General features: G+C 48.5%; 59 protein-coding genes (1 of these 59 running past the window's edge). 32 read left to right on the top strand and 27 right to left on the bottom strand.

Features of this window, described 5'->3' with window-relative positions; genetic code table 11:
- Positions 1-266 precede the first annotated feature (266 nt).
- Entirely contained in the window at positions 267-776 is a 510-nt protein-coding gene (mobB, locus tag JK198_RS11750) for a molybdopterin-guanine dinucleotide biosynthesis protein MobB (protein ID WP_212708051.1), read from the bottom strand.
- Positions 773-1,345, bottom strand: coding sequence for a molybdenum cofactor guanylyltransferase MobA (gene mobA, locus JK198_RS11755; protein ID WP_212710614.1), 573 nt, complete (start codon positions 1,343-1,345; stop codon positions 773-775). Before mobA ends, mobB begins: the two co-directional genes overlap by 4 nt.
- Positions 1,346-1,418: 73 nt before the next feature.
- Between mobA and JK198_RS11760 the strand changes: the two genes are divergently transcribed.
- From JK198_RS11760 to polA, 4 genes are all read left to right on the top strand, one after another.
- Positions 1,419-1,688: a DUF1040 family protein gene (locus JK198_RS11760; RefSeq protein WP_212708049.1), complete on the top strand. Its 270-nt coding sequence runs from the start codon at positions 1,419-1,421 to the stop codon at positions 1,686-1,688.
- 55 nt (positions 1,689-1,743) lie between these two features.
- Positions 1,744-2,730 carry a serine/threonine protein kinase gene (locus tag JK198_RS11765; protein WP_212708048.1) on the top strand — a complete coding sequence of 329 codons (987 nt, stop codon included), beginning with the start codon at positions 1,744-1,746 and terminating at the stop codon, positions 2,728-2,730.
- A 27-nt stretch (positions 2,731-2,757) separates the two neighbouring features.
- Positions 2,758-3,384 carry a thiol:disulfide interchange protein DsbA gene (dsbA, locus tag JK198_RS11770; RefSeq protein WP_212708058.1) on the top strand — a complete coding sequence of 209 codons (627 nt, stop codon included), beginning with the start codon at positions 2,758-2,760 and terminating at the stop codon, positions 3,382-3,384.
- A gap of 360 nt (positions 3,385-3,744) precedes the next feature.
- Entirely contained in the window at positions 3,745-6,525 is a 2,781-nt protein-coding gene (gene polA, locus JK198_RS11775; RefSeq protein WP_212710613.1) for a DNA polymerase I, read from the top strand.
- An 84-nt stretch (positions 6,526-6,609) separates the two neighbouring features.
- Here the strand turns inward: polA and JK198_RS11780 are convergent, their stop codons facing one another.
- Positions 6,610-7,473, bottom strand: a complete 864-nt coding sequence (locus JK198_RS11780) for a YicC/YloC family endoribonuclease (protein ID WP_212708046.1) — start codon at positions 7,471-7,473, stop codon at positions 6,610-6,612.
- Positions 7,474-7,628: 155 nt separating this feature from the next.
- On the opposite strand from JK198_RS11780, the gene JK198_RS11785 reads away from it, so the two are divergent.
- On the top strand, positions 7,629-8,087 hold the full coding sequence (locus JK198_RS11785; protein ID WP_212708045.1) for a DUF3574 domain-containing protein: 459 nt from the start codon (positions 7,629-7,631) through the stop codon (positions 8,085-8,087).
- A gap of 37 nt (positions 8,088-8,124) precedes the next feature.
- Here the strand turns inward: JK198_RS11785 and JK198_RS11790 are convergent, their stop codons facing one another.
- On the bottom strand, positions 8,125-9,312 hold the full coding sequence (locus JK198_RS11790; RefSeq protein WP_212708044.1) for a nucleoside transporter C-terminal domain-containing protein: 1,188 nt from the start codon (positions 9,310-9,312) through the stop codon (positions 8,125-8,127).
- 1,042 nt (positions 9,313-10,354) lie between these two features.
- Between JK198_RS11790 and JK198_RS11795 the strand changes: the two genes are divergently transcribed.
- From JK198_RS11795 to pyrE, 5 genes are all read left to right on the top strand, one after another.
- Entirely contained in the window at positions 10,355-11,323 is a 969-nt protein-coding gene (locus tag JK198_RS11795; protein WP_212708043.1) for an efflux RND transporter periplasmic adaptor subunit, read from the top strand.
- Complete coding sequence (locus JK198_RS11800; protein WP_212708042.1) at positions 11,316-12,227, top strand: ABC transporter ATP-binding protein; 912 nt, start codon at positions 11,316-11,318, stop codon at positions 12,225-12,227. Before JK198_RS11795 ends, JK198_RS11800 begins: the two co-directional genes overlap by 8 nt.
- Positions 12,220-13,359 carry an ABC transporter permease gene (locus JK198_RS11805; RefSeq protein WP_349290189.1) on the top strand — a complete coding sequence of 380 codons (1,140 nt, stop codon included), beginning with the start codon at positions 12,220-12,222 and terminating at the stop codon, positions 13,357-13,359. The genes JK198_RS11800 and JK198_RS11805 overlap by 8 nt, the downstream gene beginning before the upstream one ends.
- Before the next feature lie 74 nt (positions 13,360-13,433).
- Positions 13,434-14,150, top strand: coding sequence for a ribonuclease PH (rph, locus tag JK198_RS11810; RefSeq protein WP_212708041.1), 717 nt, complete (start codon positions 13,434-13,436; stop codon positions 14,148-14,150).
- Between the two features lie 49 nt (positions 14,151-14,199).
- Positions 14,200-14,841, top strand: a complete 642-nt coding sequence (gene pyrE / locus JK198_RS11815) for an orotate phosphoribosyltransferase (protein ID WP_212708040.1) — start codon at positions 14,200-14,202, stop codon at positions 14,839-14,841.
- Positions 14,842-14,876: 35 nt separating this feature from the next.
- Here the strand turns inward: pyrE and slmA are convergent, their stop codons facing one another.
- From slmA to coaBC, 3 genes are all read right to left on the bottom strand, one after another.
- On the bottom strand, positions 14,877-15,473 hold the full coding sequence (slmA, locus tag JK198_RS11820; RefSeq protein ID WP_212708039.1) for a nucleoid occlusion factor SlmA: 597 nt from the start codon (positions 15,471-15,473) through the stop codon (positions 14,877-14,879).
- A gap of 179 nt (positions 15,474-15,652) precedes the next feature.
- Positions 15,653-16,111 (bottom strand): dUTP diphosphatase, encoded by a 459-nt coding sequence (dut, locus tag JK198_RS11825; protein ID WP_212708038.1) that lies wholly within the window; start codon positions 16,109-16,111, stop codon positions 15,653-15,655.
- A complete protein-coding gene (gene coaBC / locus JK198_RS11830; RefSeq protein WP_212708037.1) occupies positions 16,089-17,309 on the bottom strand; it encodes a bifunctional phosphopantothenoylcysteine decarboxylase/phosphopantothenate--cysteine ligase CoaBC in 1,221 nt (406 codons plus the stop codon). Before coaBC ends, dut begins: the two co-directional genes overlap by 23 nt.
- Before the next feature lie 271 nt (positions 17,310-17,580).
- On the opposite strand from coaBC, the gene radC reads away from it, so the two are divergent.
- From radC to mutM, 4 genes are all read left to right on the top strand, one after another.
- A complete protein-coding gene (gene radC / locus JK198_RS11835; RefSeq protein WP_212708056.1) occupies positions 17,581-18,237 on the top strand; it encodes a DNA repair protein RadC in 657 nt (218 codons plus the stop codon).
- Between the two features lie 258 nt (positions 18,238-18,495).
- A complete protein-coding gene (rpmB, locus tag JK198_RS11840) occupies positions 18,496-18,732 on the top strand; it encodes a 50S ribosomal protein L28 (protein ID WP_212708036.1) in 237 nt (78 codons plus the stop codon).
- An 11-nt stretch (positions 18,733-18,743) separates the two neighbouring features.
- Complete coding sequence (rpmG, locus tag JK198_RS11845; RefSeq protein WP_002436700.1) at positions 18,744-18,911, top strand: 50S ribosomal protein L33; 168 nt, start codon at positions 18,744-18,746, stop codon at positions 18,909-18,911.
- An 86-nt stretch (positions 18,912-18,997) separates the two neighbouring features.
- Entirely contained in the window at positions 18,998-19,807 is an 810-nt protein-coding gene (gene mutM, locus JK198_RS11850) for a bifunctional DNA-formamidopyrimidine glycosylase/DNA-(apurinic or apyrimidinic site) lyase (RefSeq protein WP_212708035.1), read from the top strand.
- A 14-nt stretch (positions 19,808-19,821) separates the two neighbouring features.
- Here mutM and coaD read toward each other — a convergent pair whose 3' ends face one another.
- From coaD to rfaQ, 5 genes are all read right to left on the bottom strand, one after another.
- Positions 19,822-20,304 carry a pantetheine-phosphate adenylyltransferase gene (coaD, locus tag JK198_RS11855; RefSeq protein ID WP_212708034.1) on the bottom strand — a complete coding sequence of 161 codons (483 nt, stop codon included), beginning with the start codon at positions 20,302-20,304 and terminating at the stop codon, positions 19,822-19,824.
- A 1-nt stretch (position 20,305) separates the two neighbouring features.
- Positions 20,306-21,085 (bottom strand): glycosyltransferase family 2 protein, encoded by a 780-nt coding sequence (locus JK198_RS11860; protein WP_212708033.1) that lies wholly within the window; start codon positions 21,083-21,085, stop codon positions 20,306-20,308.
- Positions 21,085-22,362 (bottom strand): lipid IV(A) 3-deoxy-D-manno-octulosonic acid transferase, encoded by a 1,278-nt coding sequence (gene waaA / locus JK198_RS11865; RefSeq protein WP_212708032.1) that lies wholly within the window; start codon positions 22,360-22,362, stop codon positions 21,085-21,087. The genes JK198_RS11860 and waaA overlap by 1 nt, the downstream gene beginning before the upstream one ends.
- Positions 22,363-22,497: 135 nt before the next feature.
- The gene (locus JK198_RS11870; RefSeq protein ID WP_212708031.1) at positions 22,498-23,631 is read right to left on the bottom strand and encodes a glycosyltransferase family 4 protein; all 1,134 of its coding nucleotides are present in this window, start codon (positions 23,629-23,631) and stop codon (positions 22,498-22,500) included.
- Complete coding sequence (rfaQ, locus tag JK198_RS11875) at positions 23,628-24,701, bottom strand: putative lipopolysaccharide heptosyltransferase III (RefSeq protein ID WP_212708030.1); 1,074 nt, start codon at positions 24,699-24,701, stop codon at positions 23,628-23,630. Before rfaQ ends, JK198_RS11870 begins: the two co-directional genes overlap by 4 nt.
- A 569-nt stretch (positions 24,702-25,270) precedes the next feature.
- Here rfaQ and JK198_RS11880 point away from each other — a divergent pair.
- A complete protein-coding gene (locus JK198_RS11880; RefSeq protein WP_212708029.1) occupies positions 25,271-26,383 on the top strand; it encodes a glycosyltransferase family 9 protein in 1,113 nt (370 codons plus the stop codon).
- A gap of 4 nt (positions 26,384-26,387) precedes the next feature.
- Here JK198_RS11880 and JK198_RS11885 read toward each other — a convergent pair whose 3' ends face one another.
- The gene (locus JK198_RS11885; RefSeq protein WP_212710617.1) at positions 26,388-27,473 is read right to left on the bottom strand and encodes a glycosyltransferase; all 1,086 of its coding nucleotides are present in this window, start codon (positions 27,471-27,473) and stop codon (positions 26,388-26,390) included.
- A 164-nt stretch (positions 27,474-27,637) separates the two neighbouring features.
- Between JK198_RS11885 and JK198_RS11890 the strand changes: the two genes are divergently transcribed.
- Positions 27,638-28,627 carry a deacetylase gene (locus JK198_RS11890; protein ID WP_212710612.1) on the top strand — a complete coding sequence of 330 codons (990 nt, stop codon included), beginning with the start codon at positions 27,638-27,640 and terminating at the stop codon, positions 28,625-28,627.
- Between the two features lie 180 nt (positions 28,628-28,807).
- The gene (locus JK198_RS11895) at positions 28,808-30,085 is read left to right on the top strand and encodes an O-antigen ligase family protein (protein WP_212708027.1); all 1,278 of its coding nucleotides are present in this window, start codon (positions 28,808-28,810) and stop codon (positions 30,083-30,085) included.
- On the opposite strand, the gene JK198_RS11900 is transcribed toward JK198_RS11895, so the two are convergent.
- The 6 genes from JK198_RS11900 to envC form a co-directional block, all read right to left on the bottom strand.
- A complete protein-coding gene (locus JK198_RS11900) occupies positions 30,027-31,148 on the bottom strand; it encodes a glycosyltransferase family 9 protein (protein ID WP_212708026.1) in 1,122 nt (373 codons plus the stop codon). The genes JK198_RS11895 and JK198_RS11900 overlap by 59 nt on opposite strands.
- Before the next feature lie 67 nt (positions 31,149-31,215).
- Entirely contained in the window at positions 31,216-32,193 is a 978-nt protein-coding gene (gene rfaC, locus JK198_RS11905) for a lipopolysaccharide heptosyltransferase RfaC (protein ID WP_212710611.1), read from the bottom strand.
- Positions 32,181-33,242, bottom strand: a complete 1,062-nt coding sequence (rfaF, locus tag JK198_RS11910) for an ADP-heptose--LPS heptosyltransferase RfaF (RefSeq protein WP_212708024.1) — start codon at positions 33,240-33,242, stop codon at positions 32,181-32,183. Before rfaF ends, rfaC begins: the two co-directional genes overlap by 13 nt.
- A gap of 14 nt (positions 33,243-33,256) precedes the next feature.
- Positions 33,257-34,189 carry an ADP-glyceromanno-heptose 6-epimerase gene (gene rfaD, locus JK198_RS11915; protein WP_212708023.1) on the bottom strand — a complete coding sequence of 311 codons (933 nt, stop codon included), beginning with the start codon at positions 34,187-34,189 and terminating at the stop codon, positions 33,257-33,259.
- A 243-nt stretch (positions 34,190-34,432) separates the two neighbouring features.
- Entirely contained in the window at positions 34,433-35,347 is a 915-nt protein-coding gene (locus JK198_RS11920; RefSeq protein WP_212708022.1) for a divergent polysaccharide deacetylase family protein, read from the bottom strand.
- A gap of 2 nt (positions 35,348-35,349) precedes the next feature.
- Positions 35,350-36,639 carry a murein hydrolase activator EnvC gene (gene envC / locus JK198_RS11925; protein WP_212708054.1) on the bottom strand — a complete coding sequence of 430 codons (1,290 nt, stop codon included), beginning with the start codon at positions 36,637-36,639 and terminating at the stop codon, positions 35,350-35,352.
- Positions 36,640-36,902: 263 nt separating this feature from the next.
- Here envC and JK198_RS11930 point away from each other — a divergent pair, with 263 nt between their 5' ends.
- The 5 genes from JK198_RS11930 (at position 36,903) to cysE (ending at position 40,027) form a co-directional block, all read left to right on the top strand.
- Complete coding sequence (locus JK198_RS11930; protein ID WP_212708021.1) at positions 36,903-37,334, top strand: rhodanese-like domain-containing protein; 432 nt, start codon at positions 36,903-36,905, stop codon at positions 37,332-37,334.
- Positions 37,335-37,353: 19 nt separating this feature from the next.
- The gene (gene grxC / locus JK198_RS11935) at positions 37,354-37,608 is read left to right on the top strand and encodes a glutaredoxin 3 (protein WP_212708020.1); all 255 of its coding nucleotides are present in this window, start codon (positions 37,354-37,356) and stop codon (positions 37,606-37,608) included.
- 42 nt (positions 37,609-37,650) lie between these two features.
- A complete protein-coding gene (gene secB, locus JK198_RS11940) occupies positions 37,651-38,109 on the top strand; it encodes a protein-export chaperone SecB (protein WP_212708019.1) in 459 nt (152 codons plus the stop codon).
- Complete coding sequence (gene gpsA / locus JK198_RS11945) at positions 38,109-39,128, top strand: NAD(P)H-dependent glycerol-3-phosphate dehydrogenase (RefSeq protein ID WP_212708018.1); 1,020 nt, start codon at positions 38,109-38,111, stop codon at positions 39,126-39,128. The genes secB and gpsA overlap by 1 nt, the downstream gene beginning before the upstream one ends.
- A gap of 77 nt (positions 39,129-39,205) precedes the next feature.
- Complete coding sequence (cysE, locus tag JK198_RS11950) at positions 39,206-40,027, top strand: serine O-acetyltransferase (protein ID WP_212710610.1); 822 nt, start codon at positions 39,206-39,208, stop codon at positions 40,025-40,027.
- A gap of 37 nt (positions 40,028-40,064) precedes the next feature.
- On the opposite strand, the gene trmL is transcribed toward cysE, so the two are convergent.
- Genes trmL through cpxR form a run of 3 tightly spaced genes read right to left on the bottom strand, consistent with a single transcriptional unit; the run spans position 40,065 to position 42,640 of the window.
- On the bottom strand, positions 40,065-40,535 hold the full coding sequence (gene trmL, locus JK198_RS11955) for a tRNA (uridine(34)/cytosine(34)/5-carboxymethylaminomethyluridine(34)-2'-O)-methyltransferase TrmL (protein WP_212710609.1): 471 nt from the start codon (positions 40,533-40,535) through the stop codon (positions 40,065-40,067).
- Positions 40,536-40,571: 36 nt separating this feature from the next.
- Positions 40,572-41,948 (bottom strand): envelope stress sensor histidine kinase CpxA, encoded by a 1,377-nt coding sequence (gene cpxA, locus JK198_RS11960; protein WP_212710608.1) that lies wholly within the window; start codon positions 41,946-41,948, stop codon positions 40,572-40,574.
- On the bottom strand, positions 41,945-42,640 hold the full coding sequence (cpxR, locus tag JK198_RS11965) for an envelope stress response regulator transcription factor CpxR (RefSeq protein WP_212708014.1): 696 nt from the start codon (positions 42,638-42,640) through the stop codon (positions 41,945-41,947). The genes cpxA and cpxR overlap by 4 nt, the downstream gene beginning before the upstream one ends.
- 150 nt (positions 42,641-42,790) lie before the next feature.
- On the opposite strand from cpxR, the gene cpxP reads away from it, so the two are divergent.
- On the top strand, positions 42,791-43,249 hold the full coding sequence (gene cpxP / locus JK198_RS11970) for a cell-envelope stress modulator CpxP (RefSeq protein WP_212708013.1): 459 nt from the start codon (positions 42,791-42,793) through the stop codon (positions 43,247-43,249).
- 298 nt (positions 43,250-43,547) lie between these two features.
- On the opposite strand, the gene JK198_RS11975 is transcribed toward cpxP, so the two are convergent.
- Both JK198_RS11975 and JK198_RS11980 read right to left on the bottom strand, forming a co-directional pair.
- On the bottom strand, positions 43,548-44,021 hold the full coding sequence (locus tag JK198_RS11975) for a hypothetical protein (RefSeq protein ID WP_212708012.1): 474 nt from the start codon (positions 44,019-44,021) through the stop codon (positions 43,548-43,550).
- A gap of 9 nt (positions 44,022-44,030) precedes the next feature.
- Entirely contained in the window at positions 44,031-44,771 is a 741-nt protein-coding gene (locus tag JK198_RS11980; protein ID WP_212710607.1) for a hypothetical protein, read from the bottom strand.
- A 603-nt stretch (positions 44,772-45,374) separates the two neighbouring features.
- Here JK198_RS11980 and fimA point away from each other — a divergent pair.
- The 9 genes from fimA (at position 45,375) to JK198_RS12025 (ending at position 55,152) form a co-directional block, all read left to right on the top strand.
- Entirely contained in the window at positions 45,375-45,953 is a 579-nt protein-coding gene (gene fimA / locus JK198_RS11985; RefSeq protein WP_212708010.1) for a type 1 fimbrial major subunit FimA, read from the top strand.
- Positions 45,954-46,240: 287 nt separating this feature from the next.
- Positions 46,241-46,891 (top strand): fimbria/pilus periplasmic chaperone, encoded by a 651-nt coding sequence (locus JK198_RS11990; RefSeq protein ID WP_249213123.1) that lies wholly within the window; start codon positions 46,241-46,243, stop codon positions 46,889-46,891.
- A gap of 34 nt (positions 46,892-46,925) precedes the next feature.
- The gene (locus tag JK198_RS11995; RefSeq protein ID WP_212710606.1) at positions 46,926-49,532 is read left to right on the top strand and encodes a fimbrial biogenesis usher protein; all 2,607 of its coding nucleotides are present in this window, start codon (positions 46,926-46,928) and stop codon (positions 49,530-49,532) included.
- Between the two features lie 72 nt (positions 49,533-49,604).
- Entirely contained in the window at positions 49,605-50,429 is an 825-nt protein-coding gene (locus tag JK198_RS12000; RefSeq protein WP_212708007.1) for a fimbrial protein, read from the top strand.
- A gap of 9 nt (positions 50,430-50,438) precedes the next feature.
- Entirely contained in the window at positions 50,439-50,972 is a 534-nt protein-coding gene (locus JK198_RS12005) for a fimbrial protein (RefSeq protein ID WP_212708006.1), read from the top strand.
- Between the two features lie 138 nt (positions 50,973-51,110).
- A complete protein-coding gene (gene fieF / locus JK198_RS12010) occupies positions 51,111-52,013 on the top strand; it encodes a CDF family cation-efflux transporter FieF (RefSeq protein ID WP_212708005.1) in 903 nt (300 codons plus the stop codon).
- A 198-nt stretch (positions 52,014-52,211) separates the two neighbouring features.
- Positions 52,212-53,174, top strand: coding sequence for a 6-phosphofructokinase (gene pfkA / locus JK198_RS12015; protein WP_212708004.1), 963 nt, complete (start codon positions 52,212-52,214; stop codon positions 53,172-53,174).
- 146 nt (positions 53,175-53,320) lie between these two features.
- Entirely contained in the window at positions 53,321-54,310 is a 990-nt protein-coding gene (locus tag JK198_RS12020; protein ID WP_212708003.1) for a sulfate ABC transporter substrate-binding protein, read from the top strand.
- A 35-nt stretch (positions 54,311-54,345) separates the two neighbouring features.
- Positions 54,346-55,152 (top strand): CDP-diacylglycerol diphosphatase, encoded by an 807-nt coding sequence (locus JK198_RS12025; RefSeq protein WP_343877932.1) that lies wholly within the window; start codon positions 54,346-54,348, stop codon positions 55,150-55,152.
- A 25-nt stretch (positions 55,153-55,177) separates the two neighbouring features.
- Here JK198_RS12025 and tpiA read toward each other — a convergent pair whose 3' ends face one another.
- The 3 genes from tpiA to fpr all read right to left on the bottom strand — a co-directional run.
- Complete coding sequence (gene tpiA / locus JK198_RS12030) at positions 55,178-55,948, bottom strand: triose-phosphate isomerase (protein WP_212710616.1); 771 nt, start codon at positions 55,946-55,948, stop codon at positions 55,178-55,180.
- 120 nt (positions 55,949-56,068) lie between these two features.
- Positions 56,069-56,653 carry a DUF1454 family protein gene (locus JK198_RS12035; RefSeq protein ID WP_212708002.1) on the bottom strand — a complete coding sequence of 195 codons (585 nt, stop codon included), beginning with the start codon at positions 56,651-56,653 and terminating at the stop codon, positions 56,069-56,071.
- Positions 56,654-56,702: 49 nt separating this feature from the next.
- Positions 56,703-57,023 carry the end of a ferredoxin--NADP(+) reductase gene (gene fpr / locus JK198_RS12040; RefSeq protein WP_212708001.1) on the bottom strand. Its footprint extends 426 nt past the window's final position, so 321 of the gene's 747 nt are visible here — the last part of the coding sequence; its start codon lies off the right edge, out of view — the gene reads right to left on this strand; the stop codon is at positions 56,703-56,705.

Here is a 57,023-nt window from a genome sequence, read left to right on the forward strand (position 1 = left end):
TGAAACGCCGTAGCGCCGATGGTAGTGTGGGGTCTCCCCATGCGAGAGTAGGGAACTGCCAGGCATCCAATAAGACAGAAAGGCCATCCTGACGGATGGCCTTTTTGCATTTCAGGGCCGTAAAACCGGTGTTGCCTTCACCGCCAGATCCGTAGTATCCCCGATATTATTCACTGTCAGCAGGTTAACATACCTGAATCCCTGTTCTGACGAATATTCAACCCGCTCACCGGTTATGTCCCGTCAGAAAAAGACGGTAATGGGCATTACTTACCAGATAACCATTGTCTGATGAAACCGGCGATTTCTGCCGGATTATTAATATTCAGACAGGGGACGTCAGTTCCTGCCAGCTGCAGATCACTGGCGATAGCAATAATCTGATCATCATCGGCTAAAAACGGATATTTCCCGCATCCGTGTCGGTATAGCATAATTTTAGGCACGGATTCCTGTTTAAATCCTTCGACCAGGATTATATCCAGCGTCTGCTGTGACATACGTGATGCCAGTAACTGTAAATCCGGTTGCCGGTTATCAGGAGTTTCATGGATCAGTGCCCAGCGCTGCCGGCTGGCAACAATTACCTGGTCAGCGCCTGCTTTACGCAGTTCATAGCTGTCTTTACCGGGGATATCAATATCCATCTGGTGATGGGTATGCTTAATCAGCCCCGGATTAATACCTTGCTGTTTTAAAACAGGAATAAGCTGTTTTAATAAGGTGGTTTTACCCGTCCCGCTGGCTGCTACGATTCCCAGTATCGGTACTGTCATGGTTGTGCCTCGTATTCACTGAGTTCCTGAACGGTGTTGATATTAATAAAGGCGGATTCAGCCGTATCCATCGGCACCGGATGGCCATACTGGCTTAAAAACATCAATACCCGGCGTTCGCCACAGGCTAAATAGTCCTGTAATGCCGGGATTAACTGACGATGCAGCAGGCAAAATACCGGATGATCACGCTGAGATGAACGGATCCAGCATGCTCCTGCCTCGCGTTTGCTCTGCCAGAGTTGATCGACAAAATTACGGGGAATAAAGGGAGAATCGCAAGGAGTAAAGGCAACCCAGTCACTTTCAGCCGCTTCCAGTCCGCTGAGCATCCCGGCCAGAGGTCCCTGAAAACCTTCAAGGCTATCGTGGATACACGGGTAACCGTATTGCTGATAGATTTCCCGATGACGATTAGCACTGATCATAAGGCTGCTGACCTGAGGGGAAAATCGCTCTGCGACATGCAAAAAAAGCGGCTGTTCTCTGAAAGTCACCAGACCTTTATCTTTCCCTGCCATACGCCTTGCGGCACCCCCGGCAAGAATAATGCCTGTGATATCCTTCATATAACCTCGCTTTTATTGTGGTCATAACCCTGTTAATTTAAGGGACAATTATAACCATACCGGGGAATAACGGATGAATGATAAACGTCTGACCGAAGTGCTGGAGTTATTGTTACCAGCCTGGAAACAAGCTCCTGATCTTAATCTGCTGCAATTTTTACAGCAACTGGCACAGGCATCAGGCTACAGCGGTGAGCTGGCATCGCTGCCGGATGATGTGCTGATCTACCATTTGAAATTGCGGGAGTCGGATAAACAGTCAGCGATCCCGGGGCTGAAGAAAGATTATGAAGATGATTTTAAAACAGCGATTCTGCGCGCCCGCGGGGTAATTAAAGACTAATATCGGCGGATGGTGTTATCCTTGGCCCGGACTGAAAACAACGATATGGCTATCTATGAGCGAAGCGGCTTTTAATTTCAAAACTCTCGATCCGGAGAAAATACTGGATGTGCTATGGGATACCGGTATTCGTGTTGACTCCGGGCTTACGGCGCTGAATAGTTACGAAAACCGGGTCTGGCAGTTCAGTGACGAAGATAAGCGTCGTTATGTGGCTAAATTTTATCGTCCTCAGCGCTGGTCTGAACAGCAACTGCTGGAAGAGCACCAGTTTGCTATTGAGCTGGCAGATGATGATGTTCCGGTCGCAGCTCCGCTCACCTTACAGGAGAGTACGCTGCATCAGTCACATGGTTTCTGGTTTGCTGTTTTTCCGAGCGTGGGGGGCAGACAATACGAAACTGATAACTATGATCAGCTTGAAGCTGCAGGGCGTTGCCTGGGTCGTTTTCACCAAAGCAGCACAAAGGCTCTGTTTCATCACCGGCCGGTTATCGGGCTGGATGAATATTTTACCGGACCACGAGAAATACTGGCGGCAACGCCTTTAATTCCATCGGCGGTAAAAGATGATTTACTGTCGGCAGTCGATAAACTGGGCGTGGCCTTACAGCAATACTGGCATAGCGACTGGAAACCTCTGCGGTTACACGGCGATTGTCATCCCGGAAACATCCTCTGGCGTGACGGGCCATTATTTGTTGATCTGGACGATGCGCGCAATGGCCCCGCTGTACAGGATCTCTGGATGCTGGTTAACGGTGATGCTCAGGAACAGCGCATTCAGTGGGATATTCTGCTGGAGGCCTATTCAGAGTTTAGTGATTTTGATGTTAACGAATTGATACTGATTGAACCTTTACGTGCCATGCGCATGGTTTATTATCTGTCCTGGATTCTGAAACGCTGGCAGGACCCTGCGTTTCCGGTAGCCTTTTCCTGGATAACGGATGAGGATTTTTGGCGTCGGCAGGTTGCTATTTTTTCCCAACAGGAAAAAATGCTGCATCAGCCTTTTCAGCCCTTAGCTCCTCAATTTTAATTGATATTACCTGGAGTAGTTTAAATGATGAAAAAGATCTGGCTCGCATTTGCTGGCATTATGCTGGCATTCAGTGTTTCTGCAGCAACCTTCTCTGACGGACAACAGTATACCACCCTGGATAAAGCCGTTCCGGGTGCCCCGAAAGTAGTTGAATTTTTCTCATTCTTTTGCCCTCATTGCTACGATTTTGAACGCACTTACCGGATTAACCAGGCACTGGAACAGGGCCTGCCAAAAGATGTTAAACTGACCCGTTACCACGTTGATTTCCTGGGTGGCGATTTTGCTCCGGTTGTTACCCAGGCATGGGCAGTTGCTATGGCGTTAGGCGTGGAAGGTAAAGTCGTTGACCCTATCTTTGACGGCATTCAGAAATCTCAGACAATTACTGATCCGGCATCTCTGAAAGCGGCGTTTATTAAAGCGGCAGGGATCTCTTCTGAAGAATATGATGCTGCATGGAACAGCTTTGCGGTGAAAGCACTGGTCAGTCAGCAGCAAAAAGCTGCCGCAGATTTTAATATCACTGGAGTGCCTTCAGTTTTTGTTAATGGTAAATATCAGGTGAATAATGCCGGACTTGATACCAGCTCAATGAATAATTTCGTGGCTGACTATGTCAATGTGGTTAAATATCTGGTTGCTAAATAACCATTGCTAGTGTGATAAAGCGCCGTTATTGCGGCGCTTTTTTTATGGTCATTGCTCGTGACGAAAAGTGATCCTGATAACGAATATCCACAAAAGATAAAAAACACACCAACAGTTTTGATCTTTAATAACACTGAATATTTTATTTATTAATAATGAGTTAGATGGCACTGCAACAGCGTGTTGTTAAATTTTAAGATCTGACCATAAATTTACACACAAACTTATCCACAGGGAGATCATTCAGATCTCTGCCCCGCGCTGGCTTTTTTTAGTGCCGGAGTGCGCTTCCATTCAACATTCTGTCAGTGATGTGGCATCCTTAGTTATTACCAACAGCAACAGAAGAAATAACAGCTTATGGCACAAATTGCAGAAAACCCCCTGATTCTGGTAGATGGATCCTCTTATCTCTACCGTGCGTATCACGCATTTCCCCCACTGACAAACAGTGCCGGTGAACCGACAGGGGCGATGTATGGCGTTCTGAACATGCTGAAAAGCCTGTTACTTCAGTACAAACCGAGTCATGCTGCAGTGGTATTTGATGCCAAAGGTAAAACGTTTCGTGATGAGCTGTTCGAAGACTATAAATCTCATCGCCCGCCAATGCCTGATGATTTGCGTGCACAAATAGAACCCTTGCACCAGATGGTTAAAGCAATGGGCTGGCCGGTCCTGGTGATCTCCGGCGTTGAAGCTGACGACGTCATTGGTACTCTGGCCAGAGAGGCTGACAAACAAGGCCGTCCGGTTTTGATCAGTACCGGTGATAAAGATATGGCTCAGCTGGTAACGCCGAATATCACTCTGATTAACACCATGAACAACGCTATTCTCGGTCCTGAAGACGTTGCGGATAAATATGGTATTCCGCCGGATCTGATTATTGATTATCTGGCGCTGATGGGTGATTCATCTGACAATATTCCCGGCGTTCCCGGTGTGGGCGAAAAAACAGCTCAGGCATTGCTGCAAGGGCTGGGGAGCATGGCCACTATTTACGATAATCTGGATAAAGTGGCGACGTTATCCTTCCGTGGTGCTAAAACCATGGCGGATAAACTCGCTAAAAATAAACAGCTGGCTTTCCTGTCTTATCAATTGGCGACCATTAAAACGGATGTTGAACTGGACCAGCAATACGACCAGCTGCAGGTTAATCCACCGGATAACAGTACGTTACTCTCCTTATTCACGCATTATGAATTTAAACGCTGGATGACGGATATTGAGCAGGACCGTTGGTTAGATGATAAAAAACCGGCGAAGAAAGCAGCGGCACCGGCGGTTAAAAACCCCGATATCCCTGCTGAATCAGTGTTGTCTGCCGATAACTATGTCACTATTCTTGATCAGCAGACTTTTGAACTATGGCTGGAAAAACTGACTGCCAGTGAGGTTTTTGCCTTTGATCTGGAAACTGATTCACTGGACACCCTGTCAGCAACTATTGTTGGTCTCTCTTTTGCGGTTGCTCCCAGAGAAGCGGCCTATTTACCGGTTGGTCATGACTATCTTGATGCCCCGCAACAACTCGACAGACAGGCGGTTCTGCAGTCTCTGAAAGGATTACTGGAAGACGAAAGCCGCAGTAAAGTCGGACAAAACCTGAAGTACGACCGTGGTGTTCTGCAAAACTATGGTATTGAACTGCGCGGGATCCGTTTCGACACGATGCTGGAATCTTATATGCTTAACAGTGTCGCCGGTAAACATGATATGGATAGCCTGGCGCAACGCTGGCTGAATCATAAAACCATTACCTTTGAAGATATTGCGGGGAAAGGTAAGAAACAACTGACTTTTAACCAGATAGCCCTTGAGCAGGCCAGCCCGTATGCGGCCGAAGATGCCGATGTCACTCTTCAATTGCATCTGAAATTCTGGCCATTGCTGGAAAAAGAAGCCGGGCCACTGAACGTTTTTCGTGACATTGAGATTCCGCTGGTGCCGGTGCTTTCCCGTGTTGAGCGCAACGGCGTTTTAATTGACCCAGCCATGCTGGCTGCTCATTCTCAGCAGCTGACTATCCGGCTGAATGAACTGGAGCAAAAAGCACACGAACTCGCCGGGGAAGCATTTAATCTCTCTTCTCCGAAGCAGCTCCAGACCATTTTATTTGAAAAGCAGGGTATCAAACCGACGAAGAAAACACCGGGTGGAGCACCATCCACCAGCGAAGAAGTTCTGGCTGAGCTGGCACTGGATCATCCGTTACCGAAAATCATACTTGAGCACCGTGGCTTATCTAAACTGAAGACAACTTATACCGATAAGCTGCCGCTGATGATTAATCCGCGAACCGGACGCGTGCATACGTCTTATCATCAGGCTGTGACAGCAACCGGCCGTTTGTCATCGACTGACCCTAACCTGCAAAACATCCCGGTGCGTAATGAAGAAGGGCGGCGGATCCGCCATGCCTTTATTGCGCCTGCAGGAAAGCGGATTCTGGCGGCAGACTATTCACAGATCGAATTACGTATTATGGCGCATCTGTCTCAGGATGCCGGCTTACTGAATGCCTTTGCGCAGGGTGAAGATATCCATAAAGCGACGGCAGCGGAAGTTTTTGGTTCGTCCGCAGATAACGTCAGCCCGGAACAACGTCGCAGTGCAAAAGCCATCAATTTCGGTCTGATTTATGGTATGAGTTCTTTCGGTCTGTCCCGGCAATTGAATATTGCTCCGGGTGACGCAAAGAAATATATGGATTTGTATTTTGAACGCTATCCCGGCGTCTTACGCTATATGGAGTCAACCCGTCAGTCTGCTGCAGAAAAGGGTTATGTAGAAACGCTGGAGGGGAGGCGTTTATATCTTCCGGATATCAACTCAGGGAATGCTATCCGCCGTAAGGCAGCAGAACGGGCAGCCATTAATGCCCCGATGCAGGGAACGGCGGCAGATATTATCAAACGGGCAATGATAGGCGTCGATCAGTGGCTCAGTAGTCAGGACCCGCAAAAAATTAAGATGATTATGCAGGTGCACGATGAACTGGTGTTTGAAGTGGATGATTCATTACTTGAAACTGCCAGCGCCACTATCAGGGATATTATGGAAAGCAGCCTGACACTGGACGTGCCATTACAGGTAGAAATTGGTATCGGTGATAACTGGGAACAGGCGCACTGATATCCGTGGCTAAAAGATCAATCAGCCCCTGTCAGGGCTGATTGATTATAACCAGTAGTCAGGTATGTGCGTCCGTGGACAGTTTTACTCGATATTCTGAATCTGCTCGCGCATTTGTTCTATCAGTACCTTCAGTTCAATGGCGGAAGCGGTGATATCGGCATTAATTGACTTTGAGCCGAGGGTATTCGATTCGCGGTTAAATTCCTGCATCATAAAGTCGAGACGGCGGCCGACGGCTTCTTTTTTCTTCAGAATATTGTAGGTTTCTTTAACGTGAGCCTCCAGCCGGTCGAGTTCTTCTGCCACATCAATTCGTTGTGCCATCATGACCAGTTCCTGTTCCAGCCGGTTACTGTCCAGCTGTACCTCTGCGTCTTCCAGCCTGCTGATCAGGCGTTCACGCTGCCATTGTAAAACTTCCGGCATATGCTGACGAACGCTGGCCACCTGCCGGGAAACACCTTCCAGGCGATGTTCAATCATTGTCTGTAACGCGCGGCCTTCAGTTTCACGGGCGGTAATAAAGTCATCCAGTGCCAGTTCAAGGGAAGCCATCAGTTGCTGGTTGATACTGTCCAGATCCTGCTCTGCGGCAGCCATCACTCCCGGCCAGCGCAAAATATCCACCGGGTTTATGCTGCCTTCATCTGTCTGCAATTTTACCCAGTTTGCGGACTGAATCAGCTGTTTTGCCAGGGATTCATTCAGAATCAGTTCCGACTGAGCATCCTGGCTGGCTTCAAAACGTAAGGTGCATTCTATTTTTCCACGCGTCAGGCGATGGCGGATACGTTCGCGGATCATTGGTTCCAGGCTGCGAAATTGCTCAGGCAGACGCATATAGGTCTCAAGATAACGCTGGTTTACCGAGCGCAGCTCCCAGGAGGCGCTGCCCCAGTCACCTTTTATATCGTGGCGGGCATAGGCTGTCATACTGCGGATCATATCGGGTACTCATTTTATAAGTGATACGGCGATTATAACGGCGGTGCCACGGGGTGGACAGGGATAAGCGTATATTCCGTCCGACAATAAGCATACCGGTTTTTTATGAAAGCCTTTAAGATGACTGCTGACCATTATGTAGCGGAAAAAAGAGCATGAAAAAAAAGATAATTTATCCATTAATGCTGGCGGGGCTTCTGGCCGGATGTCAGCAACATTCCGTCGTTGAACAGTCTGCGCCGTTACCGCCGACGGTAATGCCGGCAGCGGCTCAGAATCCTTGTGTGAAGGGTAATTTGCAGGTACAGACGACATTATGGTTTGGTCTCAGCCGGCCACATGGGGCTAATATTACTGCCCGTGAATGGCAGCTGTTTATTGATAAAGATGTTACTCCGCGTTTTAAAGATGGTTTATCCGTCTATGACGCGAAAGGCCAGTGGTTGGGAGATGACGGACATCTGGCCCGGGAAAATAGTAAAGCACTGATGCTTATCCATACAGCGGATAAAACCAGTGATCAGAATATTGAACAATTACGCCAAATCTACAAACAGCGTTTTCAACAGGAATCAGTAATGCGGATTGATAATAAGGTCTGTGCTGACTTCTGAATTGATGGCGAAGGTTATACCTTCGCCATCACCCCGGTTACAGGAACAGTCCTGCAAATGTCGCTGAAAGCAGGCTGACCAGTGTCGAACCGTAAACCAGTTTCCAGCCAAACCGTGAGACGATATTCCCCTGTTTTTCATTCAGGCCTTTAATCGTACCAGCGACTATTCCGATAGAGGCAAAGTTAGAGAATGACACCAGGAAAACGGATAGGATCCCCAGCCCGCGTGGAGAAAATCCAGCCGCAATTTTTTGCAGATTAATCATTGCCACAAACTCACTGGAAACCAGCTTGGTTGCCATGATACTGCCGGCCTGCAGAGCTTCGCTGGCAGGAATACCGATCAGCCAGGCAAACGGATAAAAAAGATAGCCCAGCAGTTGCTGAAAACTATAGCCGAAAAGGCTCGTGAATATGGCATTCACCGCGGCAATCAGTGCAATAAATCCTATCAGCATGGCGACGATAATCATCGCGACTTTGAAACCGGCCAGAATATACTCGCCGAGCATTTCGAAAAAAGTCTGCTGTTCGTGCAATTTTTCCAGTGATACTTGCTGGTGTTGTTCGTCACCGGCAGTCGGATTGATTAACGAAAGAATGACAAAGCTGCTGAACATATTCAGTAATAATGCGGCCACGACATAGCGGGGTTCCACCATAGACATATAAGCCCCGACAATTGACAGAGAGACTGTCGACATCGCCATGGCAGCCATGGTGTATAACCGGCGTGATGATAAATCCCCGAGGATCCCTTTATAGGCGATGAAGTTTTCTGACTGGCCGAGCACCAGGCTGCTGACGGCGTTAAATGATTCGAGTTTACCCATCCCGCTAATTTTTGCCAGTAAGGTGCCGAAGACACGGATCAGTAATGGCAGTATTTTCCAGTGCTGAAGAATACCTATCAGGGCAGAGATAAATACTATCGGGCATAAGACTTCGAGGAAAACAAATGCCAGCCCCTGTTTATTCATACCTCCGAACACAAAATCGGTCCCCTGACCGGCATACGAGAGCAAAGTATTAAAAAGTTCACTAATCCCGCGGATCACTTCCAGCCCTGCGGTAGAGTTCAGGAAGAACCAGCCGATAAACCCTTCAATCACTAACAACTGGATAATATAACGGATACGTATTTTCCGGCGATCATGGCTGACTAACAGTGCAAGTAAGAAAATTACTGCAACAGCTAAAATAAAATGCAGTACAAAAGACATGGCATATAACCCGAAGAAAAAAGATGTTTGTATTTAGCCATAACTGACGGCGTTTTACACCCGGTGCTGAGTGATTAAATGCACAATCCTGCTTCGCAGGGGGATTATTGTACAAATTTATGGCAGAGGAATAAATCGTACAATCCTTAGAATAAAAAATAAAATGCTTATAAATAAATTGGCAAAAAGCTGTGTGATAAAACCGGTGTCGTCAGAGAGTAAAATATTATTTATATTTATTGAGTTCTGTAGGCGTAAGAATGATGTATTTATTAAGATACAAAAAGTTCCTATAGTCATATCAAATAAAAGAAAATTACAATGACATCGATGGTGATTTTTTATAAATTAATTATGTAATGTTTATTCCTCTTTTATTTTTTTAAAATATAGTGCTAAATACTGACGCGGATAAGTGACGGAGAGACTTGTCCGGTTTTTATCAGATAATCCTGTTTCCCGGAATGTACCGGTTTTGGAGATGCAATGGACGGCCCAGATGATATTCAGAGACAGTTTTTTCCGGCAAGGGGAGACTCTTCATTAAAAAAAATCATCATCAAATGTATTTCGGGAAAATGTAACGTCAGCAGTGTTGTCCGTGCCTTCTCCGGAGCTAAGAATATTTCACTATCTGGCTCGCTGATTATAATTCCTGACTCCGCTGTGGTTTTTGATAGCCCGGCCGTTATTACCTTGACTTACAGGGTTTTTTCGGGACATCTGCAGGGGAAGAATTTATTTATCTGCGACCTGATTGCGGTGATCTGGTGCCGGTTATCTGATTTGATTCTCCTGCCGGAGAATCAGCGACTGCTCTGTTTTCCGGCAAGGTGGTACATGTCCGGAAGGTCTGAATTATCCGGCGTTATGGAATACAGAATTGTTAACACTGTCGCCGGGCTGAATGGTTGTGATTTTCATCTGCTGAAACCGCGCTACTCAGCACATTACCTGAAGAACAAAACAGGATATTTTCTGCCGGGGACTCTCTGCAGATAAAACAGATCAAAGGCAGGTTAATAATTTGAGATTAAGTATCATGAATAAGCGTGTCCGCCCTCTTTTTATTACTATTGTTGTGTTTAATCTTATTGGTTGCCGTGTGCCGGAAACATTAAATTTTTCCGGTTACTCTTATGGTGATTTTATTTACCTCTCTTACTTTTCGACCGAGAAAATTGAGAAACTGTGCGTGAAAAAGGGGCAGAGGGTCAGTGAGGGCCAGCCGTTAGTTAAAATGGAAACCTATACTGCCGAAAATACGCTGCGTATTGCTGAGCAGAATTATCTGGCAGAAGAAGCGCTGCTGACAGATTTAACCTCGGGAGCAAGGCCCGCGGAACTGAATGTTGTCCGGGCGCAACTGGAACGGGCAGTGTCCGCCAGAAACCGTGCTCAGAGTCAGTTGAGGCGCTATCAGAAGCTGTATGCCTCTCAGATGATCTCTGCCGAAGAATGGCAGAAAGCTAATGATGATTATCGTCAGAAGCAGGCCAGTGTCAGGGAGTCAGAATATCAGCTGGAAGCAAGGCAGTTGCCGGCGAGGCAGGCGCAAATTACTAATCAGCAACTGAGGGTGGAATCCGCAAAGCTGAAAAGAGATAAAGCCCGCTGGGATATCGGGCAAAGCACTCTGACTGCGCCACAGAGCGGCGTCGTCTATGACACACTGTACCTGCCCGGGGAGCGGGCCACCGCCGGGCGGCCGGTGATCAGCCTGCTGCCTGCCGGAAATATTAAAATACGCTTTTATATTCCTGAAAAACAACTGGGTCAGATACATACCGGGATGAAAGTCAGTTTGCGTTGTGATGGCTGTTCCGGAGCATTCAGCGGCCGGTTACGTTATATCAGTCCGCGTGCTGAATATACCCCGCCGGTAATTTACAGTACTTCCCGCAGGGAAACCTTACTCTATATGGCTGAGGCGGTACCTGAGGGCGGAGATAATGGCGGTCAGATAAAAGTGGGACAGCCATTTCAGGTGGAGATCCTCCCCGATGAGTAACTGGTGTATTAATGTCGCCGGGCTGAATAAGCATTTCGGTCAGCATCATGCGGTTAAAGATTTCTCTTTGCGGGTTGCGAAAGGTGAAATCTATGGCTTTCTGGGCCCCAATGGCAGCGGTAAGACTACCTCCATCCGCATGATGTGTGGTCTGATCACTCCGGATTCAGGGACGGGTCATTGTCTGGGACATAATATTTTTACTGAGCGTGACGAAATAAAAAAAAGAATCGGTTATATGACCCAGCATTTCTCGATGTGGGGAGAGCTGACGATTCGGGAAAATCTTTTATTTATTGCCAGGCTGCACAATATAACGCCTGTCAGAGAGTGTACTGAGCGTACTCTGTCAGAGATGGGGTTATTATCACGACAGCATCAGCAGGCAAAACGGTTATCAGGAGGCTGGAAACAGCGGCTGGCACTGGCGGCTTGTCTGATCCATCAGCCTGATGTGTTGTTTCTGGATGAACCCACTGCCGGGGTCGACCCCAAAGCCCGCAGGGATTTCTGGCATACCTTGCATCAACTATCTGATCAGGGAATATCTGTTCTGGTCAGTACTCACTATATGGACGAAGCAGAACGCTGCCACCGACTGGCTTACCTGTCTTACGGCAAGTTATTAGCCAGCGGAACCGCACAATCCATTATTACTGCACAGAATCTGATCACCGTCGGTATTTCCGGCCCGGGGCTCAGTACCCTGGAAGCCAGACTACGCAGCTGTCCGGAAATTGAGCAGACCGTGATATTCGGAAATACACTGAATGTGACGGCAGGGAACCCAAGGGAGCTGCGGCGTGTTCTCACTGAACAGGTCCCTGACCATTATACGATTACCCCTGCGGAGACCACCCTTGAAGATGCATTTTCACACCTGATGAAATCTGATAATGAATAACAGACTGATACGATTCTCTTTTATACGCTGGATGGCGATGGTAATCAAAGAGTTACATGAGTTGCGCCGTGACAGGATCAGTCTGGCGATGATTTTTCTGACTCCGTTACTTCAGCTTATTATTCTGGGGTATGCAGTTAATATGGACCCACACCGGATCCCATCAACATTACTGAATTATGATCGCGGACAGTTGAGTCAGGTATTTGTCAGCAGTGTGCAGAATACAGATTACTTTTCTTTTCAGCGTTATGCCTCCGCGGAGGCTGCCCGTGATGCATTTGTGCGGGGAGAGGTACTGTTTATGGTCACTATTCCTGAAGGTTTCACCCAAAAAATTCTGCGCGGAGAGAAACCACAGTTACTGGTGCAGGGCGATGCGATAGATCCGCTGACCATAGGTAATGCGCTGAGTGCCCTTGAACAGGTGTCTGAATCTATGTTTGATCGTGACCTTCCTGAGACTCTGCGTCCGGTGACTGAAGAGGGAAGTTTTGAATTAGTTGTTCACCGGATGTTTAATCCGGAAGGGATTACCAGATATAACACCATCCCGGGGATTATCGGTTCCATTCTGAGCACCACTCTGATCCTGATGACCGCCCTGGCAATAACCCGCGAGCGCGAAAGCGGTGCGATGGAAAATTTATTAATCTCTCCGGTGACGGGCCTTGAGGTATTCCTCGGAAAAATTACCCCGTATGTCCTGATCGGGGTTTTTCAGTCGTTAATGATTCTGATGTTTGCTGTATATCTGTTCAGTATCCCGCTGGTGGGGAGTTTTTATTTACTTTTCATGGTGTTAATTATCTATATCTTCCTCTGCCTGTGTATCGGCATTACCATTTCCAGTATCGCTAAAAGTCAGCTTCAGGCACTGCAAATCTCTTCTTTTTACTTTATCCCTTCAGTCATGCTCTCCGGATTTATCAGCCCGTTTATCAGTATGCCCGTATGGGCTCAGATGATCGGGTCCTGTTTACCCCTGACCTATTTTATTCGTTTAATTAAAGCCGTCATGTTAAAAGGGTACGGGGTATCTGAACTGTTACCGGAGCTGATTCCTCTGGCCGTTCTCGGGGCACTGGTTATTTTTATTGGCGTAAAGAGTTATCGTAAAACGCTGGACTGATCAGCGGAAAATAGGCATTCGGTAGTGAAATCCGTATAATGCGCAGCCAGTTAATAGCAGCCCGGAGAAAGATCATGCGTCCAGCAGGCCGTAGCGCGCAACAGGTGCGCCCAGTAACCCTGACACGCCATTATACCAGACACGCTGAAGGGTCTGTTCTGGTTGAATTTGGTGAAACTAAAGTACTTTGTACTGCCACTATCGAAGAAAGCGTACCGCGTTTTCTGAAAGGCAAAGGCCAGGGATGGGTCACTGCAGAATATGGTATGTTGCCACGCTCTACCCATAGCCGTATGGCCAGAGAGGCGGCGAAAGGTAAACAGGGTGGCCGCACCCTGGAAATACAGCGACTGATTGCCCGTTCATTACGTGCCGCGGTTGATCTTCAGGCATTAGGTGAATACACCATTACCCTCGATTGTGATGTGATACAGGCAGACGGCGGTACCCGTACCGCATCTATTACCGGCGCCTGTGTTGCGCTGGCGGACGCTCTGAATTCACTGGTCGCGGCAGGAAAACTGAAAAGCAGTCCGATGAAGGGAATGGTTGCTGCCATTTCTGTCGGTATTGTGAATGGTGAAGCGGTCTGTGATCTGGAATATACAGAAGACTCTGCTGCGGATACGGATATGAATGTTGTCATGATGGAAGACGGCAGAATGATAGAAGTGCAAGGGACGGCAGAAGGTGAACCGTTCAGCCATGAAGAGTTACTGAGCCTGCTGGCCCTGGCGCGCGGTGGTATTGATACTCTGATTGATGCGCAGAAGACTGCGTTAGCTAATTGATTTACCAGGCGACCTAAGGGTCGCTTTTTTATGTGAGGAATAAAAAAAGATGAAACCCTGGCAGCGTCAGTTTATTGAATTTGCATTAAATAAACAGGTTCTGAAGTTTGGCGAATTTACGCTGAAATCCGGCCGTAAGAGCCCTTATTTTTTTAATGCAGGTCTGTTTAATACCGGACGCGATTTGGCTCTCCTTGGCCGCTTTTATGCTCAGGCTCTGACTGATTCAGAGATTGATTTTGACCTGGTGTTTGGTCCTGCTTATAAAGGGATCCCGATCGCCACTACGACGGCCGTAGCACTGGCAGACCATCATGACAGGGATGTACCTTACTGCTTTAACCGTAAAGAAGCGAAAGATCACGGCGAAGGCGGGCTGCTGGTTGGCAGCCCGTTACAGGGACGTATTATGCTGGTGGATGACGTGATCACTGCCGGCACCGCTATCCGCGAATCCATGGAGATTATCGCAGCGAACCAGGCGACACTGGCCGGAGTCTTAATTTCTCTGGACCGGCAGGAACGTGGTCAGGGTGAGATATCCGCGATTCAGGAAGTTGAACGCGATTATCAGTGCCGGGTAATTTCTATTATTACTCTGAAAGATTTGATCAGTTATCTGGAAGAGAAGCCGGAAATGGCAAACCACCTGGCTTCCGTCCGGGCGTATCAGAAGCAATATGGTATCTGACAGTCATACAGCATAGCGGGCATCAGCCCGCTTTTTTACTGCAGTTGCAGTGCCAGTAAGGGCCAGCGAACTTCGAAATCAGCTGTTGGCCGGAAACGGAATTCAGAACGGACATAGCGTGAAAGAAGACCTTCACAAAATGCCAGAATCTGTCCGGCCAGTAAGGTTTCATCGGTCCTGAACCCTTCACCCTCACGCAGCTTTTTCTCACGCATGACCAGCCGGAGTTGTACTTCAATTCTTTCAAACAACTGGTTGATGCGGTCCTGCAAACGGTCTTGTTCAAACATCAGCGCATGCCCGGTCAGAATACGTGTCAGGCCCGGATTACGCTCACCAAATCCCAGAATCAGTTGTACGATCAGTCTTAACCGTGCCTGTGTCTCTTTTTCGTCATTCAGAATAAGATTGATACGGGTAATCAGACTGTCTTCAATAAACTCAATCAGACTGTCAAACATTTTAGTTTTGCTGGGGAAATGGCGATACAGTGCTGCTTCCGATACCCCGACATTCGCGGCCAGTTTGGCGGTAGTGATACGCTGACTGCCATCACCTGATTCGAGCATTTGTGCTAATGCCTGCAAAATTTCTTCACGACGATTCCGTTTCGCGTTCTTTTTTTCTGCCATGACCTTAAAGACCCCTGAAAATCACCCTAAAATGCTGTACAGATCCACTGACACCGGCAGCGGAGCAAGGTTAGGCGGCATTATCCCGGCCGTTAACCGTATGAGCACAAAAGTGCCGGCCTTATCGTCATATCGCGAAAGGCCGGAAGATGAAAGATACAGAAATTGATGCTGACTGATTACTGGCGGCCGGAATGGCCAAAGCCGCCTTCACCACGCTCTGTGGTGGTGAATTCCTCGACCAGATTAAATTCAGCCTGAACCACAGGAACAAAAACTAACTGTGCCATGCGGTCCCCGGGCTGAATGGTAAAAGATTGTTCGCTGCGGTTCCAGACGGATACCATCAGTGGTCCCTGGTAATCAGAATCAATCAGCCCGACAAGGTTACCCAGAACGATGCCATGTTTATGGCCCAGGCCTGAGCGCGGTAAAATAACCGCAGCCAGTTGCGGATCGGCAATATAAATGGCCAGGCCGGTCGGGATAAGACGGGTTTCACCCGCAGCAATAACCAGCGGTTCATCAATACAGGCACGTAAGTCCAGCCCGGCTGATCCAGCCGTAGCGTATGCCGGTAACGGAAACTCTTTTCCGACCCGCGGGTCAAGGATTTTAATGTCGATTTTTTTCATCATAAAGGCGGACTATCTCGTCTAATAATTGCTGGCCAAGGAGTGGTTTCGCACTAAGTGGTAACACTTTATCTCCTTCCTGCCAGAAAAGGTGAAGCGCATTATTATCGCTGTTAAAGCCTTGTCCGGCTTGCGATACATCATTTGCGCAAATTAAATCCAGCTGTTTTCGTTTTCTTTTCTGCCGGGCGTATTCTTCCACATTACGGGTTTCGGCGGCAAATCCGACGACATAGGGACGGTTTTCTGTCAGCGCCGCAACGCCGGCGACAATATCCGGATTTTTGACTAACTGAAGAGTCAGTGAATCATCCGCAGAGCCCTGTTTTTTTATTTTCTCACTGGCGATAGTGGTTGCACGGTAATCTGCAACCGCTGCACTGCTGATAAAAATATGCTGCTCACAGACAGCAGACATTACCGCCTGTTGCATTTCAAGTGCGGTGCTGACGTCAATGCGTTTAACCCCTGCCGGGGTGGGTAATGATACCGGCCCTGCCACCAGGGTAACAGAGGCACCACGGCTGATTGCTGCTTCTGCAATCGCAAAACCCATTTTACCTGAGCTATGATTGGTGAGATAACGCACCGGATCCAGTGGTTCCCGTGTCGGGCCTGCCGTGATCATAATTTTCAGATGTTGCAGGTCTGTGACAGATATTGTCTGACGGATAGCATGGCTAACGATGTCTGCCGGGTCAAGCATTCTTCCCGGGCCTATATCACCACAGGCCTGGCTGCCGCTGTCGGGTCCCCACACAACCATGCCACAGGTTTCAAGTTTACGGATATTTTCCTGTGTTATGGGTGAGCGATACATTTGCTGATTCATTGCCGGTACGATGGCCACGGGTGATGCTGTTGCCAGACAGGCGGTGGTCACCAGGTCATTCGCCATTCCGTGGCTGATCCGGGCAATGATATCGGCAGTTGCCGGAGCAATAATCACCAGGTCGGCCCATTTCGCCAGTTCAATATGTCCCATGGCGGCTTCTGCTGCCGGGTCCAGTAGGTGACTAAACACAGGGTGGCCGCTAACAGCTTGCAGGCTTAGTGGTGTGATAAATTCTCTGGCCGCATCGGTCATCATGACTCTGACATCCGCACCACGATCCCGCAGACGGCGAACCAGTTCAGGAGTCTTATAAGCTGCAATACCACCACTGACGCCCAGAAGAATTTTTTTACCCGCTAATTCCATTATTTATGCCTCATTGTTTGAGTCTGGCACCCTGAAAGCAGGCCCCGTGTCGGTATTTTATCATAATCATCGTCAGGCAAAACGGTCACTGCAGGGGCGGGGGGTATTCAGTATGATCATTCTCCGGAGATGTGCGGAGAATCATTAACCGGATGGTAAGTTACGGGGGGAGCGTCGCAGGGCTGTGATGGAGACTGAAGGTCACAGTTACGTCAGTAGTGTGATGAGGCCGGGGCTGTCACACTGTGCTTTGTTCAGGGAGAAAGCGATGATGGAACAGTTACGACCCAGAGAAAAATTAATCAGGCACGGTGCCGAAATGCTCACCGATATTGAGCTACTGGCAATATTTCTCCGAACCGGTCTGGCCGGTCGCGGGGTGATGGCCTTGTCCGAAACACTGCTTAAGCAGTTTGGCTCTTTATATGGCCTGATGACCGCCGGTAACGACGATTATCTGGCCATTCCTGGTATCGGTAAAGCAAAAATGACGCAGATCCGTGCCGTTGCCGAGCTTGGAAAACGGTTTTTCCAGGCACAGCTGGAGTCCGGTAACTTGCTGGAAAATCCGGGGATTACTTATGACTATCTGACCAGTCAGCTGGCACACCAGCCGCGTGAAGTGTTTATCGTCATCTTCCTCGATAACCAGCATCGGGTGATCTCGGTACAAAAAATGTTTTCCGGCTCGGTAAACTCGGTGGAGGTACATCCCAGAGAAATTGCCAGGGAAGCGCTCAAAAGTAATGCGGCGGCATTAATTCTGGCACATAATCACCCGTCAGGTCTGGCTGAACCAAGCCAGGCAGACAGAGAAGTGACCGGACAAATAGCAAAGGTCTGTATGTTACTGAACATACGACTGTTAGATCATCTGGTCATCGGCAAGGGACAGTATGTCTCTTTTGCTGAGCGTGGCTGGTTATAGTATGAAAATCAGCCTGTCAGCAGCGTCTCCGGGTAAAAATAATCATTTTTTAGCCGATCCCGGGAGATCTTTATCTGTTCGGGACTTGAGCGTTTGACCCGCAGAGCGTATACTACGCCACCTTTGAGAATCTCGGGTTTGGCGTTTAGGCCTGCTCAGCGGGTTCACATAGAACTCGCCTGGATGGGTTAAAAGCCTGACGAGGCGGCCAGAACCTAAGTACAAAGCTCGAGCTGATTTGATTTTTGGAGATATGACATGTCACGAGTCTGCCAAGTAACTGGCAAGCGCCCGGTGAGCGGAAACAACCGTTCCCACGCAATGAACGCGACGAAACGCCGTTTCCTGCCTAACCTGCACTCACACCGTTTTTGGGTTGAGAGCGAAAAGCGTTTTGTTACCCTGCGTGTATCTGCTAAAGGTATGCGTGTTATTGATAAAAAGGGCATCGATTCTGTATTAACAGATATGCGTGCCCGCGGTGAGAAGTACTAAGGAACTAAATCATGGCTAAAGGTATTCGTGAGAAGATCAAGCTGGTTTCTTCTGCTGGTACAGGTCACTTCTATACCACTACGAAGAACAAACGTACTAAACCGGAAAAACTGGAACTGAAAAAGTTCGACCCGGTTGTTCGTCAGCACGTAGTATACAAAGAAGCTAAAATTAAGTAATTTTAGTATTCTGAAAAAACCCGGCTCCGGCCGGGTTTTTTGTTTTCCAGGACCTGCCAGGCAATAACCCGGAATAAGGAGCTGTGATGCCTGAATTACCTGAAGTAGAAACCAGCCGCCGGGGTATTGAACCCCACCTGGTGGGCGCGACAGTATTACATGCTGTTGTACGCAATACACGATTACGCTGGCCGGTATCGCCGGAAATCTTATCTCTGAGTGATCAACCGGTACTGAGTGTACAGCGCCGGGCTAAGTACTTGCTGATAGAATTACCGGAGGGATGGATTATCATTCACCTGGGGATGTCGGGCAGTCTGAGAGTGCTTACCGAAGAACACCCCCCGGAAAAACATGATCATGTTGATTTGGTGATGAGTAACGGAAAAGTACTGCGGTATACCGATCCCAGACGCTTTGGTGCCTGGCTGTGGGCGCCGGATTTGGCTGCCAGTCGGGTGTTATCTCATCTCGGCCCTGAACCGCTGAGTGAGGCTTTCTCCGCTGGCTGGCTTCTGGAGAAATCACAACGTAAGCGCATTGCTATCAAACAATGGCTGATGGATAACAAGCTGGTGGTAGGTGTCGGTAATATTTATGCCAGCGAAGCATTATTCAGTGCCGGTATTCTGCCTGGCAGGCCTGCCTGTGACCTGACTGAAGATGAAGCTCAGGTGCTGGTGGATTCGATCAAGCAGGTGCTGCACCGTTCGATTGAACAGGGCGGAACTACATTACGCGACTTTCTGCAAAGCGATGGTAAGCCTGGTTATTTCGCCCAGCAATTACAGGTCTACGGACGGGCCGGATCGCCTTGCCTGCACTGCGGAACGGCGATCAATAGTGGCAGGCACGGGCAACGCAGTACTTACTGGTGCCCGCAATGTCAGAAATAATCGGTAGCAGGGGATCAGGACGCTAATTTTTCAAGCAGCGCCTGATGCACCGGACCGGTCACAAATCCGGAGATATCTCCGCCATGGCGGGCAACTTCTTTTACCAGCGATGATGAAACAAAGGTATATGCTTCTGCCGGGATCATAAAAATACTTTCAAGACCCGGCAGTAACTGATTGTTCATTTGTGCCAGCTGCCGTTCATAATCAAAGTCAGAGACCGAACGGACACCACGGATTAATACATTTGCCTGTTGCTGGCGGGCAAAATTGACCATCAGATCGCCAAATCCCATGACATCCACATTCTCCAGGTGTGCAGTGGCCTGCCGGGCCAGTGCGATGCGTTCCTGCAGGCTGAACATCGGTTGTTTGGTATTATTCCGGGCAATGGCCAGTATCACATGGTCAAATAAACGGCCTGCCCGGGTAACAATGTCCAGGTGCCCTAAAGTCAGTGGATCAAATGTGCCAGGGTAAATGGCCCGGGTTGTCATATTATTGTTCCCCTGGTGATGTAGTTTTATGCAATGCCCAGAGTATGGCGTATTTATTAAACGTATACTGGGCATTCACCATTGCCAGCACCCATCCCTGGCTGCCATCCAGCAAGCCAGCCCTGAGTACTGCTGTTTTCAGCCATGCTGCTGCCGTATGACTATAGACAGAAAATAAACTGCAGGGGCGCCCCTGTCTGAAACGCTGGGTCGCCCAGGCATTGGCATAGGCGAGCTGTTTTTGCTGGAAATGATGCAGATCTCTGCAGGTTAAATGCTGCAGGTCTCCTGACAGATGAACAACCCTGGCGGCGGAGTGCTCCAGAGATTCGTGAACCAGATTATCGTTATAGACAAAATGTGCCGGATATAAGCGTGTCACCCGGTCCGGGTACCAGCCGCTATGGCGCATAAAACGGCCCAGAAACCAGTTACTGCGGGCAATACTGTAGACAGTATCAGTGGCAGCCGGCTGATGCAGGATTGCCTCGATAGATTGTCTGAGCGCCGGGGTTACCCTTTCATCAGCATCAATCATCAGTATCATATCGCCGGAGGCATATTGCTGAGCGTGCTGACGTTGCAGGCCGTAGCCCGGCCACTGGCCACTGTGGAACACTTTTGCGCCAGCCTGACGGGCAATATCACAGGTCTGGTCTGAACTGCCAGAGTCGAGGACGATGATTTCATCGGCCCAGTTTACAGATTGCAGGCAGTCAGGAAGTAACTCTGCTTCATTTTTGGTGATCATTACCACCGAAAGTTTCTGGCGTGTACTCATCAGTGTGTCCGTGGCGGAAGATAAGGTTCAAGTAACTCCAGCAGCCGTTGTAATGCCCCCTGGTTCTGACGCAGCACTTCTACCGCATGATGCCCATAGTAACGGCGATAGTCATCATCCTGAAGCAGGATACTGACTTCTTTGGTCAGTGACTTACTGTCAGTCACGGTGATCAGACCTTGTGCCTCTTCAAGCTTGCTGCAGATATCTTTAAAATTCCAGGTATGGGGCCCCATCAGGACCGGCAAAGCATGAGCGGCAGGTTCCAGAGGATTATGTCCGCCACGCTCTGTCAGGCTCCCGCCGACAAAAGCCAGATCTGCGATCCCATATAGCAGCATCAGTTCACCCATGGTGTCGCCAATCACAACCTGAGTTGTGGCGGAAGGCACCTGGCCGCTACTACGGGTGATATAACTAAAGCCGGCTTTTTGTGTCAGTGCTTTAGCATCCGAAAAACGCTCCGGATGGCGGGGTACCAGAATCAGTAGCAGGTCCGGAAACTGATTCAGTAGCTGGCGGTGACTGTCCAGAATGATACTTTCTTCCCCGTCATGGGTACTGGTGGCTATCCATACCGGACGGTGGGGTGCCCACTGGCTGCGCAGAGTGACTGCTTTAGCCGCCAGTTCCGGGGTAACGGAAATATCAAACTTCAGGCTGCCGGTAACGGCTAAATGGTTGCGCTTTAACCCCAGCGCGACGAAACGTTCACCGTCTCCGGTATTTTGTGCGGCGATCAGACTGATACTCTGCAGCAGGTGCTGCATAAACGTGCCGAGTTTTTTATAACCACGAAATGAACGTTCAGAAAGGCGGGCATTGGCAATCACTAAAGGAATATTTCGCTGATGCAGGATATGGATCAGCCCGGGCCATAATTCGGTTTCCATGATAATCATCATGCGTGGCCGTACGGTATCGAGGAAGCGGTGAGTTGCGCCGGGTAAATCATAAGGTAAATAGACATGGTCAACATCATTACCAAATGCCGATTTGGCACGCTCTGAGCCCGTGGGTGTCATGGTGGTTACGGTAATCGGTAACGACGGGTAACGGTAACGTAATGCCCTGACCAGCGGCACCGCTGCCAGTGTTTCCCCGACAGAAACTGAGTGTAATACGATCCCCTCCGGTCTGACTTTGCCTGCACAAAATCCATAACGTTCCGCCCAGCGTTTACGGTACGCCGGCGCTTTACGACTGCGGAGAAGTAATCGAACCCAGATAACGGGCTGAATCAGGTAAAGAAGTGTCTGGTATACACGCAACAGCATTATGTGAATATCGGCTTGGAATTTTGCGGCAATAGTAGCATAAATGGCGTGGATTAGGTACGTGAAGGGCGGATACCCCCGGTAGCCTGTACCCGGGGGAACGGTAAGCCGGATAATGCTTTGCCGCGGTTAACGTTACTCAGCTGAGAGTAATTGTTCGTAGAGAGAGAATAGCTGCTCCGACAAGTGGGCCGGTGTGTATGGCAGGATAGTTTCCCTTGCCTGCTTACCCATCGGTGAATCCGGGCCGCTGGCAGGCAATTGTTTTATTGCCTCAGTCAGGGCCGGTATATCCAGCGCATCGGTGACGAATCCATTGTCACCGTGACGGATAAATTCCGCGCCCCCGCAATGCGTGCTGGTAATGACCGGCAGCCCGCAGGCCATCGCTTCTAAAATAACATTCGGGAACGGATCATACAGTGTCGGGAGTAATAAACCGTCGGCCAGCTGGTAAAAAGGTAATGTCTGTGGCTGCATTCCCGCGAAATGGATCCGTTGCCCGCATCCGAGATGTTGTGCCAGCTGATGATAACGCTGCTCAGTTTTATCCCGGCCAATGACCAGTAAATGACTGTCAGTGCCTGAAATAGCTTCGATGGCGGCTTTCAGTCCTTTCCTTTCAAATCCCGATCCGACAAAAATCAGGCAGTGGGCATCCTGTGGAATACCGTGCTGCTGACGCAGTACCTGTCTCTGTGATGCCTCTGCAGGGCAGAACTTCTGATGGTCGATCGCATTATAAATAACATGTATTTTTTCGGCGGGGACGGCGAAATCTTCAATAATTTCGCGTTTCACCATTTCGGCATTGCAGATGACGGCTTTCAGGTGCGGCGAGGTATACATCTCATATTCTGCCTGCATAACATAGCGGTGGTAGCTGTCGGTAAATAACCGGCGCTGCTTCCAGCCAGACAGAATGCGCGAGCGTTGCAACAGCCAGCGCCTATGAACTCCGTCGCCGGCACGATAGATATCACAGCCCGCAATACGCTCATGGCTTTGAACAATATCAAACCCCTGCTGCTGCCACAGCTTCCGGGCTGCTCTGGCGAATCCCCGTTCGCGGCTGATACGTCCCCATTTCATCGGGTTACAGATATGAATATGCCAGTCGGGATGTGTATCGCCCTGCCATTGACGGGTGATGACATTCAGTTCCATCGCTTTATGGTTCAGGGCTTCCAGTGCCCGTGAGACAAAACGTTCAGCGCCGCCATCCGGCCGGTATTTCTGACGGACAATTGCCAGTCGTATTTTTTTCATTTCAGCAGTTCCTGTGCCGGAGTAAGAACGGCCTGAACAGGAATTAAATCCAGGTAACGTTCTGAAGTAGCAGTGTTAATTTCATCAGGGTCCGGTAGCGGGCCAAAATCTCCGGCCCACAGTGTGACACCTTCACCTTCCCATGGATGCCAGAGTGTCAGTTTTGACGGACCAAACAGAGCCACATAGGGGGTGTTTAATGCGGCGGCCATATGCATAGGCACTGAATCGACACCAATGAACAATGCTGCATGATCAATCAGTGCAGCCAGTTGTGGCAGTGTCATTTTCCCTGCCAGGGAGATAATATTTTCGCCCCGGCTCATAGAGAGTATCCGGCTGACCATTTCCATTTCAGCATCATCAGGGCCAGAGGTTAATACGACGGTAGTGCCCTCCGCTGCCAGCCGGGTGATAAGACTGGCCATTTTTTCTTCCGGCCAGCATTTAAAGAACCATCTGGAGGTCGGATGTACCACAATATATCGTCCGCCGGCATGTTGTTGTCGCAGGCATTGCTGAATATATTCCCTGTCGGAGGCAAGATAATGCATGGTGGCTTTGGTACTGATTTGTGCCAGATTCAGAGGGGCCAGCAGTGAAAGATTTTGCTCAACCGTATGTAACTCCTGATGGTCAGTGATCGGGACCAGCTGCGTATGACAATGACGCCACAGCACCCCCTCGCGCTTCGGGAAAGCAAACCCGAGGCGTTGTCTGGCAGCGGTGAAACGGGTGAGCAGGGCACTACGCCACTGGTCTGCAAGATTGATCACCAGATCATAATGCCGGGATCTGAGTGTACGCAGTAGCCGCCATTCATGGCCAATATGGCGTAGCGTACCTTGTTTTTTCCAGCGTCTGTCTATAAAAAAACAATTTGAGATCAACGGATTATTTACCAGCATGGCCTCTGTTTCTTTATACAGCAGAACATCTATTTCTGCCTTAGGGTGATTCTTATGCAGCGATTCTATTACCGGAGTAATTAACAGCATGTCACCGTGATGACGTAATTTAATGATAAGTATTCTCTTCGGGGATAAGGCTGATACTGGCGTATGACTCATACCTGTCACTTATGTTAAATTTAAAAACGCAGGCCAGGCTATCTGGCTGATGAAAATAACGGCTATTGGTGCCCGTGCTATATCCGCCCGGAGTTTTTCCTCTCATTGGTATGCATCGCCCGGCAGGATGAAGACTTATTATCAGCGCAATGATAAACCGGATCCGCTTCAGCCACACTGTAACAAATAAATATGACGGCCGGGATGAAATCCTGTTACCGGCCATGAATATTGCCGATCATCATCAATATTCTTCCGGCGCAGCGTTATCTGAAAAATTCTGAATATGAGGTTGTTATAAGTCGTTTTTGCTACCGGTACTCAGGCAGGCAATCAAAATGATTTCGCACGCACAAAACATACCGTCAGTCAGTTCATCACTGGTGGTACTATTGTCCCGAATATTTCAGCAAACAGAAATGACGGCCCTGCATGCGCGAACGTTAATCACGTCAGCTAAGCGTGAACAATCCCGGGAATAATCATAAAAGGGGCGAAAGCACCGCTTTTATTTGAATTATCAGAGCGTATGCACTTACTTCACACTAACAGGATCAAGCTAGTTAAACATGAGAGAGAGTAAGAAGAAGAAGATTGGTCTGGTGGATCTCTGGCTGAGTCTTTTCCATCGTCATTCCCTGGGCACTGACGAAAAAAGACGTCAGCTGGCACAACGGACATTCAACAGTATTCTGGTGTATTCCACGACCGCACTGGGGGATTATATGTTTAATTCGCCGGCACTGAGGGCTATCCGTCAGCGTTATCCGCAGGCCCATATTGTTCTGGTCGCCCATCCGAAATATAAGCAATTACTTACCCGCCGTGACTTCTGCGATGATGTGTTGTTCTGGAATAACAAATTCAGCACAGTCACCGAATTTGCCCGCCGCGCAAAAGTATTTGCTCCGGAAATGGCGATAATGCTGCACTCTCACCTGCCTTATGATGTCCTGAGCGCTGCGATGAGTGGTTGCCGGTATCTGGTTCGGGATAATTACGGTAAAGATATTGGCAGGCTATCCCGCTGGCTGACATTCGGGCTTGACCAGTGTCCGGGGCATATTATTAACCGGAAAATGCAGCTGGTGTCAGCCCTGGGATGTAACACCGACAATGTGGATATGGCGGTGCCCTGCGACTATACCCCTCAGGCAAAAGATGCCGGGATATATCGCGTTGGTTTTCAGCTGGGAGCATCAACAAAAATTCGCTGCTGGCCGCCGCAGTATTTTGCCGGACTGGCTGAGCGGATTGTTCATCAATACCCGGGCACTGAGATTGTCCTGATTGGGTCACCGGCTGAAGTTTCTCTGGCGGAGGAAGTATTCGCCTGCGCCAGCCCCGACGTTAAAACGGCGATAACCAGTTATGTAGGAAAAACCAGTTTACCGGAGCTGTTAGGGATTATCTCTTCAATGGATATCCTGGTGACCGGGGATACCGGTCCTTTACATCTGGCGCTCGCACTTAAAACACCGACCCTGAGTTTGTTTGTCAGTGAGTCTCCGCACAGCAGTGGCCCCTATCAGGATAAGCACTTACATCGTTATATCTATTTACCGATGGAGGATCCCCGGGTGACCGATCAACAGGAACCACTGAGAGCGATACCTGTTGAGGATGTTTTCGGGATGCTGGTCAGGATGAAAGAGACTCACCAGCCACAGGACAAAAGCTGAAGCATTAACCGGGTATCAGTCCGAGGTAATGCTGACAAACAGTATTCAGCTGATAATTTTTCAGGGCATCAGGCGTTATTGTCACCGGGTGATTATCTGTTTGTCTGATTTTTTCGGCTAATGATTCTGCTGTCAGATCAGCCAGACCTGCAGACAATGCCCCGGTTAATATTTCTGCCGGCCCGCCCGGACAACGGGTACTGACGACCTGGGTTCCGCAAATCAATGCTTCTGCCAGTACATTACCAAATCCCTCACTGTCGGAACTCAGAATCAGCATCCGGGCGTTTTTTATCCAACAATACGGATTACTTTGAAATCCCCGGAATATCACCCTGTCGTGGATGCCGAGTTCCTGCGCCAGATTTTTTAATTGCTGCATACGTTCAGGAGAACCTTCACCCAGTAGCACCAGGGGCCATTGCAGACCGCTTAAGGCGTAGGCTTTTAGCAGGCGGTCATGGCGTTTTACGGTATGAAAACGGCCGACATGCAGCAGGAAACTTTTTTCCGGTAACGGGACTGGCGCGGCTGCAGACCGCAAAATATCTTCAAAATCAAAAGGGTTAGCGATAACGTCCTGTCTTTTTGGCGTTACCGAAAATTGATGACAGAGGTCTTCGACAACATACTGTGACACACCAACGATATTGCGTTTCTGGTAAACCCGGTGAATTTTTTTTGCCTTTAACCAGCGGGAAAAACCGGTACGGTGACCAAGATAAGCACTGGAGAAAACTCCATGCAGGCAGAACCAGGTTTTTTGCGGATCAATGACTTTACTACGGCGTACAATACGGTCAGTTTTATGTAAATGAGAGATAACCAGGTCTGCCTGACCAGCACTGGTAGTCAGTTGGCGGAATGCATTATCGAGTGCCGCCGCGCGACGGGAAAGTTCGGTGAGCTTACGCCAGGGGGCGCGGGAGCTGTCGGTAATCACCCGATAATCAATCCCCTCAGGTAGTGTATAATCACATACTTCACGTAACGAAAGCAGGGAAACCCGGTGTCCCAGCCCCAGCAATCCGCGGGTGAGTGTTAATACGACTTTTTCAGCACCGCCGCCGGGCAGGCCATCAATAATCATCGCGATATGACGTTGTGACACTACAGATATCCTTCTGATAAGAAAACGTACAGAGATAACAAACGGGCTGAGAGTGTAATGCTGATAGCCGATTCGGGTCGGCGCTCTTGCGAATATATGTAAAAATAACAGAAAAACCTTCAGGTAAACATCAGAGATAACCTATGACCAAACCGGCTTTTCTTATCACAATCGATACTGAAGGTGACAACCTTTGGCAAAATCACCGCAATATCGCTACAGAAAACACCCGTTTTTTGCCACGTTTTCAGGCGTTGTGCGAAAAGTATCAGTTTAAACCTACATGGCTGACGAACTATGAGATGGCGAGGGATCCGGCTTATGTCGAATTTGCCAGAGACGTTATTACCCGACAGCAGGGTGAGGTGGGTATGCACTTACATGCCTGGAACAGCCCGCCGGAATACCCTCTGACCGATGATGACTGGAAGTGGCAGCCTTACCTGATCGAATATCCTGATGATCAGTTAATCGCGAAAGTCCGGTTTATGACCGAATTACTGGAAGAATCTTTCCAGACACCAATGCGTAGTCATCGTGCCGGCCGCTGGGCATTTGACGAACGCTATGCGGCGATCCTCAGTAAACTTGGTTACTGTGTTGACTGTTCGGTGACCCCGCGGGTGAACTGGGCATTTAATTCCGGTGCGCCACAGGGTAACGGTGGTACCGATTATACGCATTTTCCGCGGCAGGCTTATTTTATTGATCCGGAAGATATCTCCAGGCCAGGCAGCCACGGACTGCTGGAAGTTCCGATGAGCACAGACTATAAACATTCTCCGATGGTTACCCGTCTGAAACAGGGAGTGGATAAATTACGAGGCAGGCACCGTTCACCGTCGGTGTATTGGCTGCGACCTTCACGTGATAATTTACCGGCGATGAAACGGGTGGTTGAGAGGAATCTGGCGGCTGGTAGCGATTATGTCGAGTTTATGCTGCACTCTTCCGAGTTTATGCCAGGCGGTAGTCCGACCTTTAAAACCGCAGCAGATATTGAGGCCCTCTATGCTAACCTTGAACAATTATTCAGCTGTCTGCATAGCCGGACGACCGGAATGACGCTGTTCGAATACTATCAGTCTTATATAACGCGGCAGGCTGAATCGCCTCGCAGTATTCGCCGGTGAAACCATAACGGGCCGGTATTAGCTGCGGTGCTCATTTTAGTTACAAAATTATCTGATTTTCTGACAGGCTGTTGAAGATTATCCTGTGGTTGTCCGTATAAAATATCAGCCACAGTCTCTGTCAGGAAAATCTGTCACGGACATCCCGTTACTCCGACTGAGCAGGTAACCGTAATCAACATGAATAATTTTTTTACCGCACTTTCCTCTCGCTTTCCGTTATCTCTGCAAAAAAGTCTTCGCAATGATTTTTTTCCGGTAATCTGTTTTTTACTGGCTGCCGCATCCGTTGTTTTGACGCTGGTGGATACAGCGCTGGCCAGAAACTGTTTTTTTATTTCCGGTTATATTGCACTGGTGGCCATATGTGTTGATATCAGACATCTGCGTCGTTATCCGGGGATAATTTCTTTGATGCTGATTTTACTGGCATTAGTAAAAATTTTCTGGTTTCTGATCTTTTACGGTGATGCGGCTGTGGCAAATATGTATAACGCCTATTTGCAGGCAGGGAAACGATTATTTTTCGCTGCAGTGATTATGATGTATCTGATGAAAAACAGTCACCGAATCCCGGCAAAACGGTCACTGATAAAAACAACGCTCTGGCTGGCATTTCTGCTGACATCCCTGATTGGTATTGTCCAGGTGTGGCACGGGATGGACCGAATTGAATTCAATAATACCCGTTCAACGGATGCCTCATATATGTACTCCTGTATCAGTCTGGCACTGGCTTTTCTGGTATTATCTCAGGGATCTGTTCGGGGTTATCTGCAGGCATTTATTATTTTTCTGTGTTCATACTGGTTAATCCTGCATACAGGAACCCGTTCCGCCATTGTATTGCATCCGCTTATTTTTCTGGTGTGTCTGCTGGTGAATTCACACTCACGGCATAAGTTAAAAGTACTGTCAGTAGCCTTGCTGACGTTGGCTTGCCTGGTATTTTTATTCCGCGGGGAAATTTCTGAGCGGGTGCATTCCACGGAAAACGATCTCAGTGTTTACCGGCAAAGTAACGGTAATGATGCAACATCGTTAGGTACCCGTCTGGCAATGTGGCAGGTCGGACTGGCGGTATTTAAACACCACCCATGGGGTATGAGCAAAGAGCAGCGTTACCAGTATATGAGTACTTATGTCGCTCAGCATGGCACAGATCAATCTGCTCTCGACTATGCGATGGTTCATTTACATGATGAAAGTATCGAAACAGCGAGTCAGCAAGGGATTATCGGTCTGACAGTATTATGGGCTTTTTATCTGACGCTGTTTTATCAGGCAGTAAAGTGCAGGAATACACTATTACTGCTGACATTGCTGTGCCTGGCGGGATACGGTCTGACGGATGTCCCCTTGATCAGTCGTGAACAGACGATTTTCTTCGGGTTAATGATTACACTGTCTTGTCTGTGTGCTGTCGGGGGACAGGTTCAGAAATCTCAGCAGGTCTGAGATATTGTTTCAGTGCGCCGGCGATAGCCTGTGGCTCTATGTCGGCGACACTGTTCTTATCAGTGATGATCTGGACTGAGGGCTGAAAGCCAGGTGCCCAGACTTTATTATTGATCAGTCCCCCGTCAATTATTTTACTTTTATATAAAGCGATAAGCGGAGTCTGGTAAGCGCAGGCAACATGCACCCATGATGTATCGGGGGAGATAAGCAGTCTGGCACGCTGAACCAGAACTACCGCACTCCAGAAAGAATCACAGGGATTTTTTATCGCAGTGACAGGGATTTCTGTGGCGGCCAGTAAATCAGGCGGGCCAATGACGATGACCTGAAGTTCAGGCGCGATTTGGTTCACCATCCGGGTAAAAGCGGAGATCTGCTGCGGTGACAACATCCGGTCTTTGCTGGCGGCGAAAGGATTCAACACCACGATCGCATCCGATGGCAGTGAGTGTATAAAAGCGTTTGCCTCACGCCGTGGAATGTCCGGAACCTGTAACTGATAACGATAAGTGTCCGATGGCAGGCCGAGCATGGCTAATACTTTTTTATAGCGGGTGGTGATGTGCTGGTCGATAGCCGTATCAGTGACATTCAGGTCATAACGACAGAACTGAGGCTTATTAAAACCAAGTGTATGACGGGCATTGATCAGGCTGATAAAGCTGTAATATACCGGTGATAAATAATCACCGAAATCGATCACTAAATCATATTTCTGTCGGCGTAATTGACAGCCAGTCTGCAGGATCTGCAGAATTTTCTGCGGGTATAAAAATATCGCTGAAACCTGTGGCAGGGACTCAGCAATAAATGCGTTGGCATTGCCTGCCACGACATCCACCCGGAGACCTGCACTATGCAGTTGGTCAAACAGGCCGGTCGAGACAATCATATCGCCAATTTTATTGTCATCACGGAGTACCAGAACCTTTTTAATCGCTTTCAGGTCCGGCGCTGTCGGGCGACAGGTCATATCAAACATCATACACACCAGCTTCAGCTTCAGCCGGCGAAGCAGATGGTTTTTTTGCCGGTTCCAGTACTTTACTTTCTTCCACATGGTTATCGGTTACTCTTAATAAAGTACATAATGACTGAACCCGGCGATGTCTGTGACAGAGGCGAAGTTAGTCTGAGTCATCGGCTAATCGCTTTATTTGCTGATCAACCTTAGCAGCTGAAATATCACTCATACGGTCACCCGTTTCCGGTCTTAAGGCAATCTGGTTTTTCCCGTAACCGCCTATCAGCCCCGGGTCTGTCGGGCCATAAAGAGTGATGTTCGGCCTGTCCAGTGCTGCGGCCAGATGGCTCAGTCCGGTATCGACAGAGACAATGACTTTTGCACCCGCCAGTTCCCGCGCAACTTCTGCCAGTGAAAGCCGGGGCAGTACTTCAGCCTGTGGCTGTCCTTCTGCCAGCCGTACGGCACGCTGGTATTCTGCTTCGGTCCCCCAGGGCAGCTTTATGCAATAGCCCCTGGCCGCGACCCGCTCAATAAGTTCACGCCAGTGCTGCTCAGGCCAGTGCTTATTATCCCGGGTGGTCGCATGCAGGAATATCATATAGCGTCCTGCATCGGCGGGAAGGTGATGAATAAAATGGCCTGCGATTGCGTAGTCACCACGGCCCGCCGGTTTTTCATACCCGAGACTTTTGGCAAACAAATCCCGGATTCGTTCAACCGCATGTTGCTGCTGGCCGATAACATGTCGCTTGTCATACCACCAGCAGGCAAAAGGTTCACGGATACTGTTTCTGTCCGCCCCGTGTTTTTCGCCGCGGGCCAGCCGGGTAACCAGGGCTGCACTTTTAATCAGCCCCTGGGCATCAATCACCATATCGTACTGGCGCTGGCGCAGTTGTTGCTTAAACCGGAAACGCTCTTCCCGTTGTTGCAAGCCAAACCAGTGCTTACGCCAGCGACGGATAGCAACGGGTAATACCTGATCCACTGCCGGGTGCCACCCGGGGATCTGCGCAAAATTTTCTTCAACTACCCAGTCAAACCGTATTCCGGGAATTGCCTGCATTGCATCGGTCAGAGCAGGGAGAGTATGGATCACATCTCCCATCGAGGAAGTTTTAACTATCAGGACCTGCATTCATTCTCCTGCGTGGGGGCCAGTAATATGGTGAGTTCATCCATAACACGCGCAGGTTTTATATCAATCAGACTCTGATGATAACCAAGGTCTGCTTCGCCTTTTCGGATTTTATGATAGCCTGAAATCAGGCGAATAATACGAGCCTGATTGGATAATGGCGGTGTAAAGTCAGGACTGCTGGGGCCATATAATGCGATTAATGGCCGGTGTAACGCCGCAGCAATATGCATCAGACCAGAGTCGTTACTGACAACGGCAGTACAGCTGGCGAGTAAGATGACCGCCTGTTCCAGCCGTGTTTTACCGGCCAGGTTATAGCAGCAGGCAGCATCTGCTGTGTCCAGGCTCTGGAGAATATCTTCGCCGGTTTGGTAGTCTTTCTCTGAACCGAACAGCAGGATACGGTAGCCTTTCGCGATCAGTTTTTGTGCCAGTGCCGCATAGTGATAATGAGGCCAGCGTTTTGCCGGACCAAACTCAGCGCCGGGGCAAAAACCGATCAGCGGGCGATCGGCCGGCAGAGAGAAAAGGCTGGCGGTCCCGGTTTTTTCTGCTTCAGTGACACTCAGTTGCGGCCACAATAATGGCCGGGGCAATGCTGCCGCCGATGTGACTTGTCCCGCATCATAAGCCAGCGCTACGTAGCGTTCGACCATCAACGGGAAGGCTGCTTTATCCAGTATCCGGGCATCGTTAAGCAGGCCGTAACGCATTTCACCCCGCCAGCCAATGCGTTTTTTGATTCCGGCGAAGAAAGGCACCAGTGCTGACTTAAACGAGTTCGGTAACACGTAAGCCCGATCGTAACGACTTTCACGCAGTGAACGGCCAATCTGTCGACGTTCTTTTAAGGCCAGAGCCCCGTGACCAATCGGCATGGCGATAGCCTGATTGACCTCGGGCATTCTGGATAATAATGGCCGGCACCACCCCGGAGCCATTACGTCAATCGTGGCGTCCGGGTATTGTGCTTTAAGTGTGCGATAAAGACTTTGTGACATCATCATATCGCCAACCCATGAAGGGCCAATCACCAATATTTTCATCGCCGGAAAATCTCTTATGCTTTGTTATTCAGCCATGCCATATATTCAGCCACACCTTCAGCGACTGTTTTAAACGGTTTGTCATAGCCGGTTGCACGCAGGTTGGTGAGATCTGCCTGAGTGTAAGCCTGATAGCGTCCTTTCAGTTTTTCCGGGAACGGAATATATTCCACTTCGCCGGTGCCATGCCATGCCAGTACCGCATCAGCGACTTCCTGGAACGACTCAGCACGGCCGGTACCACAGTTATAGATCCCTGATATATTATTTTCCCAGCACCACAGGTTAACCGCAGCAACATCCTGTACGTAGATGAAATCACGCTGGAAGTTTTCGCTGCCATCAAATAATTTAGGGTTTTCACCGTTGGTGATCTGTGTGTTCAGGTGGAAGGCAACACTGGCCATACTGCCTTTATGACCTTCACGCGGACCGTACACGTTAAAATAACGGAAGCCACACACCGGAGATTCTGCCTCTGGCAGAATACTGCGAACGTAATGGTCAAACAGCATTTTGGAGTAACCATAAACATTTAGCGGGGCTTCATATTGGCGCTGTTCGATAAAGTTATCGTTCCGTCCGCCATAGGTCGCTGCAGAAGAGGCATACAGGAAGGGGATCTGGCGCTCGAGACAGAAGTGCAGCAGCTCTTTTGAATACTGATAGTTATTATCCATCATGTATTTGCCATCCCATTCGGTCGTGGAAGAGCATGCACCCTGATGGAAAACGGCCTCGATCGGCCCGAAATCATCACCTGCCAGTACACTGACAAGAAACTCTTCTTTATCCATGTAGTCGCTGATATTCAGGTCTGCCAGGTTGGCAAATTTAGTACCATCTTTCAGGTTATCTACCACCAGAATGTCCGTATAACCTCGGTCATTCAGTGCTTTTATTATATTGCTGCCGATCATGCCGGCGCCACCAGTAACGATAATCATAAGCCTGCCCTTAAGTGAAGACGTGAAGTATGGAATACCACGTTTATATCGCGCGATCATATCATTTCACGCTCAGTAAAGGCAGAGTCTGTTATTCCGGGAAACAAGCTTCAAACGTTCTGCAACATATTTTGGTATATTCAGTCAGCTGGCCACCTGTTGTGTGACTGAATATTTTTCAGAGAGGTATCGCAGAGGGAATACAGGCCATTGTTCTCCGCAGAAAAGAATGGCCGTTACCGGTCAGAATATGCTTTTTATATCCTGTATAAACTGGCTGTTTTTAATACTGGTATAAATCATTGCTATACCGGCTGAAGGCAGCAATGGGGAAGGTGCGTGGAGGGTACGGCATTGTGCAGTTAACCCGGCATGAGTTACCGTATTTTCCCTGGTCACGGCAGGTTTTTTTACCCCATGACTGGCGGAGGAGTGCGGGGTGTCATTAAGCAGCTGACTGGGGCGTACCAGCGTGATATCGGCAGGCAGATCCGCCAGCATCTGCTGTAAGACTCTGACGGTCGCGGGGTGCGGGTGGCCGATGGCAATGGCTGAACCATTACGCCTGGCCAGGTTTACGGCGCGAAGAAACTGCTTACGGATATCGGCATCATTCTGTGTATCATCAAGAAAGACTTTGCGTTTCAATACCCTGACGCTGGTGCCTTGAGCGGCGTTTACCGACTGACTATTACCTATGGTCATACTGTCCAGGAAATAGAAGTTATAGTGATTCAGGACCTGCATCACTTTAATCATACCGGGCAGACTGGAGGTCATTTTACTGCCCATATGGTTGTTCAGACCGACAGCATAAGGGACATGGCTGACAGCCAGCTGAATGATACGGGTAATTTCAGCGCTGCTCATCTCCGGAGTGAGGGTGTTTTTTTCCAGAGGTTGTTTACTCAGAGGGGCCATGGGTAAATGGATCAGCACTTCATGGCCGGTCTGATGTGCTTTTATTGCCATTTCACGGGCATGGGTGGCATCCGGTAATACGGCGACAGAAACCGCTGCAGGCATCTGTAATACCTGATTTTCTTCTTTTGGCCGGTAACCAAAATCGTCAATAACAATAGCCAGTTTAGCAGCAGAAGCGGCCTGACAAATCAGCAGGCCACTGATGAACGCGACAATCTTCAGACGATGCAGCACAATTATTTCCCTAACCAGCTGAGGGGGTTTACAGCCTGCCCCTGGCGGCGGATCTCAAAATACAGTGACGGTATACCGCGTCCGCCACTGGTTCCCACCAGAGCGATAGGCTGGCCTGCTCTGACCTGAGCACCCACATTAACCAGAGCACTCTGGTTGTAACCATACAGAGTCATATCACCCTGACCATGTTCAATAACAATCACCAGGCCATAGCCCTGTAACCAGTCAGCCATGATAACCCGCCCGTCGGCAATTGCTCTGACATCGGTACCTTCAGGTGCGGCGATGACTAACCCCTTCCAGCGTAGCTCACCCTGCAGTGTTTCTCCAAACCGGTGTAACAGTTTTCCCTGAACCGGCCATGGATATTGTCCGGCCGGCCGGCCCAGGCCTCCGGTACGGGCCATCAGCTCTTGTTCACCTTCCGTAGGACGATAAGTTGACCCTTTGGCGCGGGCCTGTGCCTGGCGTTGTCTGACCTGTTCAGCTTCCCGGGCTTCCTGTTCGGCGCGTGCTTTGGCTATCTGTTCTGCACGGGCTATTTTTTCCTGTAAACGGCTTTCGTTCTGGCGCATTTCAACCAGGTCTGCCTGGTCTTTTTCCAGTGAAGACTCCAGCACACTGAGTGTTTTCTGGCGGGCGGATTTTGCCTGCTCCAGACGGGTTTGTTGTGCCTGTTGCTGGCTCAGTAATTGCTGTTGCTGCTGTTGTTTCTGCAGCTGGATCGTTTTCTTTTCCGCCAGTTCTGCCCGGGTCTGTTTCAGTGATTCAATGTTCTGCTGGCGTGCCTGATTCAGATAGGTGAAATAGGTCAGTATCCGGTCATTTCGCTGACCAGCTTCACCACTGAGCAGCAGTTCAATACCACTGTGTTGTCCCTGGCGAAATGCTGCGTCCAGCTGTTGTGCAAGAAGACTTTCTTCCCTGGCCTGGCGTTGTTCCAGTTGTGCGATTGATCGGGCAAGGGCCGCGATATCGCGGTTAATACCTTCAAGCGTGGTTTGCGTCTGACGTAATTGCCTGCTGGCCTGAGCAATGATTTTTTCCTGACTCTGCAGCTGATCCAGTAAGTTACTGCGCTGAATTTTTTGCGAACGGACACTCTTCTCTTTATTCGCAATGTCCTGCTGTATAGATTTGAGTTGCGCTTTATTATCGTCAGCAGCATGGGCGGTAAAAGACAAGCACAATATGCCCGCACACAGCAGGCCAGAGGCCAGTGTCGGTCGCTCCCTGCGTGGTTTCGGTGACGGGGAAGCGTTGTCTGGCAAAATACAGGGAACAGGCATTTTTTTCGTCATAGGGCGGTGATTATTTCACGATGCATAGTTGCTTTCCAGCCTCCCGGAAGGGATTTATAGTTTGTATCCGGCATTAATGGCATAATCAGACAACAGGTAAGGTCTGAGTGCCAGAACTCAGCATCTGTCAGGTAAAATGACGCATAAATCACGCCTTCCCGTGTTTAGTGTCTGTACATGCCTGGCTGCGCAGGTATACTCAGAATCCTTATATTATCTTATTTTTGTCCGGTCTGGAGTTGTTACCCCCCATGCAAGATATTATGGAATTTGCACGCAATCACCTGGTCCTGTGTTTGGCCTGGGTCGCTTTACTGGTTCTGGTGATTGTTACTACTTTTAAGGGGCTGTTTTCTAAAGTTAAAACAATTAGCCGCAGCGAAGCGACTAATCTGATTAACAAACAAGATGCAGTAGTTGTTGATGTGCGCTCACGCGACGATTTCCGCCGCGGGCATATCTCAGGTGCTGTGAACCTGGCCGCGGCAGAGATTAAGAAAGGCCACCTGACTGAACTGGAAAAATTCAGAAACCAGCCGGTGATTGTTACCTGTGCGACCGGACAGTCTTCCGGTGAAGCTGCCGGGCAGCTGAGCGCGGCAGGTTTTGCAAACGTATCCGTGTTAAAAGACGGCATCAGTGGCTGGAGTGGTGAAAATCTTCCGCTGGTTCGCGGTAAATAAATTATCAGAGGTGCTGACAATGCCAGTAATTGATATTTACACTAAGCAGACCTGCCCGTTTTGCCATCGTGCAAAAGCACTGTTAGAGAAAAAAGGCGCAGCGTTTAATGAGATTGCTATTGATGGCGATGCCGAAAAGCGTGCGGGGATGATAGAGCGCAGTGGCCGCAGCACGGTACCTCAAATTTTTATTGACGGAAAACATATTGGTGGTTGCGATGACCTGTATGCCCTTGAGGCAGAACACGGTCTGGACCCTTTATTGCAAGCCTGAGTTTCAGGTGAAACAAATTTCAACTTAACAGGACCAAGTACCATGTCAGAACAAAATAACAGCGAAATGACGTTCCAGATCCAACGTGTTTATACAAAAGATATTTCTTTTGAAGCGCCTAATGCTCCTCAGGTTTTCCAGAAAGAGTGGGAACCTGAAGTGAAACTGGATCTGGATACAGCATCCTCACAGCTGGCTGACGGTATTTATGAAGTCGTTTTACGTGTCACTGTGACAGCGACCGTGGGTGAAGATACCGCGTTTCTGTGCGAAGTCCAGCAGGCAGGGATCTTTACGATTTCCGGCATTGAAGGGACTCAGATGGCCCATTGTCTGGGAGCTTACTGCCCGAATATCCTGTTCCCTTATGCACGTGAGTGTATTTCTGGTCTGGTTTCCCGCGGAACCTTCCCGCAGCTGAACCTGGCTCCGGTGAACTTTGATGCATTATTTATGAACTACCTGCAGGAACAGGAAGGTAGTGCTCCGCAGGAAGCCTGATGAGTAACCGCAGCAATTCTGTCAGTGTTATCGGTGCCGGTTCTTACGGCACCGCTCTGGCCATTACGCTGGCGCGTAATGGCCATCCGGTCGTTTTATGGGGGCATAATCTTCAGCATCTTGAACGGCTGCAGGCTGACCGCTGTAACACTGAATTTCTTCCTGATGTCGTATTTCCCGATAATCTGGTGATTGAGTCCTCTCTGGCACAGGCTATTGCCGCCAGCCAGGATATCCTGGTCGTGGTACCCAGCCATGTATTTGGTGACGTTCTGGCACAAATACAGCCTTGTCTGGAGTCTGATTCACGTCTGGTCTGGGCAACGAAAGGGCTGGAGCGGGAGACTGGCCGTTTATTGCAAGATGTTGCCAGAGAAATCCTTGGTCCTTCTATCCCGCTGGCGGTTATTTCCGGGCCGACATTTGCCAAAGAGCTGGCGTCAGGTATGCCGACGGCGATTGCCCTGGCGTCGACTGATCCGCAGTTTTCTAAGGATTTACAGCAAAAGTTGCATTGCGGAAAAAGCTTTCGGGTTTACAGCAATCATGACCTGACCGGAGTTCAGTTAGGTGGCGCGGTGAAAAATGTCATTGCGATTGGTGCCGGGATCTCTGATGGTATTGGCTTCGGTGCTAATGCCAGAACCGCACTGATAACCCGCGGGCTTGCCGAAATGAGCCGACTGGGTGCTGCGCTGGGTGCGGATCCCTCGACTTTTATGGGAATGGCAGGACTGGGTGATCTCGTGCTGACCTGTACCGATAATCAGTCCCGCAATCGGCGCTTTGGTATGTTGCTGGGCAAGGGGAATAGCGTCAGTGCGGCTGAAGCAAGTATCGGACAAGTCGTCGAAGGCTACCGTAATACGAAAGAAGTGAGGGCACTGGCGGCCAGGGCTGGTGTTGAAATGCCAATCACAGAACAAATCTTCCAGGTCCTTTATTGTGGAAAACCGGCCAGGGATGCTGCCTTGTCTCTGCTTGGCCGTGAAAGAAAAGATGAAAAAGAAGCCCTCTGAACAGAGGTGTTTTATGTTGCCAGCCATTAAGCTTATATAAGCGCCTTACGGGGCGCTTTTTTATCGGGAGTGCAGTCATGTCGTCTGAAGAGTTAGCGCAAATCTGGGAAAGTATTATTTCAGAAGCCAGGAGTCTGGCGGAAGGTGAACCCATGCTGGCCAGTTTTTTTCACGCGACATTACTGAAACATGACGATCTCGGCAGTGCGCTGAGCTATATGCTGGCCAACAAACTGGCCAACCCGATTATGCCGGCAATTGCTATCCGTGAAATCGTTGAAGAAGCATACCGTAAAGACCCGTCGATGATCCTGTCGGCTGCCCGCGATATTGCCGCGGTCAGTCAGCGGGATCCTGCAGTGGACAAGTATTCAATTCCTCTGCTGTACCTGAAAGGTTTTCATGCCTTACAGGCCTATCGTATTGGTAACTGGTTGTGGAGAGAAGGCCGTCGTTCTCTGGCGGTATATCTGCAGAATGAGATTTCAGTTTCATTCGGGGTTGATATTCATCCGGCGGCGACTATTGGCTGCGGGATTATGCTCGACCATGCAACCGGGATCGTGGTCGGGGAAACTGCAGTGATCGAAAATGATGTTTCGATTCTGCAATCGGTGACTCTTGGGGGAACCGGTAAAACCTGCGGTGATCGTCATCCGAAGATCCGTGAAGGTGTGATGATTGGTGCCGGCGCGAAAGTTTTAGGTAACATTGAAGTTGGCCGTGGCGCGAAAATAGGCGCGGGATCGGTTGTGTTACAACCCGTTCCTCCGCATACGACTGTCGCCGGTGTACCTGCGCGTATTGTTGGTCGTCCGGCCAGTGAGAAACCGGCAATGGATATGGACCAGCATTTTAATGGTACGGTGGCCGGATTCGAATTTGGCGACGGGATCTGAGTAAAATACCGGGGGAGAAGATTCCCCCGTGATTGTTCTATTTTACTAAGGCTCCGGCGTAATCCAGCTGGCGCCACGCCTCATAGATGACTACCGCGACTGAGTTGGACAGGTTCATACTGCGGCTCTGAGGCACCATAGGAATACGTATTTTCTGCATGGCGGGTAAGCTGTCGAGTATTTCTGCCGGCAGACCACGACTTTCCGGTCCGAACATCAGGTAATCACCCGCCTGCCATGAAACAGCACTGTGTGCCGGTGTGCCTTTTGTGGTGAGCGCAAACAGGCGTGCAGGTTGTTCACTATCGATAAATGCCTGATAGCTGGCATGGCGGCGAATTGCTGTGAACTCATGATAGTCGAGTCCTGCCCGCCGCAGGCGCTTATCATCCCAGGTAAACCCAAGGGGCTCAATCAGGTGTAAAGCGAATCCGGTGTTGGCACATAGCCGAATAATATTACCCGTATTCGGTGGAATTTCTGGTTCAAACAAAACGATATTAATCATAAGGGCTCCCGCTGACGAGAGCCGCAGAATATCAAATTATTGACGTGCAGAGTATAACGGAAGCCAGATAGTCAGGCGTAAGCCACCCAGCGGGCTGTCATCGGCTTTCACCCGGCCATGATGCTGCTGTAATGCCGTATCAACAATCGCCAGCCCGAGTCCGGTTCCGCCGGATTCCCTGTCGCGCGCTTCATCAGTACGATAAAACGGCCGGAAAATTTGTTCCCGGTCTTCCGGACTCACGCCCGGACCATCATCATCCACATGAATAGTGATACCTTCCCGGTCTACAGAGAAACTGACGATGATGTGGGTATGGGAATAACGCAGTGCATTACGGATAATATTTTCCAGCGCGCTTTCCAGTGCATGGGGGTTACCGTATAAAGGCCAGGGACCGGGCGGATAAGGAACCTCCATTTTTTTTCCCATCTGTTCGGCTTCAAATTTGGCATCTTCCAGCACACCATTCCACAGGTGGTTCGCTTTCATCGCTTCACTGACCAGGGCGTTATTATGCTGAGTCCGTGACAGTACTAATAAGTCATTGATCATACCGTCCAGTCGCTTGGCTTCCATCTCTATTCTGCCGAGCTCTTTACTTTCGCCCGAACGCCTGCGCAGTAAGGCCGTTGCCAGTTGTAAGCGAGTGAGGGGGGTGCGCAGCTCATGACTGATATCTGACAGTAGCCGTTGCTGGGCTGTCATCATCCGTTCCAGCGCACTGACCATTTGGTTAAAACTTGCCCCGGCGGCCAGAAATTCCTGTGGTCCTGACTCAAGCTCCGGATGCTGCCTTAAGTTACCTGCGGCGACTTCATCAGCAGCTTGCTTCAGCTTACGGGCTGGTTTTGCCAGACTCCATGCCAGCCATAATAATAAGGGAGAGCTAATCAGCATAGTCACAATCAGCAGTAATAAAGGCCGGTCAAATAACAGATTAATAAAGTCCAGCTGTGAGCTGGTGGCCGGACGGACCATATACAGCTGGTAGTTGTCTTCACCGTCAGCAACCGCGAACGGGCCAATCATTTCGATTCGGCCATAGGTTTTCTTTTGCGGATGATCGGCATTATCAGATTGTCCGATAAAGTTACGGATAATCTGCATTTCATTATGGCGTGCGCCAATGACTCTTCCCTCTGAAGTTACCAGCAGTAAATGCTGGCCGGGAGGGGCCCATTTATCGATAGCCCGATATAATCTGCGCCACCACATCAGGTCATTGGGTGGGTCCTGCGCCAGCTCGGCCTCCACATGCTGTTCGATCATTACGCCCTGGCGCTGTTCACTTTCCAGTAATGATGTCATCTGCCGGGAGTCGAGCTTTGGTACCATTAATACCAGCATCAATACTAAGGCCAGCGTAAGCCAGAAAATAGCAAAGATGCGGGTGGTTAAACTGCTTATCATGAGGCTGAAACCATCAGGTAGCCTCTGCCTCGCAGGGTTTTAAACCAGGGGTGACCATCATGCCGTTCAGGCAGCTTACGGCGCAAATTTGAGATATGCATATCAATGGCCCGGTCAAAAGGAGTGAGTCGTTTCCCCAATACTTCCTGACTGAGATGTTCTCTGGAGACGACCTGTCCCAGGTGCTGTGCCAGCAGGTACAAAAGCGTAAACTCGGTACCGGTCAGGTCCAGGACTTGATTATCAAAGCTGGCTTCCTGACGCCCGGGATTAAGTTTAAGATGGTCGACCTGTAGTGAAGAAGAGCTTGTCTCTGTATGTTGTTGCTCGCTCCAGTTAGAACGACGCAAAATGGCACGTATTCTGGCAACCAGTTCGCGATCATTAAACGGTTTTGGCAGGTAGTCATCGGCACCCAGTTCCAGGCCGAGCACTCTGTCGAGCTCACTGCCGCGGGCTGTCAGCATAATAACCGGTGTCTGATGCTGCTGACGTAACTCTTTCAGTGTGTCGATACCATTTTTCTTCGGCATCATGACATCTAGCAGCAGCAGGTCAACGGAACTATCCAGTAAAGATAATGCCTGTTCACCATCATCTGCCACGATGATCTCAAAGCCTTCCATCTCCAGCAATTCTTTCAATAAAGATGTCAGTTCCCGATCATCATCAACCAGCAATATTTTATTCATTATGTTTTCCTCCGCAGGAAAAATACCGTGTTCCATGGTTATCCGGTTGTCACTTTACGTAGTTTTACACCCCCTGACGGATGTTTGCAGCTACGGGATTACACTGGTTCCCGTTGAATCGATAAACGCTAAACACTCCCGGAGTCAAGGATGCGCCATCTTATCATCGTCGCACTTTCGTCACTGGTCTTTGCTGGTCAGGCTACTGCAAAATGTGACGGAATGATGAAAGATAAAATGGAACAGCAATTACCAGTGACCTCAGAGAGTATGGCGCACAATTCGCAAAATCATATGTTTGATGGTATCGAATTATCGGAACAACAGCGTCAGCAAATGCGCGATCTGATGTATCAGGCGCGGCAGGCCAGGTCAGGAATTACTGTTTCTGATATTGAACTGATGCACAAACTTGAAACAGCCAGAGATTTTAATGAACCTGCAGTCCGTGCGCAGGCTGAGAAGATGGCCGAGATAAACGAGCAGGTAGCGATGGCAAGAGTACGCCATCAGATGTATAACCTGCTGACTGCGGAACAGCAGGCAGAGTTACAGAAGAATTTTGAGTTACGTATGAACAATATACGTAGCGTAAGCCAGTTACCGTAAGCAGCGATGCTGATTACCGTAAAGCAGTACCAACAGTATGTAGTATCCCTTTTTTCCTTGCCATAGACACCATCCCTGTCTTCCCCCCTCAGTAATGAGGGGGTTTTTTTTGTCTTCATTTTCTTGTACGTCCGGTCTGCTCTCTCTGCCGCGGATATTTGATGGTCAGTGAATAATCGCATAATAGTCTGTGACTGCCATTATTATCTGTTATGCCTGATTAACTGCAGCCCTACCTGCACCGATCGTGGTATCACCTGAAACGGGCACGGGTGGGGTACAGTCTGTGGTATTTATATCAGGTAAGCTTTTTGCAATAGAGCGACGGAATATAGCCATTAGTGAAGACATATCGGGACGGATTAAGTCTGTAAATGAAAAAGTCCTGTGGTGAGTTAACCGATTGCAGGTATTTGGGCAGGACGTCAGCAAGAGGCCCGGCACTTTCCGGAAGCTCCTGGGCATTAGAAATTTTTTCCGTAATAAAGCGATAGTGGTTGTTTTTTGAGGTTATACGGGCATAGATGCTGCGGTTCAGCACATATGTTTTGCCATCTTTATTCAGGATACCACGCAGATAAACGGTACTCACACGGTCATCAATCAGGAAGAGTACATTCATGGTCAGCTTACTGCTCTGTTTCGAAACTGTAATCTGTCCGGTACAGTTAATCGTACGGTCGCCGGCATTATTGGTTCTTATAATATAAAAAGTGCCTGATAATGTGATTAACAGGATAGCCACGCCAATTGACAATATTTTAGTATTCATTATGCCTTCTTATAAATAGTAAAAGGAAGAGCAGTCAGCGGTCGGATCTCTGGCATCGTTATCGCAAAGCAGCACCGAAGATCGTTTTATATTTCTCTCACAACTAAAATAGATGTTCCTTGCCGGAATGTTATCGAAGTCATGGGCGTGCTGTTCCAGGAAAGGCAACGCATAATCCGCCGGGCACTTATCACTGTTAAGATATACAGAAAGGCCGTTTACTGTCGCTACTTTTCGATAGTCGACCAGTGGCTGATAATCACCGGAACTTAAGTTTTTATAGTAATCCACCATTTTCAGCATCGCCCCGAAAAAAACCACAATTAATATTAAAGGGATTAAAATGATGTTAATCAAAAAATATCTTTTTATTGATCTTTTTTTATCTGAACTTTTTTCATTTACTTCACTATATTCACTTTCAATCGGCTCACTGGCCGGTGACTGAGTCTCTGCTGTTATATTGATTTCCGGAGGAGACTGAACCGAATCATCATCAGCAGGTAATCGCTCGGAGGTTATCTCTTGCTGGCCTGTCTTATAATAATTATTGATATATTCTTCCAGAGACTCAGGGGTATCAAACGAGATTACGCTGAATTCGTCGGGTATTGTGATGCCCTGTCTGAACACTGTTTTCAGAACCTGTTGGTCGGTGATCTGAGAAAGAGCTTTTCTAATCAGCAGTACATTTTGATTCAGAGTGTTGGTTGTAACAATGAAACCATGTTTTTCCCATCCGGCGTGCATCAGTGTTTTTCTGCTGACAATTTTTCATTTTTCCTGAAGCAGGCAGATTAAACAGGCCGATGCAGAAGTCAGCAGACGATTACTTATTGTCTTTTCCGGATTGCTGACAGTGTGAAGACTACTATCGTAAATTATTTTGTTAGCAATGAAATAATAACGAGCATGTTTTTTCATGTGTGCTGCCATTGCGTAATTTTTTTTTCGAGGATTAAGTCTAACGTAAAATTCCTATTCCATCAATTGATGGCATTTCACATCTCAATTTAAATCGTAACTCATTGTTTAGTATTGGTTTTATATCATTTATTAAAAAGTGATAAGATTTGATTATATTATGAAAAAATCCTAATTTATTATTTGCTCCGACATCAGAAGATGAGCATTACTACTTAGTTTAATTTTACTTAGTTAATTGGAAAATGTTTCATCATCTAATGATTCAGCGCGTCTGAATATTTAGTGGGTTAAATGGATAGAGCTTTGATGTCAGGTATAAAGCAATCAGCAGGGTAATTGTTATCTTAGTGTTAATTCAGTTTATCTTGTGATGACTGCAAATGAATATTAATTCTCTTTTATTAAAGAGCACCAGGAACTTATATAATGAAATTAAATAAAATTATCTTAGCAATGCTGACTTCAGCTTCTCTTCTGGCCGCTGCAGGTGTTCATGCCGAAGACGACCCGACTCCGGCAGATACCACAACAACAGTACAAGGTGGTGTGGTTCACTTTAACGGAAGTCTGGTGAACGCAGCCTGTGCTGTCAGCACTGAATCAGCAGATCAGATTGTAAACCTGGGACAATACCGTACGGCATCATTCCAGAGTATCGGTGATACCAGCGCAACTATTCCGTTTAAAATTGTCCTGAATGACTGTGATACAACAGTGGCTAAAACTGCCCGTGTTGCTTTCTCCGGACAGACTACCGGAACTGATGCCACCTTACTGGCCATCAACTCCAGCAGTAACGATGCAACTGCGACGGGTGTCGGTATTCAGATTCTGGATGAGGATTCCTCAGTGATGACACCGGACGGGTCAACCTTCAGTAAAGGCCATAGCTTAATCGATGGTACTAACACCCTGAACTTTGCTGCACGTTATAAAGCGACTTCTGCTACGCCAACACCAGGCCAGGCAAACGCAGATGCTGTATTTACCATGCAGTATAACTAATTCTGAACCGTACTTCATATCAGTAAAACTGTGCAGTTAGTCGCTGATAACTGAAGTCTCGTCAGACGATTGTCCGGGCAATAGAGAGTCGCGCTATTCTGCCCGGATAATATTAACCACTGTAGGTTCCCGGGATCCGGTGATCTTAAAACATCCCCGGGAATACCAGTGTCTTAAATATTTTTCATAACCTCCCATAAAGGAAATAAGTAATGAATATTAATGTTAAAAACCATGGGGTAAGGAGTATATTAAAAGGAATTTTTGGTGCACTACTGTTTAGCGCAATGTTACCCGCTGCCTCTCTGGCTGCTGGCGGGGTCTCATTAGGTGCCACGCGGGTGATTTATGATCAATCAGATAAGCAGACTTCATTGGCTATTTTGAATAGCGATCAAAAAAGCCGCTATCTGGTCCAGTCATGGGTTGAGGATAAAAATGAGAAAAAAACATCTGATTTTATTATCACGCCGCCACTATTCGTGATTGATACAAAAAGTGAAAATACAATAAGAATAATAAATGTTAATGATAGTCTGCCGAAAGACAGAGAATCTGTTTACTGGCTGAATGTGAAAGCAATCCCTGAAGTCAGTAAAGACAGTGTTGACGGGAAGAATGTATTACAGCTGGCTATCCTGACCAGGATAAAATTGTTTGTTCGTCCATCGACACTCACTATGGCTTCTTCTCAGGCTCCGGGAAAAATAAGTTATACCCTGCAGGGTAACCAGATGATTATCAGTAATCCGACACCTTACTTCGTTAACATGGTTAATGTCTCTCTTGGTGGAAAAAAACTCGATGCCATTATGGCCTCTCCGATGGATAAAACAGTAGTGAAAATTCCGGGCGGAGTGACCGGTGAGCTGAGATTTAGTGCAATTAGTGATTTTGGTGCTGTGTCTCCAGTGACAACAGTAACACCCGGAAAATAATAGTATCCGATGACTGATATCCAGAGCATTGATAATGAAAAGAATAAAAAGCAAACAGACGAAGATAAAAACGCCTGGGTTAAATATCATTACAGCCATGTTACTGGCAACACCATTATTCAGTCATGCGGAAGCTTACTTTAATACGCAATTCCTGGGTGATGATGCCAGTGCAGTTGCTGATATTACCCGATTTATTGACTCCGGGTCTTCTGTACCTCCGGGAACCTATACTGTTGATGTTTATCTGAATGATAATTTTGTCGCTACCCGCGATATTAATTTTGTCTATGCGGATAAGTCGAAGACTGATAATGAAAAAGAAAAGAAAGGTTTACTGCCTTGTCTGAATGAAGCATGGTTAGTAAAGTTCGGTGTACTTTTTAATGAAGAAGCACTGAAAAAAGATAATGCAGGGAAGCAATGTCTTTTTATTACCAATGTTATACCTTCGGCATCAACGGAGTTTGATGTTAAAAAACTCAGACTGAATGTTAATGTTCCTCAGGCTTTTCTTAAAGGGACAGAACGAGGTTATATCCCTCCCGATGAATGGGATGAAGGGATCAATGCCCTGCTGTTTAATTATAATTTTAGCGGTGATCACAGCTCTTACGGGGACTCCTATTTTCTTAGCCTGACCAGCGGGGCTAACCTCGGAGCATGGCGCCTGAGAAATAATGGTTCATGGAGCCGTAACACATCATCCAGTGGGAGTACTTCCCAATGGAACAATATCAACACTTACCTTGAACGGGATGTAATCCCTCTCAAAGGGCAGTTTGTGGCTGGTGACAGTACTTCGGGGAATGACGTTTTTGACAGTAATTCATTCCGCGGTATCAGGCTCTATTCATCAGACAGCATGTACCCTGACTCAATGCAAGGCTATGCACCGACAGTGCGCGGAGTAGCGAAGACGAACGCCAGGGTTGTTGTCAGACAGAACGGGTATATTGTTTATCAGACGTATGTCCCCCCGGGGCCTTTTGAGCTGACGGATATTAACCCGCAGATGACCAACGGTAACCTTGAGGTCACGGTAGAAGAAAAAGACGGGTCAATACAAAAATATGTACAGCCATATTCGACGGTTCCGGTATTACAACGAGAAGGCCGGGCGAAATATGATGTAGTCATTGGCCGTTTCCGTAGCGGAATTAATGATCAGGATAATCCTTTCTATAGCCAGGCAACGCTGCTCTATGGATTATCTGACGGGTATACTCTGTATGGCGGAAGCCAGATGAGTAATCATTATAAATCCTATGCACTGGGTCTGGGTATTAATATCGGTGAATGGGGAGCGACGTCATTTGACTTTACCCAGTCAGATACCACGCTGAGCGATGGCAGTAAAAAAAGTGGTCAGTCACTGCGTTTTTTATATGCCAAATCTCTGGAGACTTTCGGGACCACAGTCCAGTTATTAGGTTACCGGTATTCCACACGGGGTTTTTATACTCTGAGTGATTCGGCCTATAAATATATGTCAGGTTACGATTATTCTTCAATGATTGATAATCCGGATGGGAAAACAAATGTGCTTTCCGGGTACTACAACCTCAGGAATACCCGAAAAGGGAATCTTCAGTTAAATATTACTCAGCGGCTGGGTGATTATGGGTCTTTGTATGTTACCGGCTCGGAACAGACCTATTGGAACACAGGGTCTAAAGACCGTTATTATCAGGCCGGATATACCTCTGGCTGGAGAGGTATTTCTTATACGGTCGCCTGGTCTTATAACCAGGTTCGGGATATGAACACCAGTGAACGGATGCTGTCATTCAATCTCTCGGTACCGTTATCACTGTTCAGTGCAGGGAACTCGTATAAAGCCCGGCCGATTGACAGTATGTTCGCTACGTTCAGTGCTAACCATAGTACTGAAGGCGGCACAGTCTGGAATACCGGGTTAAGCGGTACTGCTCTGGCCGACCGGAATCTGAGTTATGGTATCAGCCAGGGACACAGCGGACGAAACGGTGCGTCAGGTGCGCTGAATGCCAGTTACCGGGGAACCTACGGTACATCAAACCTGGGGTATAACTACAGTAGTACATACCATAGCCTGAATTACGGACTCTCCGGCGGGGTCATTGTTCACCGTAACGGAATTACTTTCGGCCAGCCTTTAGGCACCACCAATGTTCTGATTAAAGCTGCCGGGGCCGATAATGTGAAAGTACAGAATCAGACCGGTGTAAAAACCGACTGGCGTGGCTATACCTATCTGCCATATGCCACGGCTTACCGGAATAACCGTATTGCACTGGATACTAATTCACTGGATGACCATACCGATATTCAGGATAACGTCCGGAATGTTATACCGACACAAGGCGCTATCGTCAGGGCTGACTTTATTGCCACCCGCGGTTATCAGGCTCTGTTTAATATTGTCCGGCCGAATGGTTCTCCGGTGCCGTTCGGATCTATGGTGACTGAGTCCGAAGGTGATGCTTCCGGAATCATTAGTGATAACGGCCAGGTTTATTTAAATGGTCTGAATGAGCAGGGGAAATTAACTATTAAATGGGGAGCAGCGAAGAATGAAAGTTGTACAGTTAAATATGCCCTCTCTGCTCAGGATACGGCGAAAAGGATTATCCGCCGTCATTTTAATTGTGCCCAATAAATTCAGGAGAAAGTTATGTTCAGATATAAATGGATAATTTTTTTATTACCTCTGTTTTGGATGCAGGGAGCAATGAGTATGATCCGAGTGGATGCCTTTAGCTGGTCGATAGGACCGAATGGTATTGTGATTAATAATTCATCGGCAACTGTAACCTATCCCGGAGCTTTATGTTTCGGAGCTTCGGCTTGTGGTATTTCTCTGGGGATGCAAATTACCGATAATAATATCGGCTCAATAAAATTCATTATATTAGGCCAGGGATCGCCTTCGGCATTTGGTTCGGAGCAGGCGGTAGCATTTATTAATGGTCTGTCAGGAAAAACCATTAGCGGTACCGCCGGGTTAGCAAAACCAGGGATAACAGTTAATGCATGTCTTTTTCAGTATCAGAAGACATCATCTTCTGAAAGTCATGATCGCCTGCCCGGTGTCTGCTCAGGTGGTTATGTTCCTCCGGTGCCGGTGCCCGGAAGTTGCGATCTGAGCCTGAATAACAGTGTGATGGATTTTGGTGATATTTCCTCGGCAGCCCTTTACAGTGCCGGTGCCGGCGGAAAACCGTCAGGCGTCACAGTCCAGCAGCGCACCCTGAATATCAGCTGTACGCCGGCAACAACAGGACTGGCGTATCTGCGTATGACCACGGATTCTGCTTCAGGAAATATGCTGGTTTCTTCCAATAAAGATGTCGGTTTTTTAGTCAGTGCCGGGGCAAATGATCCTGCGGTTCAGCCACTGACACCGAATGCATTATCGGGAGGATATGAACTCACACTGGACAGTACTGGTCAGGCGAGTATCCCGATTAAGGCGATCCCGGTGAATGTCACCGGTAATAAGCCAGTTGCCGGCACCTTCAGCAGTCATGCTCTGCTCAATATCTCGTGGAACTAGGATGTCGCGATGAAAACATTACGACGATCTTTACCGGCGATAGCCGTCGGCTCATTGCTTTCTCTTTTTTTGTCCGGTCATTGTTTCGCGACCGGTGCCGATTTGGTACTGCGGGGTAATGTGACAGAACAAACCTGCACCGCTTCGGCGGGAAGTCAGAACTTTTTTGTTGAGCTTGGTAGCTGGGCTACACCCACACTCAATGGTAGCGCGGGGAAAGTCTCGCCAGAAAAGCCATTCTCAATTCAGCTGGAAGGCTGCCCTGCTGTCGCTATCAGTATTATTTTTACCGGAAATATTGCTGACGGCAGCAGTAATCTGCTGGCGATTGATTCAGGGAATGACACGGCCAAAAATGTTGCCATCGAGCTCCTGAATGATGATATGAGCCGTCTGGGGTTATCTGACGCGTCACGGACTGTGACGGCGGATGCCAGCGGTAATGCGACCTTTCATTTTTATGCCCGTTATATCAGTACCGCCAGTCAGGTTACTGCCGGGCAGGCCAATGCCAGTTCAGTCTTTACTATAAGTTATAATTAATCCGGTGATTGACCACTCAGGGCAATCGATACCTTTGCCCTGAGTAACTCTCTTTCCTGCTGCTCACCCGCCCGCTGATCGCCACAATAAGTGCTTTAGGCTATTCTCTGCGGATGGTTAAGAAACTCAGGAAGCCTTATGGACACCTCTTATGCCAGGCTGGTCACTCGTGCCGCGATTGCGGCTACCGTGCTGGCCTCGCTGTTACTGATCATGAAAACGATAGCCTGGTGGTATACCGGTTCTGTGAGTGTGCTGGCTGCGCTGGTAGATTCATTAGTTGATATCGGGGCTTCACTGACGAATCTGCTGGTCGTCCGTTATTCTCTGCAACCGGCAGATGATGACCATACCTTTGGCCATGGTAAAGCTGAATCCCTGGCGACCTTAGCCCAGAGTATGTTTATCAGTGGATCAGCCTTGTTTCTTTTCCTGACCAGTATTCAGCATTTTATTACCCCCGGAAATTTTCGGGCACCGCTGGTCGGAGTGATTGTCACGCTGATTGCTTTAGTTTCGACACTGATACTGGTGACGTTTCAGCGCCGGGTCGTCAGAAAAACACATAGTCAGGCGATCCGCGCCGATATGCTTCACTATCAGTCCGACGTATTAATGAATGGTGCTATCCTGATTGCACTGCTGCTCAGCTGGTATGGATTTACGGCAGCGGATGCGTTATTCGCTTTCGGGATTGGTATTTACATCCTTATTTCTGCGGTACGTATGGGCTATGAAGCCGTCCAGGCCTTACTGGACAGAGCATTGCCGGATGAGGAAATTCAGCAGATAATCAGCATCGTTTCTCAGTGGCAGGGGGTCTGCGGCGCACATGATCTGCGAACCCGTCAGTCAGGGCCGACGAAATTTATACAATTGCATTTAGAGATGAAAGATGACCTGCCATTAGTGATGGCACATCAGCGGGCCGATCAGCTGGAAGAGGCACTGAAAGCCTGTTTTCCGGCCGCGGATGTCATTATCCATCAGGACCCTTCGTCTTCTGTCCCAGAGGAGAAAAGGGGAAAATTTATTTTTTAGTTTACAGATCAAATGTTAAATTTTTTCTGTAACAGTTATGATTGCGCAACAACGGGTATTGAGTGACCTAAATCAATCCTGTCAGCTACGTTTGGTATACTATTAAGCAAGATCAGCTCTTATTTGCAGGCGCCGGTACACAGTGACCGCGTTGACTGAAAAGATTAACCCTTAGCTTCAAACTATCCAGAGGTTGTCATGATCAAAAAAATCGGTGTATTAACCAGCGGCGGAGACTCCCCTGGTATGAATGCGGCTATCCGTGGTGTGGTCCGGACAGGATTAGGCCAGGGACTGGAAGTTTTTGGGATCTATGATGGCTACCTCGGGCTGTATGAAGACCGGATGGTCAGTCTGGATCGTTACAGTGTTTCAGACATGATTAACCGCGGTGGTACTTTTCTGGGGTCTGCCCGTTTTCCGGAGTTTCGTGAAGAGGCTACCCGGCAAATTGCTATCGAAAATATGAAAAAACGCGGACTGGATGCGCTGGTGGTTATCGGCGGTGATGGTTCTTATATGGGCGCTAAGCGGCTGACAGAAATGGGATTTCCCTGTATAGGGTTGCCGGGAACCATTGATAACGATGTTGCCGGTACCGATTATACTATCGGTTATCATACTGCTCTGGAAACGGTGGTAGAAGCTATCGACAGATTACGTGATACCTCATCTTCTCACCAGCGTATTTCTATTGTTGAAGTGATGGGCCGGCACTGTGGTGACCTGACCTTGTCGGCAGCTATTGCCGGAGGTTGTGAGTTTTTTGTGGTACCGGAAATCCCTTATACCCGCGAAGAGCTGGTCGAGGAAATTAAAGCCGGCATTGCGAAAGGTAAGAAACACGCGATTGTCGCTATTACTGAACTTATCTGTGATGCCAGCGAACTGGCACGGTATATCGAAAAAGAGACCGGCCGTGAAACCCGTGCGACAGTGCTGGGACATATTCAGCGCGGCGGAGCACCTTGTGCTTATGACCGTATACTCGCATCCCGTATGGGGACCTATGCTATTGATCTGTTATTACAGGGATATGGCGGACGCTGTGTCGGTGTACAGAACGAAAAAATGGTTCACCACGATATTATTGATGCCATAGAAAATATGAAGCGTCCGTTCCGTCGTGACATGCTTGATACCGCGAAAAGGCTGTATTAACCGCTTTGCCTGCCGGAGGAAGTTCTGCCGGCAGCTCTCCCCCGATCTCTCGTTTATTCATTTGTGATATAAAAACGACCTTTTAGTTCTTTAAGTTATTTTGATGATTATGCCAACCTGTTGCTCTATAACACAGGGGGCATAATATGAAAAAGTGGCATGTTGGATTAGCTTTGCTGATGGTATCCGGCAGTACGCTGGCGAAAGATATTCAATTACTGAATGTCTCTTATGATCCGACCAGAGAATTTTACGAACAATATAACAAAGCCTTTAGTGCGCATTACAAGCAGGAAACCGGTGATAATGTGATTATTCGTCAGTCACATGGTGGTTCCGGCAAACAGGCGACTTCCGTGATTAACGGCATCCGGGCAGATGTGGTCACGCTGGCACTGGAGTCGGATGTCGATGCTATTGCTAACAGCGGACGGATTAATCCGGGCTGGATCAAGAAATTACCGGATAATTCTGCCCCCTATACCTCTACGATCGTGTTCCTGGTACGTAAAGGAAACCCCAAAAATATTCATGACTGGAATGATCTGATCAAGCCAGGTGTTTCCGTGATCACCCCTAACCCTAAAACATCCGGCGGGGCCCGCTGGAACTATCTTGCTGCCTGGGGTTATGCCCTTGACCATAACGACGGTTCTCCGCAAAAAGCTCAGGATTTCGTCAAAGCGTTATTTAAAAACGTTACTGTGCAGGATTCCGGAGCCCGTGGCGCGACCAATACTTTTGCCGAACGTGGTATCGGTGATGTACTGATTGCCTGGGAAAATGAAGCTTATCTGGCAAAAAACAAACTCAAAGATCAGCAATTTGAAATTATCACACCGAGTGAGTCCATCCTTGCTGAACCTACCGTCGCCGTTGTCGATAAAGTTGTGGATGAGCGTGGCACCCGTCAGGTCGCTGAAGATTACCTGAAGTATTTGTATTCACCGGAAGGACAGAAGATCGCGGCGGAAAATTATTATCGCCCGCGTGATCCGGCGGTAGCTAAGGAATTTGCTAATGAATTTAAACCGGTTAAATTATTTACTATTGATAATAAATTCGGTGGCTGGACGGCGGCACAGAAAACACACTTCAGCGACGGTGGCACCTACGATCAGATAATGAAACCATAATTATCCCGGATGACTTTCCCCCTGATTAAAGTAACATGAAGGTCTGGTTAAACAGGGGGATGGAAGGGTTTATGGTATCTGCAGGTAAAGTAAAACTTTGGCTGGCAGTGGTGTGCGTTATTATCCTGCTGGTGGTCTTCTTGCTGGCACCGCGGCTTCATGATCATTCTGACGTTCTGTGGAAGTTTGTCAGCCAGCAGTGTGTGCCGGAGATGGAAAAGAATCATCGTCCGGCACCCTGTGAAAAAGTCGACCTGGCCGCGGGATATGTTTTATTTAAAGACAGGGTGGGTCCGCTACAGTATCTGTTAATGCCAGTGGCAAAAATATCAGGTATCGAAAGCCCCCGGTTGCTTGATAGCCAGACTGCTAATTTCTTCTCTCTTGCATGGCATGAACGGCATCTGCTGTCAGAAAAAAATCAGTCACCGGTGCAAGACAGCGATCTGGCGATGACCATCAATTCAGCCTCGGGCCGGACACAAAATCAATTACATATACATATGTCCTGCCTTCGTCCGGATATTGCCCGACAGATGGCAGGATTAACGCCTGATTTATCATCACACTGGCAGCAATATACCCTGAGGTCACATCCTTACTTAATCCGGACGCTGACACCAGAGGAACTGGATCAACAGAGTGTATTTATACGGGTCGCACAGGAAATTCCGGGCGCGGCTGAACACATGGGAGATTATGGTCTTGCTCTGACAGAATTACCCGATGGTCAGCTGGTATTACTGGCTCTCAGAAAACAATTATTGACAGGGAATACAGGCTCTGCCGAGGAATTACAGGATCATCAGTGTGAAATACTGAAGAAAAATAACGGCGCATGATGCGCCGTTATTCAGCAATGAGAGATTATCCTGCTTTTTTAGCGGCGGCTGCGGCATTGACGATAGCAGCAAAAGCATCCGCTTTCAGAGATGCTCCGCCTACCAGCGCACCATCGATATCTGGCTGAGTAAATAATTCTGCCGCATTCTTATCATTCACCGATCCGCCGTACTGAATGATGACTTGCCCGGCGATTGCCGCATCTTTTTTGGCGATATGCTGGCGGATAAATTTATGCACTGCCTGCGCCTGCGCCGGGGTTGCTGATTTTCCGGTACCAATTGCCCAGACGGGTTCATAGGCAATCACCGTATCTCTGAAGGCTTCAGCGCCCAGGGTATTAAGCACAGCATCTATCTGGCGGGCACAAACCTCTTCTGTTTTACCGGCTTCATTTTCGGCGTCGGTTTCACCGATACAAAGCACCGGAGTCAGCCCTGTCTGCTTTAATACTGCAAATTTCTTAGCGATAAGCTCGTCACTTTCTTTATGATAGGTACGACGCTCTGAGTGGCCGATAATAATATATTTTGCACCGATATCTTTGAGCATATCGGCAGAGACTTCACCGGTGAAAGCGCCTGAAAGATTGATATCAACGTTTTGCGCGCCGAGAGCAATATGACTTCCGGAGATTGCATGTCTGGCCTGATCGAGATAAATCACCGGCGGGGCAATTGCCACACCACAACCTTCAATACCAGATAATGCTTTACGCAGACCAGCAATCAGTTCGCCAGTCATATGTTTACTACCATTCAGCTTCCAGTTGCCCATAACTAATGGATGTCGCATCATATCCTCCGCGTTACGCGATTCATTGAATACTACTGCCGGCAGGCAATAGTGTCTGTGAAACATTATAAGTCTCAAAAGCACTTACTGCTTTGTTTTTCGTCATGAAACATAAGCAAATCATGAGTTATCGAGCATCAGCCTGACAGGTTCTACTGCCAGAGTTAAACCTTTATCTTCCCGTTCTGCAACCACATAGCGCAGTGCGCCTTCGGCATCAAAATACGTGGTTTTCCCTTTTGCGGCCCGGAGTAATGATTCCAGTTTTTTGGTGCTGTCTTGTTCAGAAAGTTGGGGGGAAAAGAAACGGATCAGCGCCGCCATATAATGTAACGCCAGATCCCGCGAGGCTTTTTCGTCCGCCTGTCTGTGGGGAACCCAGGTGATTTGCAAGGTCTTGATTTTTCCGGTACCGGGTTCGAGTGCGGCAGAAGAATACACTGAGCGGTTTATTCTGCTGGCTGCCAGTACCACAACATTCTGTATCTGACCCGTGTCGACGGTCCGGTATTCGGCAAGAGGCAACTGCGGATTAGCAAGATTAAATTTTTCGCGAAATAACGGGATAGTATCGCTAAATACCGGAGCGCCGGGTTGTACATAAGGGGCTGTCTTCGGTGCTACTGGCGGCGGAGTGGCACAGACGGCCTGTCCTGCCAGTAAAGACATACAGTAGTATAACCAGCGATATATCCTGTTTTTCATCCTGCTATCTCTGAATAGATTTCCGGCGTTTATTGATGTCTGGCCAGTATTACCAGTAATGCTCACTGGTGATATGGCCCGGTTTACGGCGCAGGTGTTTAGTCATATGACGTGTCGATTTTAATACCTGTTGAGTGTCCCTGACCATCTGCGGATTGCCACATAACATTATATGACTGTTATCAGCAGATATCGTCAGTCCGGTTGCCTGTTCCAGCTCACCATTCTCAATCAGCGCCGGGATCCTCCCTGTCAGGCTGCCAGTATTTTCTTCGCGGCTGACGATGGTCTGGATACGCAGTTTCCCATTAAATTGCTGTTGTAACTGCTGCATCAGCGGCAGGTAACTTAAATCTGCGGCATAGCGGGC

This window comes from Tatumella sp. JGM91 (genome assembly GCF_018257575.1).
In the GTDB taxonomy this organism is placed as follows: Bacteria; Pseudomonadota; Gammaproteobacteria; order Enterobacterales; family Enterobacteriaceae; genus Tatumella; species Tatumella punctata.

Coding starts and splice junctions, on each gene's coding strand:
- mobB (WP_212708051.1), bottom strand. CDS start 776: ATGACAGTACCGATACTGGGAATCGTAGCAGCCAGCGGGACGGGTAAA.
- mobA (WP_212710614.1), bottom strand. CDS start 1,345: ATGAAGGATATCACAGGCATTATTCTTGCCGGGGGTGCCGCAAGGCGT.
- JK198_RS11760 (WP_212708049.1), top strand. CDS start 1,419: ATGAATGATAAACGTCTGACCGAAGTGCTGGAGTTATTGTTACCAGCC.
- JK198_RS11765 (WP_212708048.1), top strand. CDS start 1,744: ATGAGCGAAGCGGCTTTTAATTTCAAAACTCTCGATCCGGAGAAAATA.
- dsbA (WP_212708058.1), top strand. CDS start 2,758: ATGAAAAAGATCTGGCTCGCATTTGCTGGCATTATGCTGGCATTCAGT.
- polA (WP_212710613.1), top strand. CDS start 3,745: ATGGCACAAATTGCAGAAAACCCCCTGATTCTGGTAGATGGATCCTCT.
- JK198_RS11780 (WP_212708046.1), bottom strand. CDS start 7,473: ATGATCCGCAGTATGACAGCCTATGCCCGCCACGATATAAAAGGTGAC.
- JK198_RS11785 (WP_212708045.1), top strand. CDS start 7,629: ATGAAAAAAAAGATAATTTATCCATTAATGCTGGCGGGGCTTCTGGCC.
- JK198_RS11790 (WP_212708044.1), bottom strand. CDS start 9,312: ATGTCTTTTGTACTGCATTTTATTTTAGCTGTTGCAGTAATTTTCTTA.
- JK198_RS11795 (WP_212708043.1), top strand. CDS start 10,355: ATGAATAAGCGTGTCCGCCCTCTTTTTATTACTATTGTTGTGTTTAAT.
- JK198_RS11800 (WP_212708042.1), top strand. CDS start 11,316: ATGAGTAACTGGTGTATTAATGTCGCCGGGCTGAATAAGCATTTCGGT.
- JK198_RS11805 (WP_349290189.1), top strand. CDS start 12,220: ATGAATAACAGACTGATACGATTCTCTTTTATACGCTGGATGGCGATG.
- rph (WP_212708041.1), top strand. CDS start 13,434: ATGCGTCCAGCAGGCCGTAGCGCGCAACAGGTGCGCCCAGTAACCCTG.
- pyrE (WP_212708040.1), top strand. CDS start 14,200: ATGAAACCCTGGCAGCGTCAGTTTATTGAATTTGCATTAAATAAACAG.
- slmA (WP_212708039.1), bottom strand. CDS start 15,473: ATGGCAGAAAAAAAGAACGCGAAACGGAATCGTCGTGAAGAAATTTTG.
- dut (WP_212708038.1), bottom strand. CDS start 16,111: ATGATGAAAAAAATCGACATTAAAATCCTTGACCCGCGGGTCGGAAAA.
- coaBC (WP_212708037.1), bottom strand. CDS start 17,309: ATGGAATTAGCGGGTAAAAAAATTCTTCTGGGCGTCAGTGGTGGTATT.
- radC (WP_212708056.1), top strand. CDS start 17,581: ATGGAACAGTTACGACCCAGAGAAAAATTAATCAGGCACGGTGCCGAA.
- rpmB (WP_212708036.1), top strand. CDS start 18,496: ATGTCACGAGTCTGCCAAGTAACTGGCAAGCGCCCGGTGAGCGGAAAC.
- rpmG (WP_002436700.1), top strand. CDS start 18,744: ATGGCTAAAGGTATTCGTGAGAAGATCAAGCTGGTTTCTTCTGCTGGT.
- mutM (WP_212708035.1), top strand. CDS start 18,998: ATGCCTGAATTACCTGAAGTAGAAACCAGCCGCCGGGGTATTGAACCC.
- coaD (WP_212708034.1), bottom strand. CDS start 20,304: ATGACAACCCGGGCCATTTACCCTGGCACATTTGATCCACTGACTTTA.
- JK198_RS11860 (WP_212708033.1), bottom strand. CDS start 21,085: ATGAGTACACGCCAGAAACTTTCGGTGGTAATGATCACCAAAAATGAA.
- waaA (WP_212708032.1), bottom strand. CDS start 22,362: ATGCTGTTGCGTGTATACCAGACACTTCTTTACCTGATTCAGCCCGTT.
- JK198_RS11870 (WP_212708031.1), bottom strand. CDS start 23,631: ATGAAAAAAATACGACTGGCAATTGTCCGTCAGAAATACCGGCCGGAT.
- rfaQ (WP_212708030.1), bottom strand. CDS start 24,701: ATGAGTCATACGCCAGTATCAGCCTTATCCCCGAAGAGAATACTTATC.
- JK198_RS11880 (WP_212708029.1), top strand. CDS start 25,271: ATGAGAGAGAGTAAGAAGAAGAAGATTGGTCTGGTGGATCTCTGGCTG.
- JK198_RS11885 (WP_212710617.1), bottom strand. CDS start 27,473: ATGATTATTGATGGCCTGCCCGGCGGCGGTGCTGAAAAAGTCGTATTA.
- JK198_RS11890 (WP_212710612.1), top strand. CDS start 27,638: ATGACCAAACCGGCTTTTCTTATCACAATCGATACTGAAGGTGACAAC.
- JK198_RS11895 (WP_212708027.1), top strand. CDS start 28,808: ATGAATAATTTTTTTACCGCACTTTCCTCTCGCTTTCCGTTATCTCTG.
- JK198_RS11900 (WP_212708026.1), bottom strand. CDS start 31,148: ATGTGGAAGAAAGTAAAGTACTGGAACCGGCAAAAAAACCATCTGCTT.
- rfaC (WP_212710611.1), bottom strand. CDS start 32,193: ATGCAGGTCCTGATAGTTAAAACTTCCTCGATGGGAGATGTGATCCAT.
- rfaF (WP_212708024.1), bottom strand. CDS start 33,242: ATGAAAATATTGGTGATTGGCCCTTCATGGGTTGGCGATATGATGATG.
- rfaD (WP_212708023.1), bottom strand. CDS start 34,189: ATGATTATCGTTACTGGTGGCGCCGGCATGATCGGCAGCAATATAATA.
- envC (WP_212708054.1), bottom strand. CDS start 36,639: ATGCCTGTTCCCTGTATTTTGCCAGACAACGCTTCCCCGTCACCGAAA.
- JK198_RS11930 (WP_212708021.1), top strand. CDS start 36,903: ATGCAAGATATTATGGAATTTGCACGCAATCACCTGGTCCTGTGTTTG.
- grxC (WP_212708020.1), top strand. CDS start 37,354: ATGCCAGTAATTGATATTTACACTAAGCAGACCTGCCCGTTTTGCCAT.
- secB (WP_212708019.1), top strand. CDS start 37,651: ATGTCAGAACAAAATAACAGCGAAATGACGTTCCAGATCCAACGTGTT.
- gpsA (WP_212708018.1), top strand. CDS start 38,109: ATGAGTAACCGCAGCAATTCTGTCAGTGTTATCGGTGCCGGTTCTTAC.
- cysE (WP_212710610.1), top strand. CDS start 39,206: ATGTCGTCTGAAGAGTTAGCGCAAATCTGGGAAAGTATTATTTCAGAA.
- trmL (WP_212710609.1), bottom strand. CDS start 40,535: ATGATTAATATCGTTTTGTTTGAACCAGAAATTCCACCGAATACGGGT.
- cpxA (WP_212710608.1), bottom strand. CDS start 41,948: ATGATAAGCAGTTTAACCACCCGCATCTTTGCTATTTTCTGGCTTACG.
- cpxR (WP_212708014.1), bottom strand. CDS start 42,640: ATGAATAAAATATTGCTGGTTGATGATGATCGGGAACTGACATCTTTA.
- cpxP (WP_212708013.1), top strand. CDS start 42,791: ATGCGCCATCTTATCATCGTCGCACTTTCGTCACTGGTCTTTGCTGGT.
- JK198_RS11975 (WP_212708012.1), bottom strand. CDS start 44,021: ATGAATACTAAAATATTGTCAATTGGCGTGGCTATCCTGTTAATCACA.
- JK198_RS11980 (WP_212710607.1), bottom strand. CDS start 44,771: ATGCACGCCGGATGGGAAAAACATGGTTTCATTGTTACAACCAACACT.
- fimA (WP_212708010.1), top strand. CDS start 45,375: ATGAAATTAAATAAAATTATCTTAGCAATGCTGACTTCAGCTTCTCTT.
- JK198_RS11990 (WP_249213123.1), top strand. CDS start 46,241: ATGTTACCCGCTGCCTCTCTGGCTGCTGGCGGGGTCTCATTAGGTGCC.
- JK198_RS11995 (WP_212710606.1), top strand. CDS start 46,926: ATGAAAAGAATAAAAAGCAAACAGACGAAGATAAAAACGCCTGGGTTA.
- JK198_RS12000 (WP_212708007.1), top strand. CDS start 49,605: ATGAGTATGATCCGAGTGGATGCCTTTAGCTGGTCGATAGGACCGAAT.
- JK198_RS12005 (WP_212708006.1), top strand. CDS start 50,439: ATGAAAACATTACGACGATCTTTACCGGCGATAGCCGTCGGCTCATTG.
- fieF (WP_212708005.1), top strand. CDS start 51,111: ATGGACACCTCTTATGCCAGGCTGGTCACTCGTGCCGCGATTGCGGCT.
- pfkA (WP_212708004.1), top strand. CDS start 52,212: ATGATCAAAAAAATCGGTGTATTAACCAGCGGCGGAGACTCCCCTGGT.
- JK198_RS12020 (WP_212708003.1), top strand. CDS start 53,321: ATGAAAAAGTGGCATGTTGGATTAGCTTTGCTGATGGTATCCGGCAGT.
- JK198_RS12025 (WP_343877932.1), top strand. CDS start 54,346: ATGAAGGTCTGGTTAAACAGGGGGATGGAAGGGTTTATGGTATCTGCA.
- tpiA (WP_212710616.1), bottom strand. CDS start 55,948: ATGCGACATCCATTAGTTATGGGCAACTGGAAGCTGAATGGTAGTAAA.
- JK198_RS12035 (WP_212708002.1), bottom strand. CDS start 56,653: ATGAAAAACAGGATATATCGCTGGTTATACTACTGTATGTCTTTACTG.